Source organism: uncultured Allobosea sp. (genome assembly GCF_945957345.1).
Taxonomy (GTDB): domain Bacteria; phylum Pseudomonadota; class Alphaproteobacteria; order Rhizobiales; family Beijerinckiaceae; genus Allobosea.
On sequence record NZ_CAMFKW010000001.1, the window covers coordinates 56,328 to 112,658 of the forward strand.

Here is a 56,331-nt window from a genome sequence, read left to right on the forward strand (position 1 = left end):
GCCAGCCCCAGCCATAAGGCCGCTTGAAGCCGCGCGCCGTCGGCTGGGCGAGATAGGCGTATTCGACCGCGATCTTCTCGGGAACGAGCTGCGCATCGAACAGAGCGACGATATCGGCCGCCGCTTCCATCGTCGGATAGCGCCGCAGCAACCGAGCCAGCATCCAGTAGCTGTGCACGCAGGAATGCCAGTCATAGCTGCCGTAGAACACCGGATGGAGCTGGCTCGGCGTCTGCGCATCCTGCGGACCGGCCAGGGTATGGTCCGGCTTGTTCGGATACTCGCGGCGGACATGTCCGAGCGCGATGCGGGCGAAGCGCTGGGCGATCTCTTCGGTCAGCTTAGGGGCGGTCATCAGGTGGTTGTCTCCGAGGCCGCGCAACCTAGCAGCGTTTGCCTCTCTGCAAAGAGCCGTCCGCCATCGGGCTGCAACCCGGCCATCTCCTGCCGTCAGGTCCACTCGCCCGTTCGGTGTGATCTAACCGGGAGAGCGTACTCCAACAGGCTCCGGCCGGCTGGACAGCGCCGCCAAACATTCGCCTAAGGGGAAACGCCGTGGATCTGCCCACCAACGCCTTCAAGACCGCGCTGAAGCGCGGCGAGCTTCAGATCGGATTGTGGAGCAGCCTGTGCAGCCCGATCGTCTCCGAGATCATCAGCCGGAGCGGCTTCGACTGGATTCTGGTCGACACTGAGCACTCCCCGAACGAGCCGCCCGACGTCCTCACCCAGCTCCAGGCCCTGAAGGGCGGCACCGCGACCCCAATCGTCCGGCCCGCCTGGAACGATGCAGTCCTGCTCAAGCGGCTGCTCGATATCGGCGTGCAGGCCGTTCTCGTGCCCTTCGTCCAGAACGCCGAGGAAGCCCGCAAGGCCGTCGCCGCCTGCCGCTATCCGCCCGCCGGCATCCGCGGCATCACCTCAAGCGGCCGCGGCAGTCATTACGGGCGCGTGCCGGACTATCTCAAGCGTGCCGATGGCGAGATCTGCGTGCTGGTGCAGGTCGAGACCGGCGAGGCGCTTGCCCGCATCGAGGAGATCGCTTCGGTCGACGGCGTCGACGGCGTCTTCATCGGCCCTGCCGATCTCTCGGCCTCGCTCGGCCATATCGGCAATCCCGGCCACCCGGAGGTTCAGGCCGCGATTCAGGATGCGGTGAAGCGCCTGACCGCGATCGGCAAGCCGGCCGGCATCCTGACGCCGTCCGAGCCCGATGCGCGCCGCTATATCGAATGGGGTTATCGCTTCGTCGCCGTGGGCTCCGATCTCGGCCTCATGACCAAGCATGCCGATGCGCTGGCCAGGGCTTTCGCCGGGCAACGCTGATCGGCACACGCCGAAACCTCACCGTCATGGTCGGGCTTGTCCCGACCATCCACGTCTTCACACATCAACGCCGGTGTTCAAGACGTGGATGCTCGCCACGAGGGCGAGCATGACGGTTGGGCCTCTCACTCGATCTTCACATTCGCCTTCTGCGCGACCTCGGCCCAGCGCTTGGTCTCGGAAGCGATATGGGCGGTGAACTGCTCCTGGCTCGACCCGACCGGATCGACACCGAGCTTCTTGAGCTGCTCGATCACCGCCGGCTCGCGCATGATCGCCTGGGTCTCGGTCGAGAGCTTGGCGACGATCTCCTTCGGCACGCCGGACGGCGCGAAGAAGCCGTGCCACGAGCTGGCATCGTAGCCGGGGATGAACTCGGCCAGCGCCGGGAGATCCGGAGCGACCGCGAGCCGCTTCGGCGTCGCGGTGGCGAGCGCGCGGATCTTGCCCTCCTGCACATGTGGCCAGGCGATGGTGATGTTGTCGAAGGTGATCTGGATCTGGCCGGAAAGCAGGTCCTGCGTCACCTGCCCGCTCGATCGATAGGGCACGTGCACCATGTCGGTGCCGGTCGAGACCTTGAACAACTCCGCCGCCATATGGGTCGAGGTGCCCGCCCCCGAAGACCCGAACGAGTATTTGCCGGGATTCTTTTTCAGGAGCTCGATCAGCTCCGGCACGGTCTTCGCCGGCAGGTCGATATTGACCATCAGGATGTTCGGCACGCTCGCCACCTGCGAGATCGGCGCGAAATCCTTGATGTGGTCGAAGGGCAGCTTCGTATAGACGGCCGGATTTATCGCATGGCTCGACACCGTCCCCATGGTCAGCGTGTAGCCGTCGGCCGGCGCACGGGCCACGGCAGCGACGCCGGTATTGCCGCCGGCGCCGGGCCGGTTCTCGATGATGAACTTGCCGCCGAGCCGCTGCCCCAGCCGATCGGCCAGGATGCGCCCGAGCAGGTCTGTTGTGCCGCCCGCCGCGAAGGGCACGACGATGGTGACGACTTTGCTGCCGGGATACTCGCCCTGCGCGAAGGCTGGGCCAGCCGCTGCCAGGCAAGCGGCGGCGATGATCGTTCTGCGCGTCATGCTCATCGGTTCGTTTCCCCATCGCGGACCATTCCGCCTGCACCTCATGACGGGCGCTTACCCAGATCGATAACACAGGATCGCAATCTTGAAATCTGAAATTTCAGATTGCCGGATGCGCGGCTTTATGCTGTTTGATGATCATGGCGCTCGGCCTGGCGGCCGTGGTGAAACGGCCTCGGCAACGCGCCCCGGAAGAACCATGTTGAAGCCTGCCGTCGAACCCGTTGCGCCCGATCTGCTGCGTTCGCTGCGCGAGCACGTCCATGAGCGCCTGCGCCGCGCCATCGTCGCCGGCCGCTTCCGCAATGGCGAGCGCCTGAACGAGCGCCACCTCGCCGAGATGCTCGGTGTCAGCACGACGCCGGTGAAGGACGCGATCCGCAAACTCGAAAGCGAAGGGCTGGTCCGGACGGAAGCGCGCCGCGGCGTCTTCGTCGAATTCTCGCCCCGGCAGGCCTTGGAGATGGCGCTGGGTCGCGCGGCGCTCGAAAGCGTCATGGCCCATATCGCCGCCAATCACTTGACCGAGGATGGCGCCATCGAACTCGGCAGGCTGATCGCCGAGATGGAGCAGGCGACCGAGCATGGCGATCTCGAAGACCTCGTCGCGCTGAACGAGGCCTATCACCGCGCGATCCATCGCATCTCCGGCTGCACCTATCTGGAGCGCCGCCTCGACGGCCAGCGCATGTACGACCACGCCCAGCGCATCGCCCTGCACTCAGCGCTGGACGAGCGCCGGCGAGGCTTCGAGGAACATCGCGACATCTACGAGGCGCTCCTGGCACGCGATCCCGCGCGCGCCGAATTGAGGATGCGCCGTCACATCGTCCGCTCGGCGAAGGCCCATGTGCGATTGGTCTTCGGCGCGGATGCGGAAGGACTGGACTATGACGAATGACAAGGTCCGCCGCGCGCTGCGCGGCATTTCCGGCGTCCATGTCACCGCCTGGAAGGCGGATGGTGAGGCCGACTGGGCGCTGACCGGCAAGATCGTCCGGCGGATCGCCGAGGCCGGCATCCACAACATCGTCTCAGCCGGCAATACCGGCGAGTTCTACCCGATGACGACGGCCGAAGTGGAGCGCTCGCACGCCACCGCAGCCGAAGCCGCGGCCGGCAAGGCGCTGGTCACCGCCGGCATCGGGAGGTCTTTGCGTGAAGCGGTCGCGACCGGAAAGCTCGCGGCTGCGGCCGGCTGCGACGCCGCTATGGTGCATCACCCGCTCGATCCCTTCGCCGCGCCGCAATCCCAGGCCGACTATATCCTCGCCATCGCCGAGGCGCTGACGATCCCGCTCGTCGCCTATATCCGCTCGGATGCGATCGGCGTGAAGGATTTGATCCGCGTCGCGACCCACCCGAACGTCGCCGGCGTGAAATTCGCCTCGAACAACATGATGCTGCTCGCCGATTGCGTGCGCGAGACGGAGGGTTCCTCCGCCAACTGGATTTGCGGCCTCGCCGAAGGCTGGGCCGCGCCCTTCTATGCGCTGGGCGCTCGCGGCTTCACCTCCGGCCTGATCAATGTCGCGCCGGAACGCTCGCTGGCGGTCTGGCGGGCGCTTGAGGCGGGTGACTACGACACCGCACGCCGAGAGGTCGACGCCATCGCCGGCTTCGAGAAGCTGCGCACCAAATATGGCAATGGCGCCAATGTGACGGTGGTGAAGGAGGCGCTTGGGCTTCTCGGCACCGATGTCGGCCCGGTCCGCCTCCCCGGCCTGCCGGAGCTGAACGAAGCCGAGCGGGCGGAATTGCGCGGCATCGTCTCAAGCTGGGGCGCAGTGAAGGCCGCGGCCGAGTGACGAGCAGCCATTCTCGGATGGAGCATAGCGCAGGCCCGAGAATCTCATGACAAGATGACACTGGTTTCCGCGATGATCGGGTCAGGCCCGATCATGCCTCCGGCGCCGGTTAGAACGACAAGAATTCGAGGAAACGCCCATGACCGCCCGCCCCCGCAAGACGCCCGAGACCCTGCGCAGCTGGCGCTGGTTCGGGGCGAGCGACCTGCGCTCCTTCGGGCATCGCTCGCGGGCGCTGCAGATGGGCTTCGGCCATGAGGAGTTCATGGGCAAGCCGGTCATCGGCATCATCAATACATGGTCCGAGATCAACCCCTGCCACACCCATCTGCGCGACCGTGCGGAAGCGGTGAAGCGCGCAGTCTGGGCGGCCGGCGGCTTCCCGATCGAAATCCCGGTCATGTCGGTTTCCGAGCAATATCAGAAGCCTACGACCATGCTCTATCGCAACTTCCTGGCGATGGAGACCGAGGAATCGATCCGCTCCCACCCGCTCGACGGCGCCGTGCTGCTCGGCGGCTGCGACAAGTCCACGCCCGCCCTGATCATGGGCGCCTGCAGCGCCGGCCTGCCCTTTATCTTCGTGCCGGCCGGGCCGATGCTGCGCGGCAACTGGGCCGGCAAGGTGCTGGGTTCCGGCGCCGATGTCTGGAAATACTGGGCCGAGAAGGAAGCCGGCAACATCACCGACGGCCAGTGGAAGGACATGGAGAGCGGCATCGCCCGCTCCTATGGCACCTGCATGGTGATGGGCACGGCCGCGACCATGATGAGCCATGCCGAGGTGCTCGGCCTCACCCTGCCCGGCGCCTCCGCCATCCCCGCCGCCGACGCCGCCCATCCCCGCATGGCCGCCGCCGCGGGCAAGCGCATCGTCGAGATGGTCTGGGAGGACCTGACGCCCAACCGGATCCTGACCCGCAAGAGCTTCGAGAACGCGCTGACGGTGCACATGGCCGTCGCCGGCTCGACCAACGCCATCATCCACCTCGTCGCCATGGCCGGCCGCGCCGGCGTGCCGCTGACGCCGGATGATTTCGACGCCTTCTCGCGCAATGTCCCGGTCGTCGCGAATCTGCGCCCCTCCGGCGATTTCCTGATGGAGGATTTCTTCTATGCCGGCGGCCTGCCCGCCCTGCTGAAGCAGCTCGAAAGCAAGCTCCATACCGATGCGATGACCGTGACCGGCAAGCCGATCGCCGAGACCATCGCTCTCGCCCGGGTCTATGACGACAACGTCATCCGCCCGCTCGACAAGCCCGTCTCGACCGCCAACGGCCTTGCCGTGCTGAAGGGCAACCTCGCGCCGGACGGCTGCGTCATCAAGCCCTCGGCCGCCGAACCGCGCCTGCTCAGGCATTCCGGACCGGCGCTGGTCTTCGAGCATTACGACGCGATGATGAAAGCCGTGAATGACGAAAACCTCGACGTCACCGCCGACCACATCATGGTGCTCAAGAATTGCGGCCCGGTCGGCGGCCCGGGCATGCCGGAATGGGGCATGCTGCCGATCCCGAAGAAGCTCTTGAAGCAGGGCGTGCGCGACATGCTGCGGATCTCGGATGCTCGCATGTCCGGCACCAGCTACGGCGCCTGCATCCTCCATGTTGCGCCGGAGGCCTATATCAAGGGCCCACTCGCGGCGGTGCAGACCTGCGACATCATCAGCGTCGATGTCGAGGCCCGCAGCATCTCGGTCAACCTCACGGAAGCGGAAATCGCCGCCCGCCTCGCCGCCTGGACGCCGCCCGACCGCGACTATCCGCGCGGCTGGGGCAAGATGTCGGCGGCCCATATCCGCCAGGCCGACAAAGGCTGCGATTTCGACTATCTGGAAGGGACGGCGAAGGTGCCGGAGCCCGAGATCCACTGATGCAGGACATCCGCGACATCGAGCGCATCGCCGTCATCGGCGCCGGGCTGATCGGCAGTTCCTGGGCTGCGCTCGCCATGGGTCACGGGCTGAATGTCTCAGCCTACGATCCAGCGCCCGGCGCCGAGGAGAAATTCCGCCATGCCGTCGAGCGGGCTCGTGAGCAGCTCGCCGAGATCGGATTGGCGAATACCGGTCAGTACCTGTTCACGAGGGATCTCGATGAGGTTCTGCAAGGCGTTGATTTCGTTCAGGAGAACGGCCCGGAAAACGAAGCATCGAAACGCGAATTGCTCGCCCGGCTCGATGCAGCACTGCCGCCCGAGGTGATCATTGCCAGCAGCACTTCGGCCCTGTTGCGCAGCGCGATCGTCGCCGATTGCCGGGACAAGCGCCGGGTGATCGTCGCCCATCCCTTCAACCCGCCGCATCTCGTGCCGCTCGTCGAGATCGTCGGCGAAGACGAGGGCATCATCGATCGCGCTGCCGCCTTCTATCGCAGCCTCGACCGGCGCCCGGTCATCCTCCAGCGGGAGATGCCTGGCCATGTCGCCAACCGGCTGGCCTCGGCGCTTTATCGCGAGGCCGTTTATCTGGTCGAGCAGGGCGTCGCCAGCGTGGCCGAGATCGATGCCGCGCTCTGCAACGGCCCCGGCCTGCGCTGGGCCCTGATGGGTCCGCATATGACCTATCATCTCGGCGGCGGCGAAGGCGGCATCGCCGGCTATCTCGCCCATCTCGGGCCGAGCCAGGTCCGACGCTGGCAATCCCTCGGCACACCCTCGCTGGACGCGGACGTCCAGCACAAGATCATCGAGGGCGTCGCGGAGGAAGCTGCGGGACGCACGATCGAGCAGCTCGAGGAGCGCCGCGACGAAGGACTCATCGCCCTGCTGCGTGCCCGCAAGCTCGTCAGCAAATGAGCCTCACAGTTCCGCGTCGAAGGCGATGGCGTCGAAAGCCGCCCTCACCCGTCCGAGCGCCAGCGCGGTGACATAGGCATAGGCCCGCTCGGGCGATTGCGCGACGACGCCCCGGTCCGTGCCCTGCACGTTGATCTCCAGCGAAACGGAGAAACTGACGCTCGGCGTCGTCCGCATCGGCACCGGCAGGCCCAGGCTCTGCCGGCTCGCAGCCGCCGCAGCCTGATAGGCGTCGACCAGCACCTGCCCGTCCTGCTTCAGGTAATAGCGCTGGCACAGCATCTGCTCGACGGAAAGCGGGCGCGCCGCCCAGCCGGTGGCAAGTCGCCCGCGCTCCAGCTTGATCCGCGCGAAGCTGACCGCGCCCGCGCTCGGCGAGAGTCGAACCTGCAGCACGCCGGTATCTCCCACAGCCGGCGTCAGCGTCAGGGAGCAGCGCCCAGCCCCCGCCGTGATCGTGCCAGACTGGCTGCCGATCGTCACCGCGAGGCTGCCGCCGCTGAGATCCTCGACCGAAAGCGTCAATGGCAGCCCGGCGAAGGAGGCGAGCCCCCACAAGACCGGCTCGACCGGCTGGAGGATGGCGCCGGAGGCCAGCGTGATGGTGAAACTGCTGAGCGAGAGATTGGCACCCCCCGTCGCCGCCTTCCAACGATCGAAGCCATAGACGCCGGCAGTCAGCGCACCACCGGCAAAACCGCGCTGGTTGATCGCCATGTCGCCATTGACCAGCAGGTTCGCCCCCGCCACCCAGGGCGATCCCGGCAAGGCAACGCTCCCCGAGGCACGGTCGATCGCCAGCGCATCATGCCAGACCGCGCCGTCAGCACTGACCTTGACCCGGAAATCGTCGTCGCCGGCGAGGCCGAACTCGGCCCGGCCCGACCAGTCGCTCTGGAACAGCAGGCTCGCGGTGTTGCCCGACGCATTCTTGTTGATCTTCAGCCGGTGGTCGCCGCCGGCATGGTTGAACAGGCTCGCCTCCGAGGACACGGCGAGGCGGTTGGTCGTATCCGCCGTGGCGTTCACGCCCCAGCGCTCGGCGCCGAGGCTGCTCAGCGGGCTGTCGCGGCGCCATTCCGTGCCGGTCCAGAGATTGTGCTCGGCCTCGTCGATCACCCAGGCCTGCCAGCCGGCGCGCGGCACGAGGAAGGTCCAGCCGCCATCCTCGAACAGCGCCACCTGATCGGTGCGCCCGGCAAAGGCGCCGGTGCCGCCAGCTGGTACAAGATAGGCCGAAAGCTCGGTCGGCGAAGCCGGCGGCGCGGTCTCAGTCCGGCTGTCGACAGTGAGATGGATCAGCCCGTCGAGCCGGATCAAGGCATCGTTGTGGGTGACGTGCTTCTGCGCCTGCCCGGCGGCGAGCAACGGCAGGGAAAGACGGGGCGTGTCGGTCATGGGGCCTCGCGGGCGGGGATTTCAGCGAGGCGGATTATCGGGCGGCCACAAGGACCGGGGATAAATTCAGCCGAAGCGGCGCGGCCTCAAACCGGCGTGGAACCAGTTGATCAACGAATAGATGTCGTGGACCGGCAATCCGGTCTCTGCCTGCACATCGGCCGCATAAGGTGGCATGTTCGTGCATTCGAGCACGATGGCGCCAACATCCGGATGGCGTGCGACCAAATCCAGCGCCGCCTGCACCACGTCCTGCCGGGCGAGCTCGACATCCATGTCGTCCTTCTCGGCCTTGATCAGCACGCGGAAGAACTCGCGGCCGTTCTCGGTTCCGGTCACGGGGGTGTCGAGCGGCACACCGGCCGCCTCCAGATGCTTCGGCGTCAGCGTCGCCGCCGAGACCGTGACCACGCCGACGCGCTTGCCGGGCGGCAGCGTCGCCTGCACCCAGGGCACCTGCATCAGCGAGGAGGTCGCGACCGGCACACCGACCGCCGCCGCAAGCTCGCGCTGGAACAGCGAAAGGAAGCCGCAATTGGTGGTGATCGCCTCGGCACCGAGCCGGACGAGATCGCGCGCGGCCTCGATGAAATCCGGCAGCAAACCGGCCGCCCCCTTGAGCACCACCTTCTCGGGGCTCGCCCCACCGACAACGCGATACAGCACCGGGAAGGGCCAGGTCGTGCCGTTGCCCATATCGCCGGGTATCCGCGGAAATCGCGCCTGCAGCATCAGGATGCCCAGGGGAACGCCGTAGATGGCCTTTCCGCCCCGGGCGATCCGCGCCGTCGACAGGGCTACAGATGATTCGCTCATCGAGGGTCTGTTCTCCATCTGCAGACACTAGCCTTGGAATGGGGAATGCGTCACCGGCAAGTGTTATTCGGAAGACCCAAGATGAAGAGAATTTTCATGAGGGTCTGACAAATCTCTCATCGCTGCCATTGCTTCGTCGTTTTTGCACCGTCATAAGATCGGCACTGTCCGCCCTCGCGCTATTCCGCAGGCGTTGGTCCGCATCTTGCCTGCCCCGCCTCATCCTTCGCCCGGAGCCCGGTCTTGATTTCCTCGCTCGAGAAGCTTCGCCGCCTCGCCGCGCTTGCAGGCTGGGCCGCCCTGCTCACGATCATGTTCTCGACACTGTCACCGATCGAGGCGCGGCCGCACATTCCGATGCTCGGCGCGGATATCGAGCGCTTCCTCGCCTATTTTGCTGCGGGCGCTACCTTCTCCTTCGCCTATCCGCGGCAACGCTGGCTCATATTGGCCGGTATCGTTGCACTCGCCATCGGCCTCGAATGGCTGCAGACGCTGGAAGAGACTCGCCACGGCATGCCGCATGACGCGATCGTGAAGATCGCCGGCGCCACCCTCGGCAGCGTTGCTTCCGCCGCCTTCGACACGATGGCCCTGCGGCTGCGCAAGCCAGCCTGATTCATACTGGCACAGCGGCCGCCGGTGCGCCGCCTGTACCGGCTCTTTTTTCCGGCCGACTGCCCCTCATTCGCTCCAATCTGGCCCGCATCGCTCCGGCATGCGCCTTGCCACTCCTCCCCCGACCATGGTCCGGCGCCCGCATCCTGTGCCGCGACGGAACATGCGCAAGTCGGCTCGCGCCGGCATGGCTGGCCTGGGGGTTAGGAATGAGCGTCAATGATCTGAGCGGCATGCCGCAGGCCCTTCCCGGCAATCGGTCTGGATTATGGCGGCTTGGGCTCGGTCCGCTCACGGCAATGAGCGACGCCGCCATGGTCACCGCGCTCATCTACGTGGTGTCGTTCATCTACCACGTCGCCGCCACTGGCCTGCCGGGCATCGAACGTTCAACGCGGGAGCTGGCGGCCATGCTCGCGACCCTGTTCGTCTTCGTCAATCTGATGCGCGGACGCTACCGGATCGCCAACTACCTCTCCACGCGGGGCCAGATGGGCTCGGCCCTCGTTGCCTGGAACATCACCTTCGTCGCTTTTCTCGTCCTGCTGTTCCTCGCCAAGATCGCGGATCACTATTCGCGCGCCATCATGGTCGCGACCTACCTATGCGGCATCCCGGTCATCGCGCTGTCCCGCTCCGCCGTCGTGCGATTGGTAGCGGCCGGCAGCCGCGCCGGCCGGATCACCGCGGAGCGTGCCTTCCTCATCGGACGGGAGGCCAGCATCATGGGCTTCGTCACGCGACACAAGCCCTGGCATATGGGCTTTGCGGTCACCGACGTCGCCTTCCTGAAATCATCCGGAGAAGCCGGCTCTCCCGCCCTTGCCGCCGATCTGGCTGCTGCGGCGGCGAATTGCCGGGCCAGGCGGCCCGATGCGGTTTTCATCGCCGTTCCCTGGTCCGATCAGGATACTATTTCGGCCTGTGTCGACGCCTTCATGAATCTGCCGGTCGCGATCCATCTCGTGCCCGAGCCGATCATGGAGCGCTTCGGCGGCGCGCATGTCGTGCATACCGGCACCCTGTCGAGCCTGCGGTTGACGCGCCAGCCGCTCTCGACGGCCGAGGTCGCGACCAAGCGCGCTTTCGACATCGTGGCCGCCGCCTGCGGAATCATCCTGACCCTTCCGCTGCTGCTGCTCATCGCTGCGCTGATCCGGCTCGATTCTCCCGGCCCGGTGCTCTTCCGCCAGCGGCGCTACGGCTTCAACCAGCAGGCTTTCCGCATCTTCAAGTTTCGTACGATGACCACGACCGACGATGGCCAGGTCGTCGTTCAGGCCAAGCGCAACGATCCCCGGATCACGCGGCTCGGCCATCTGCTGCGGCGCTATAATCTCGACGAGCTGCCACAGCTCCTGAACGTCCTCGCCGGCGACATGTCGCTTGTCGGGCCGCGCCCGCACGCGCTGGCTCACGATATCGAGTTCGAGCGCAAGATCGCCAACTATGCCCGCCGCCATAACGTCAAGCCCGGCATTACCGGCTGGGCGCAAGTGAACGGCCTGCGCGGCGAGACCGATACCGACGAAAAGATGGCAATGCGTGTCGCCTATGACCACTGGTACATCGACAACTGGTCGTTCTGGCTCGACATCACGATCCTGTTCAGGACGGTCCTGAGCCGGAAGGCCTTCGCGAACGCCCGCTGAGTTGTTGGCTGCGGTCAGCCCCGGCCGCTGCGCTCGGGCTGCCTGCCGGTGCGGTGTCCGGCTGCGAGCGACGGAAGGGCGCGGCCCAGCGCCTGCACCAGAATGATACGGGTGAATTGGAAACCGGCCGTCGTCGCCGCCTCGAACCGATGCAGCCCCGTCATCGGCAGGGAGGTCGGGACAAATCCGAGGAAGCGGCTGCGTCGCCCGAAGGCGAAGTCCGCAAAGCTTCCACGCAGATTGATGCGCTCATCGCCGATCCCGGCAGCATTGCATTGCGCGCAGAACTGTCGAAACCGCGTCTCGGGTAGGTCGGTGACGACCACGTCCGCGCGCGCCGCCGCGATATGGCCGAGAACGGCTCGGTCGACCTGACCGTCGAAGTCCGCATCGCAGATCCCGGTGATGCACAGCGCCGGAAAGCCTGCCTCGATTCGATCCCTCACCGCGTAGATCGTGCGGCTGTCGCCACCGAAGCAGAAAACCGTCCGGTTCCGCCCGACACAATCAGTCAGGAATTCAGCCAACTTATCGACCCTGCCCTTCCGTGCGGGGGCAGTCAGCAGGCATGCCTGGCCCTGGGTGATGCTCGGCGGCACGACGGCGATCCCGATATCGATATCGATCGCGCACCGGACGCCCGGCGCGCTTGCTCTTCATCTCCAGAAGTTACGGTTAACCTTTAGGGAAGATGCCGTAGCGTCAAGCGACAGCTCGGCCAATCCTGTGGACATGAGATGGCATCGCAGGGCCATGGCCTTGATCAGACAAAGTGGCGCCAGAGGGCGCGGCCAATCCACAGGCTCCACCCGCCGACCACGAGCACGGCCAGCAATGCCGCACCGACGAGCAGCGAGCGGCCAAGCATGAGGCCGAGCACGCTCTCGGCGTTCTCCGGCTCATTGTCATTAGCCGCCTTCAGCGCCCGGCCGAAGCTAGGCGTTTGAACAGGCGCCGGAAACTGGCGCACGCGCTGGGGCCGCATGACACGCTCTCGCAAGGTTACGCATGCATTAAACACTCGCTCCTGAGAATGCTCCAATTCGCGACAAAATAAAAGCACGGGATGCGGGTGTTCCCCGATTTGGAGAACCAGGCACCAGGCAGCGCTATCCGCCGTATTGGGTGTCGGAGACCTGTTCCATCCAGTCGACGACTTTGCCGTCCTGAACCTCCTGGATCGCGATATGGGTCATTGCGGTCGCAGGCGAGGCCCCGTGCCAATGCTTCTCCCCCGGAGGAAACCAGACCACGTCGCCGGGCCGGATTTCCATAATCGCCCCGCCCCAGCTCTGCACGCGGCCGAGCCCAGCCGTGACGATCAGCGTCTGCCCGAGCGGATGCGTATGCCAGGCCGTGCGGGCGCCCGGCTCGAAGGTAACGCTGGCGCCCTGGACGCGGTCTGCCGCATGCGCATTGCACAGGGGATCGATCCTGACCGTACCGGTGAACCAGTCGGAGGGACCTTTCCCGGAAGGCCGGGAGCCAGCACGGGTGATGTCCAAGGAAGCTCTCCTCGCTCTGAGCCGAATTTGCCGGAAGCATGCCGCCGCCCGGCCTGCGAATCCAGCACCGCATGCGCCCTACGGCCAAAGCGGTTTTGCATCTCGCGAGAATCGACCGGAAGCTGGAGATGTCACCACACGGTCGCCACTGCGGTGAACAGGTATTCCCGGAAAGTGGAACCATGGGATAGCCAATATATCACAGATGTTTCAACGAATTCCGCGTCGCGCTTCGCTTGACAGCATCTGACCCGAATGGTTCCCTATTATGGCCTATATATCATAATTACGGAATAAAATAGCAATGAAGAAACTTCTTGCTCTCGTAGGCGTCGCGACCTCGCTCGCGCTTTCATCGGTCGCGCCGGGCCAGGCCCAGCAAGCCGGTGGCATCGTGAATGTCGCGGTGATCGGCGAACCGGCCTCGCTCGATCCGGGCATCAGCGCGACCGATCTCGTCGGCATGATCTCGCAGCATGTCTTCGAGACGCTGTTCACCTTCGACGGCAAGTGGAATGTCACGCCGCTGCTCGCCGAGACGATGCCGACGATCAGCGCAGACGGCTCAGTCTACAAGATCGCGCTCCGCCAGGGCATCAGGTTTCATAACGGCCGCGAGATGACGGCCGAGGACGTCGTCGCCTCGCTGAAGCGCTGGATGGAGGTCGCCTCGCGCGGCAAGCAGACGGCGATCTACGTCAAGTCGGTCGCCGCGACCGGCCCGAGCGAAGTCACCATCACGCTGAGCCAGCCCTATGCGCCGCTGCTCTCTCTGCTCGCCTTCAACAACTCCGCCGCCGCGATCATGCCGGCCGAGGTTCTGGCCACGCCGCTGAAGGAAGTCATCGGCACGGGCCCCTACAAGCTCAAGGAACACAAGCCGGACCAGTATGTGCAGCTCGTCCGCTTCGACGGCTACAAGCCGCGCAGCGAGAAGGCGGATGGCTTCGGTGGCGCCCGTATCGCCAAGTTCGACGAGATCCGCTTCGTCCCGGTGCCAGACGCCAATACCCGCATCGAGGCCGCGATCGCCGGCCAGTACGATTATGTCGATTCCCTGCCGGTCGAGGCTTTCCCACGGCTGGAGAAGGGCAAGGACAAGCCTGCCCTGCTGAACAATTTCGGCTGGCCGATCTTCGTGATGAACAACAAGGAAGGCCCGCTCAAGAACGAGAAGATCCGCCGCGCGGTCCAGGCGGCTCTCAGCGAGACGGATATGCTCGCCGCCGGCTTCGGCGATCCGAAGTTCTATGCCGTCGACGGCGCGATGTACCCGGAAGGCTATGCCTGGCGCAGCGATGTCGGCGTCAAGGGCCACTATGATCTCGGTGACGCCGAGAAAGCGGCGGCACTGCTCAAGGAGGCCGGCTACAAGGGCGAGCCGATCCGCATCCTGACCAGCCGCCAGTACGAGTTCCACTACAAGATGGCGCAGGTCGCGGCCGAATATCTGAAAGCCGCGGGCTTCACCGTCGATCTCCAGGTCAGCGACTGGGCGACCATGATCCAGCGCAACAAGAAGCCCGAGCTCTGGGAAGTCTTCATCACCCACAGCCCCTTCCTGCCGGAACCCGCGCTGAACTTCATCCTGTCGAAGACCGCCGGCGGCTGGTGGGATACGCCGGAGAAGGAAAGGGCGCTCGATGCCTTCAACAGCGCGACCAGCCAGGACGCCCGCGTCAAGCACTGGGTCGAGTTGCAGAAGCTGATCTTCGAGCAGGCCCCGATCGTGAAGATCGGCAATTTCAGCGCGCTCTCGGCGGTCTCGCCGGGCCTCACGGGCTTCACCCCGTCGCCCTGGCCGGCGTTCTGGAACGTCGAGATCAAGCGCTAACCTCGAGCGCCGCGTTTCCACGGGAAGCGCGGCGCCTCCACGTAAGCCCCGAGCCTAAAAGCCTGCCATGCCACGCGCCTCTCTCGCCCTCGATCCCGCCATCATCGCCGCCCGCATCGCCCCGCATGTCGCGGCCTGGAACAGCGAAACCTCGCCGGGAATGATGATCGCCATCCTCTCGGGCGGCGAAGTCGTGCATGAAGCGGCCTATGGCATGGCCGATCTCGCCAACGGCATCCCGCTTTCCAGCCGCTCGGTGGTGCGCATCGCCTCGCAGAGCAAGCAGTTCACCACCTGGCTGCTGCTGGCGCTGGAGCGCGAGGGCCGCCTGTCCCTGCAGGACGGCGTCCGCACCCATCTGCCCTGGCTGCCCGATTACGGCCGGACGATCACCCTGCACCATCTCGCCTCGAACACCTCGGGCCTGCGCGACATCCTGGAGATGATGACGATCGGCGGCGTGCCGATCCTCGCGCCCTCCTCGCGCCAATACGCCTGCGACGTCGTCGGCCGACAGAGCGAGCTCAATTTCGAGCCGGGCTACGACCTGCTTTACAGCAACAGCAATTTCCTGCTGCTCTCGGAAATCCTGGAGAAGGTCTCGGGGCTCAGCTTCAACGACCTCCTGAAGGAGCGCATCACCGGCCCGCTCGGCATGCACGACACGGCCTTGATGCCGCGCGACGACGTGATCCTGCCGCGGCTCGCCGGACATCACCGCCGCGGACCGGACGGCAACTGGCTGAAGGCCGCCTGGGGCATCGCCATCGGCGGCGAAGGCGGCATGGTCTCGACGCTCGCCGACATGATCATCTGGCAGCAGAACCTGCGCCAGCCGAAGATCGGCGACACCCGGATGATCGCGCGCATGGAAGATGCCGGCGTGACGATCAACGGCGTCCCCTCGCCCTATGGCTACGGGCTGGTGCGCGACGATGGCGCACTCGGCGAGGCGGTCGGCCATGGCGGCTGGATCGCCGGCGCGCGCTCGGAATCGGTGCGCTTCAAGGAAGCCGATCTCGGCATCGTCTTGCTCGCCAATCACGACGATTGCGCGCCCTATGTCCTCGCTCGTTCGATCGCACGCGACCTGCTGGGAGCCACCCGCGAAGGGCGGGAGCACGAATTCGACCTTCCGGTCGGCACCTATCGCGATGAAGCCGGCGACGATGCCTTCCAGATCGAGCGGCGCCAAGGCCAGCCCTATCTGGTGATGAACATGGGAGGCGCGCCGCTCCTGCCCACTGGCGACGGAAGTTGGCAGCCGCAGGCCTCGATCCCGGCCTTCGCACTGAAGCCCGATACCGGCGGCACACTCTCGGCGACGCGCTTCGGCCGGACCCGTCGCTTCGTTCCGATCGCGCCGACCGCGCCTCCAATCGACCGCTTCGCCAACAGACACTTCACGGCGCAATCCGGCGCTTTCCACGGCGAGACCCGCAAGGCCGGCTCGGAATTGCACCTCACGCTCTCATCGCCCGAGGGCAGCCAGTGCGTGAAGCTCGTCGCCCATGGCGATGATTTCTTCTTCGCCCACCCGGTCAGCACCGAGGTTCATGATCAGTGGCGCGTCTGCCCCTGGGTGCTGCCCTGGCTGTTCACGGTCCGCATCACGGCCGACAGCCTGATCATCAACAGCGACCGCACCAAGCGGCTCGTGCTGAGCGAAATGTCTCGGTAGGCCCTCGCACGCTTCGCGAGGAACTCCACCCTTGTCATTGCGGGGCTTCGCGCAGCGAAGAACCCGGAATGACAAAGCGAGCGTTTGGAAACAGAGTGCTCGCCGCAGATCCCACCTTCTTCGAACACACTCATAACTTTCCGGAATGAAGTTCGGATTCCTTTGAATTTGCAATGAAGGTCCGCACCCTGGAGTCTCCCATCATCGAGGCTGCGCAGAACAGCCTGCACGAGGATCGGGAGCAATCAGATGAAGCCATGGGTGTTCGCACTGTCGATGCTGGCGGCCGGCACCGGCCCGAGCGCGGCCGAGGTCATTCACGCGACCTGGGGCGGCGGCGGCGCTGCCGTGCTGCGTGACTATTTCCAGGTTCAGTTCACCCAGAAGACCGGGATTCCCGCCCGCATGGCAGAGGTGCCCAACACGGCCGGCGCCGTCCGCTCTCCATCCGCCTCGCAGTACAATGTCGTCGAGGTCACCTACTTCGAGGCGATCGGCCTGGCGAAGTCGAACCTGCTCGAAGCCTTCGATGACAAGGAGATCCCCGCGATCGCCAACCTGCCGAAGGAGCTGGTGGTCCGGAACAAGGACGGCAAGATCGTCGGCCTCGCCACCCATTTCGGCTATTACGGCATCGCCTTCAACAACACGCTAGCCAAGGCCTCGGACTTCAAGTCCTGGAACGACCTCACCGACGCCCGCTGGAAAGGCAAGCTCGCGGTGACGCGCCCGGTCTACGCGACCTCCTACGACCTCACCATCCTCGCCCATGCCAATGGCGGCAGCGCCGCCAAGATCGAGCCCGGCATCGAGCCGCTCAAGGCCATCTTCGCCAATTCGCTGACGACCTATACCTCGCTCGCCCATATGAACACGCTGCTGACGCGGGGCGAGGTCACGGCCGCGCCGTTCTACTCGACACGCGTCTGGAGCCTGCGCCGCGACGGCCAGAAGACCATCGAGATGGCGATCCCCAAGGAGGGTGCGCTGATGCTGCCCTATGTCGTCGTGGTACCGAAGGGCTCCGCCGAACGGGCGCAGACCATCACCTATCTGAATGAGCTCCTGGACGCTGCCGCGCAGACCCGGATTTCAGGCCAGAACGGCTCGATCCCGACCAACAACAAGGCCGTGCTGCCGCCGGAATACGAGCAGGATCTCGGCATGACCCGCGAGGCGCTGATGAAGAAGATGTATATTCCGGATTGGAATGTCATCGTCAGCGACTACGAGGATCGGCTCAACCGGATCGAGCAGATCGCCGCCGGCAAGCGCTAGAGCAGCTTGCCGCCAAGCCGTCATTGCGAGGAGCGGAGCGACGAAGCAATCCAGGGGCGGCAGAGCTCTACGTTCCCCTGGATTGCTTCGCTACGCTCGCAATGACGGGTTCTTCATTACCGGCGCCGGTGCTCGTTTCACGATCCGCCGAACACCTCCTCACCCACTCGCTTACCCAGCGGATTCGATCGATGTCCCCTGCCCAGCCTGAAGCCCTTGCGCAGGCCGCGCCCTCCCGCGCGGCCCGCGGTTCCATCCATGTCGCCGGCGTCGCCAAGGCCTATGGCGCGACGACGGTGCTCTCCGGCCTCGATCTCGCGGTCGAAGCCGGAACCTTCGTCACCCTGCTCGGCCCTTCCGGCTGCGGCAAGACAACCTTGCTGCGCCTGATCGCCGGCTTCATCCAGCCCAGCGCCGGCAAGATCGCGATCGACGGCCGCGACATGGCCGGCCTGCCACCGCAGCGCCGACCGATCGGCATGGTCTTCCAGAACCTCGCGCTCTTCCCGCATTTCTCGGTCGAGGAGAACGTTGCCTACGGCCTGCGCCTGCGCAACGTGCCGGAGGCGGAATTGCGCCGGAAGGTCGGCACCTTCCTCGATCTCGTCGGGCTCGGCCATCTCGGCAGCCGCCGCATTTCGCAGCTCTCCGGCGGCCAGAAGCAGCGCGTGGCGCTGGCGCGGTCGCTGGTGCTCGAACCCTCGATCCTGCTGCTCGACGAGCCGCTCTCGGCGCTCGACCTGCAGCTCCGCAAGCAGCTGCAGGCCGCCCTCAAGGAAATACAGCGCCAGCTCGGCACCACCTTCGTCTTCGTCACCCACGACCAGGAAGAAGCGACCTTGATGTCGGATCGCATCGTGGTGATGAGCGCAGGCGCAATCCAGCAATACGACACGCCGCCCGCGATCTATTCACAGCCCGCCAATCTCTTCGTCGCCAAATTCGTGGGCGAGCTGAATGAGATACCCGGCCGCATCGCCGCAGTGACGTCCGAGACGGTAGAGATCGACGGCCCGGGCGGCCGCCACGCGCTGCCGATGAGCGGCATCCGCGGCTTCTCGCCAGTCCCCGGCACCTCCTGCGTGATCGGCCTGCGCCCCGAACGGATCACGATCCTGCCGCCGAATGCCGATGCCGATGCCGGTGGGCGCATCGCCCTACCCGGCACCGTCATCGAGCGCATCGCGCTCGGCTCGGTCCTGCGCTTCGTCCTGCGCTGCGGCGAGCAGCGGCTCGTCGCGGTGCGATTGGCCAGCGACGGTGCAGCCCTGCCGGAAGCCGGCTCGCCCTGCCGCATCGCCTTCGATCCCGCCGATGCCCAGGTCTTCGAGCCACTCGCAGCGCCCGCCGCTGCGAGCTTCGGAGAGAAGCCATGACGGAAACGCAGCCTGCCTCGCCGGCCAAGGCGCTGCTGCTCCTGCCGGTCCTCGCCCTGCTCGGCCTGTTCTTCGTCTCGGTCTTCCAGCTCTTCTCGAACGGCTTCGCCGATGCCGATGGCTGGTCGCTGCGCTATTTCCGGCAGATCGTGAACCGCAGCGACTATCAGGTCATCTTCGCTCGGACGATCCTGTCATCGCTGACGGTCGCCCTCCTCTCGGTCGCGCTGTCCTATCCGATCGCGCTCCTGCTCTGGCGGCTCGAACGCTGGCGCAACACGCTCCTGATCGTGGTCCTCGTGCCATGGCTGGTCAGCCTCGTCGTGCGCACCTATGGCTGGCTCGTGCTGCTCGGCCCCAAGGGCGTGATCAACGGCATGCTGGCCTGGACCGGGATCATCGAGCAGCCATTGGCGCTGATGTTCAACGATCTCGGCATCGTCATCGGGCTGACCCATGTGCTGATCCCCTTCGCGGTGATCTCGATCCTGTCCTCGCTGCTGGCGATCGAGAGCAATCTGGAGGAGGCCTCCGGCGTGCTCGGCGCGAGCCCCTTCCAGACCTTCCGGCGCATCGTACTGCCGCTGTCGCTGCCGGGCGCCTTCACGGCGCTGATCGTGATCTTCCTCGCGAGCATCGGCGCGATCGTCACGCCGATCGTGCTCGGCGGCATGTCGCATCAGTTCGTGGGCTCGCAGATTTACCAAGAGGTCATGTACACCTTCAATCTGAACAAGGCCGCCGCCTGGTCGATCTGTCTGCTCGCCATCAGCTTCCTGTCGCTGCTCCTGCTGAAAGCCATCGAGCGCCGGCTGATCGGGACCATGGAGTGAGCGCGATGACGGCAAATCCCAAAATCTCGACCTGGGCCGGCATCCTGCTGCTGATCTCGCTGCCGGCGCCGATCCTGATCATCATCGGCGCCTCCTTCAGCGACACCAGCTATATCCAATTCCCGCCGGAGGGCCTGAGCCTGCGCTGGTATCGTGATGCGCTGTTCGATCCGCGCTGGCCGCGTGCCTTCGCCATCAGCGTCTGCATCGCGGCGGTAACGGCGGTGATCGTCACCATCGTCAATTTCATGGCGGCCTATTACACGCAGCGCCATGCACCGAAGCTCGCGACCTGGCTGGAACTGGCGATCTTCTCGCCATTGTTCTTCCCGCACGCCGCGATGGGCGTCGCCATGGTCGCGCTCGTCGCCCAGTTCGGTTTGATCGGCACGGCGCCGGGCATCGTGCTCGCCCATCTCATCGTGACGCTGCCCTTCTCCTACCGCCCGATCCATATCGCCTTGCGCAGCCTCGACCCCGATCTCGTCCGCGCCGCCAATGTGATGGGCGCGAGCGAATGGCGCGCGCTCAAGGACATCGTCATCCCGATGTGCCGATCGGGCATCCTGACCTCGCTGCTCTTCGCCGGCATCATCTCCTTCGACGAGGTTACGGTGACCATGTTCCTGATCGGACCGAACATCTCGACCCTGCCGGTGCAGATCTTCTCCTTCGTCCAGGATTCGGCGACGCCGGTGCTGGCGGCGATCTCAACGATCAGCGTGCTGATTACCTTCCTCGCGGTGATCATCCTCGATCGCGTCGCTGGCCTCACCTTCTTCGTCCGCCACGACGGCGCCTGAACCCGCGCCGTCGCGCGTGCGCCGCTGCGGCAACCGCACGGTCAGGCTCTCGGCCGCGCGCGGATCGTCGCCATTGGCGAGCGCGGCAATTCGGCCCTTGAGCTCGGCGAGGAAGGACTTCGTCAGCGGCGAGACCGGCCGGTTGCGCGAGACGATGGCGTTGAAGGTGAAGGCGATGGTCGGCTCGAAGCGCCGCGCCACCAGATCCGGCCAGAAACCCTGATGCACGGTCATCGGCTCGACGATGGCGATGCCGAAGCCCCGCGAAACGAGCGCATTGGCCTCGACTGAGGAGAACACCTCCGCCCGCATCTTGCGCGAGATGCGCTGCTGTTCGAACACCGCGTCGGTCAGGTGCCGCATCCGGCTATTGCGGGTAAACGAGATGAACTCCGCCCCCTCCAGATCGCGCGGCACGATCACCTCGCGCGATGCCAGCGGGTGGTCCCGCCGCATCACACAGACCGCATCGGCATGAAAGAGCGGCTCGGTCAGCAGGTCCGGGTGATGGAAATGGCTGACCGAGAAGCCTATATCGACATTCTGCCCGAGCACGTCGCTGCCGACGACGCTGGAGACGTCGAGCGTCACCGAGATCGCCGGATTGGCCTCGGCGAAGGCGACGAGCGCATCCGCCACCAGCGTATGGCCGATCGAGGCCGCCGAGACGATCCTGAGCTCGCCTGAACGCAGGTCGCGCAAATCCCTGGCAAAGCGCTCGACATCGCTGAGCGAGGCAAAGAGCCGCCGCACCTCCTTGTAGAGCAGTTGCGCCTGATGCGTCGGGATCAGGCGCTTGCGCTTGCGCTCGAACAGGGTGAGCGCGAGGTCGATTTCGAGCCCCGCCAGGATCTTGCTCATCGCCGGCTGAGACAGCCGCATCCGCTCGGCTGCGGCCGTGACGCTGCCGGTCTCCATGAACTGGATATAAGCCTCGAGTTGTCGATGGGTGATCCGCATGCAAGGCTCCGCCACTGGCTTCGGATCGAATATAACCAACAGGCATGATTTCTAGTCAAAAAGAAATTTGCGGCGCCCTGCCGGCAGCGGAATAGTGCGAGCCGGGCCAGACGGAAAACTGGAAAACGCGCCAGAGACCGGCACAGCCTCGCAATCCCGCCACGCTCTCAACCGCGTACGAGCACAGACGGAAAACATAACTTCCTGACCTGTTCGACGCGAACATGCCTTTCGAGATGCCAATGCCGCCCCTTCCCGCCGAGAGTGAAATGCCCGTCTGGGCCGATGCCTATGTGGCGCGCCTGGCCGCGCTCGATGTCGCGGCGCGGCATCGCGAGATGGAGCGCTTCAGCTTCCCCCGCAATATCGGGACCCTGCTGCGCGAAGCGGCGGCCGAGACTCCGGACGGGCTCGCCTGGAACTTCTTCGAAACCGGCGAGACGATCACCTATGCCGCGCTCGATGTGGCGGTCGACCGGATGGCCGCGGCGCTCGCCTCCTTCGGCGTGACGCGCGGCATGAAGGTCGGCGTCATGCTGCCGAACTGCCCGCAGATGCCGATCGTCTGGCTGGCGCTGGCGCGGATCGGCGCCGTGATGGTGCCGGTCAACCTGCGCTATACCGGCCGCGAGCTCGCCTATGTGCTCGGCGATGCCGGCGCCGAGGCGCTGGTCATCCACGATGAATGCGGCCCGCAATATCGCGAGGCGGTGGAGGTCGCCGAGGCCGGGAAGTTCCCGCGGCCTCACCGCATCCTGCGCATGGCCGCCGAGGAGACGCAGGAGAGCCTGCTGCCGCCGGGCGCCATGACGCTCGAGGCCCTCGTCGCTTCGGTGCCAGAAGGCGCGCGGCATGACGGGCCGGAGCCCGCCCATGACGACCTCATGAACATCCAGTACACCTCGGGCACGACCGGCTTCCCCAAGGGCTGCATGCTGACGCATCGCTACTGGCTGGGTGCCGCCTTCGTGAACGGCTTCCGCGATGCCAAACGCCTCCGCCGTGTGCTCGCCTCGACGCCGTTCTTCTACATGGACCCGCAATGGCTATTGCTGCTGTGCTTCTACCAGCGCGGCACGCTCTTCGTCGCGAAGCGTCAGAGCGCCAGCCGCTTCGCCGCCTGGCTGCGCGAGCACCGCATCCATTTCTGCCTGTTCCCGGAGATCGTCTTCAAGCAGCCGGAAACGCCCGAGGACGGCAACACCGAGCTGATGCGAGCCAACATCTACGGCCACCGCAAGGAGGTGAACGCGGCTTTGCGCAAGCGCTTCAACGCCCCGGCGATGGAGGCTTTCGGCATGACCGAGGTCGGCCCCGGCCTCTACATGCCTCTGAATGCGCTCCACATGGTCGGTTCCGGCTCCTGCGGCATCCCCGCCCCGTTCCGGCAGGCGCGCGTCGTCGACGAGGAGGGCAAGGATATCCCGCGCGGCGAGATCGGCGAACTCGTGCTGAAAGGTCCCGGCCTGATGCTCGGCTATTACAACCGCCCCGAGGCCAATCGCGACAGCTTCTTCGGCGAATGGTTCCGTACCGGCGATCTCTTCCGTCAGGATGCCGAGGGCTATTTCTATATCGTCGGCCGCCTCAAGGATATGGTGCGGCGGGCCGGCGAGAACATCGCGGCGCGGGAAGTCGAGACCGTCTTGCGCAACATGGACGAGATCGAAGAGGTCGCGGTTGTCCCGGTGCCGGACGACCTGCGCGGCGAGGAGGTCAAGGCCTATGTCCTGCCGGCCGCCGGTATCAACGGCAGCGACGACCTGATCGGCCGGATCGCCAGGCATTGCGAAGCCAATCTCGCCGCCTTCAAGATCCCCCGCTACATCGCCTTCGTCGACGACATCCCGCGCACCGCCTCGCAGAAAGTCGCGAAGACGGCCTTGACGGCCGGGGTCGCCGATCTGCGTCTCGGCGCCTTCGACAGGGTGGAAGGAATCTGGCGATGAGCATGCCCCTCTGGAGCCGCAGCGCGGCCAAACTCCTGCCCGAGCTGCGCTCCGGCGCGCTCAAGGCCGAGACGCTGATGAGCTCCGTGCTCGGCCAGATCGAGGCCCGCAACGCGCCCGTCAACGCCTTCTCCCATGTCGCGACAGACAGCGCGCTCGACGCCGCCCGTGAGGCCGACCGTAAGCTCGCGGCCGGCGCTGAGCCTGGCCCGCTCCACGGCTTGCCCTTCAGCGTCAAGGACTTGGTCGCCGTCGCCGGCATGCCGCTCGAATACGCCTCGCACGCCTTCGCCGGGCAGGTCGCCGACAAGGATGCCGAAGCGGTCGCCCGCCTTCGCCGGGCCGGCGCGATCCCTTTCGCGAAATCGACCACCCCGGAATTCGGCCACAAGGTGCTGACCGATTCCCCGCGCCAGGGCATCAGCCGCAATCCCTGGAACACCGACTATAGCTGCGGCGGCTCCAGCGGCGGCGCGGCCATCGCAGCGGCGATGGGCTTCGGCCCACTCCATCTCACCTCGGACGGCGCCGGCTCCGGCCGCATCCCGGCCTCCTGCTGCGGCGTCGTCGGCCTGAAGCCGAGTTGGGGTGCTGTGCCGCACGAGACCACGACGGACTTGTTCGGCTCGCTGACCTGCCTTGGCCAGATGGGCCGCACGGTCGCGGATGTCGCGCTGATGTTCAACGCGATGAAGGGTCCCGACCGGCACGACCCGCTCTCCTTCGGCGGCTCGGCCGAGCCCGTCCGACTTCCCGAGAATCCCGTCGCCACCCTCAAGGGCCTGCGCTTCCGCTACGCTCCCCGGACACTCAATCGCTGGGTCGCCTCGGCGGTGGAGGCTGCGGTCGGCGAGACGGTCGAACGCTTGCTGACAGCCGGCGCCGAGCAAGTGGCGATGCTGGATGACATCATCTTCGACACACCCTCGGCCCTCGTGCTGATGCGCGCCTACCAGCATGCCCGCTTCGGCACACTGCTGGAGGAGCACGGCGAACGCATGGACCGCACCGCCCGCCTCGGCCTCACCCTGCAGCCGGAAGCGCAGACCTATACGCGCCTCGCCCATGCCCAGCGCGCCCGCTCCGAGATCTACCGGCAGGTGGAACGCCTCTTCGACGGCGCGGATGTCTTCATCACGCCGACCGTCGCGACACCGGCCCTGCCGATCGGCCAGCAATCGGACGGCCCGCTCGTCGTCGACGGCATCGACCACGGCGCGCTGCGCGACGCCTGGTATCCCTACACCATCCCCTACAATGCCAGCGGCCACCCGGCCCTCTCCGTGCCCTGTGGCATCAGCCCGGACGGCCTGCCGATCGGCCTCCAGATCGTCGGCCGCTGGCATTCCGAGACCCAGCTTCTGGCCGTCGCTGCAGCGATCGAAGCGCTGAAGCCATGGGCCGCGAATTGGCCCGCCCTCTCCGGCAAGGAGCAGCATTCGTGATCATCGACTACGGCAGCCGTCCGCCACTCCCGGCCTTCGGCCCGAAGGGCGCCGAGCATCTCAAGCGCTATCGACAGGTCTATGCCGCCAGCGAGACTGCGGCCGAGCCGCAGCAGGACTTCGCCGGCTATCTCGCGGAATACGACAAGGCCGGCGTCAGCCATGTCTGCGTGAAGGCGCGCGACCTAGAGACAACCTATGGCTGGCGCATCAGCAACGAGGATGTCGCCGATTTCTGCCGCGAGCAGGGGCCGCGCTTCATCGGCTTCGCCGGCGTCGACCCCAACAAGGGCATGACGGCGGTGCGTGAGCTCCACCATGCCGTGCGCGTGCTCGGCTTGCGCGGTCTCAACCTGCAATGCTTCGAGCACCACCTCGCGATCAACGACCGGCGGATGTATCCGCTCTATGCCAAATGCATCGAGCTCGACATCCCCGTGAATATCCATTGCTCGATCAATTTCGCGACCTCGACACTGATGCGCTACGGTCACCCGTCCCTGCTCGACGAGGTGATGGTCGATTTCCCGGAATTGCGGGTCTGCGCCTCGCCGCCGGGCTTCCCCTGGGTGCACGAACTGATCGGCGTCGCCTGGCGCCACCCCAATGTCAGCATCGGCCTCGTCGCCGTCCGGCCGAAATACCTGCAGGTCGCGGGCTCCGGCTATGAGCCGCTCCTGCAATACGGCCGCACCGTGCTGAAGGACCGCATCATCTTCGGCAGTGCTTACCCGCTCGGCCCGATCGCGCGCACCATCGCCGAGATCAGGGCGCTCCCGATCGGCGAGGAAGTGGAAAGGCTCTGGCTCCACGACAACGCCAAGCGCTTCCTGCGGCTTTAAGGCTGGCGGCGCCGGAAAGCTCCCAGCCGCGAGGGCGTGATTCAGCGGGTGTACAGCGGACGCTAACGCTGCAATATCGGCTGGAGCCCGCATGCGGCGGGGCTCGAACCGGAACCCACGACTGACCACGGACATCGCAACGGTGCCGGCGCCGCCTGCGGCCCGGGATCATCGATGCGAAGCTCGTGTTCGGCGCTCAGGAAGGACATTGACCATGGCATTTGTCACGACCAAGGACGGCGTCGAGATCTTCTACAAGGACTGGGGACCGAAGGACGCCCAGCCGATCATGTTCCACCATGGCTGGCCGCTGAGCAGCGACGACTGGGACGCCCAGATGCTGTTCTTCCTGCACAAGGGCTATCGCGTCGTCGCCAGCGACCGGCGCGGCCATGGCCGCTCGGCCCAGGTCTGGGACGGCCATGACATGGACCATTACGCCGCCGACGCCTCGGCCGTGGTCGAGCATCTCGACCTCAGGAATTCCGTCCATATCGGCCATTCGACCGGCGGCGGCCAGGTCGCGCGCTATGTCGCGAAACATGGCGAGCCGCAGGGCCGTGTCGCTAAGGCGGTGCTGGTCTCGGCCGTGCCGCCGCTGATGGTGAAGACGGCCGGCAATCCCGGCGGCCTGCCGATCGAGGTCTTCGACGGCTTCCGCAAGGCCCTCGCCGACAACCGGGCGCAGTTCTTCCTGGATGTGCCGACCGGCCCGTTCTACGGTTATAACCGGCCGGGCGCGAAGGTCGACGAGGGCGTGATCCGGAACTGGTGGCGCCAGGGCATGATGGGCAGCGCCAAGGCCCATTACGACGGCATCAAGGCCTTCTCCGAGACCGACCAGACCGGCGACCTCAAGGCGATCAGCGTGCCGACGCTCGTGGCCCATGGCGACGACGACCAGATCGTGCCGATCGGCGCCTCCGCCCATGAATCGATCAAGCATCTGAAGAACGGCACGCTCAAGGTCTATCCGGGCTATCCGCACGGCATGCTGACCACCCATGCCGAAGTGCTCAACGCCGACCTGCTCGCCTTCGTGAAAGGCTGAGCCCGCCTGACATCCCATCGGGGCGACCGTAACGGTTGCCCCTTCGGCGCTCCTCCCTCTGCGCCGCGCGATCCATTCGTCCCGTGAGAGCGGGGAACGGACAAACCGTCCCGAATAAATTTTCGCAAAGCGCAGCTTGTCTCGGGACGCCACGCCTGTTAAACGTTTTTCTGTAAAACGTTTAACAGGCGACTTGATGGACAATGGGCGGGTCACGATCCGGGATGTCGCGGCGCGCGCCGGCGTGTCCATTGCAACCGTTTCGAACGTCTTCAGCGGCAACAAGCCGGTCAATGCCGACTTGCGCGAGCGCGTACTGAAGGCTGCCGAGGAACTCGCCTACCAGGTCGATCGAGCCGCCTCGCAACTGCGCTCGGGCCAGGCCCGCGTGGTCGGCGTCCTCGTGCCCGACCTCGACGACGTCTTCTTCACCTCGCTGGTCTCGCAGCTCGAAGTCCTCGCACAGAAGGACGGCTACGACATCCTCGTCGCCAGCTCCCGCGACGATCTCGGGCTCGAGCAGTCGCGGCTGCGTACCCTGCTGGCCTGGCGCCCGTCCGGGCTGATCGCCGTGCCCTGCTCCGACGCCGTACCGGACGCACTGCGCAACGAGATCGGGCGTCTGCCCATCGTTTTCGCCGACCGCGTGCCGCCCGAAGGATCGCTCGTCGACACCGTGGCGATCGACAACCGGGAGGCCGGCGAGATCGCAGCCCGCCACCTCCTCGCCAAAGGCCATCGCGACCTCTTCGTCGCGGCTTCCAGCCTCGCGATCTCGCCGATCCGCGAGCGCGTCCGCGGCGCCTGCGAACTGATCCGCCGCACGCTCGACCGCGAGCCGACCGTGATCGAGCTCGGCTCGAATGCCGATCGCGGCGCCGCGACCTTCCTGCACTGGCTCGAACGGCACCCGCAGCCCAGTGCCGTCATCGCGCTCACCAATGTCACGACGCTGAGCACGCTCTCGGCGCTGGCCCGGATGCGGATCGATATCCCCGATCCGGTCTCGGTCGTCGGCTTCGACGATTACCCCTGGATGAGCGCCCGCAAGACCGGGCTGACCGCGATCCGCCAGCCGATCGCCGAGATCGCGGAAGCGGCCTGGAGCCGCCTGCGCGCCCGCATGGCCGGAGACGCAGGCCCGCCGACCCATTGCGTGCTCCAGGCCAGCCTGCAGACCCGCGATTCCGTAAGCGATCTCGCCGCCGGCGCCGAGCATGGCGACAGCCACGACCCGCCGCCGGCATCGGAAAGACCTGCCGCTTCGCTCAAGGCGGTGCACTGACGAAGACAGCCTGCGGACGCCACGCGTCCGAGCCACCGGGCCGACAGAGCCCGGAGCAAAGAAGTCCTGGAGGAAACGCGTGCAGCTTCAACGAACGGCACGGCTATTGCCGCTGCTTGCGCCGGTGCATCTGCTCATCCTGAGCGTCATCGTGCTGCCGTCGCTTTATGTCGTCTGGCTGAGCCTGAACACGTCGAGCTTCGGCCAGGCGCCGAGCTTCGTCGGCCTGCGGAACTACTGGCGCGTCCTGACCGACCCCGCCTTCCATAGCGCACTCTGGAACACCGTCGTCCTCGTCGTCGTCGCGGTGCATCTGGAACTCGCCGTCGGCCTCGGCATGGCCCTGCTCTTCGCCAGCGGCCTGCCCTTCCGGCGTTTCCTGCTCGTCGCGGTGCTCGCGCCCTATGCCGTCAGTGAAGTCACAGCCGTGGTGATGTGGCGCTTCCTGTTCGACCCCGATGCCGGGCCGATCACGCTGGCGCTCCGGGCTCTGCACCTGCCGACGCTCGACTGGTCCTTCGAACCCTCGCACGCGATGATCCTGATCGGCCTTTTGACGATCTGGCTGCACCTGCCCTTCACCTTCGTCATCGTCTATGCCGCCCGCCTCGCCATTCCCGCGGAGCTGTACGAAGCCTCCCGGATCGACGGCGCGACGCGCTGGCAGGCTTTCCGGAAGGTAACGCTGCCGCTGCTCGCCCCGGCAATGCTGATCGCCCTGCTCTTCCGCTACATCTTCGCCTTCCGCCTGTTCTCGGAGGCGTGGCTCCTGACCAAGGGTGGCCCTGCCCGCTCGACCGAGGTCGTGGCGATCTACCTCTATCAGGAGGCCTTCAGCTTCAACGCCTTCGGTCCGGCTGCCGCCACCGCCTGGATCATGGTGCTGGCCTCGCTGCTGCTCGCCGGCGCCTATGTCTTCCTGCTCAAGCGCGGAGGTGTCGCCCATGCGCGCTGAGCGCCTCCTGATCGGGCTGGGCAAGGCGCTCGCCGTCGCGGCGATCCTGTTCTGGTCGCTGTTCCCGATCCTGTTCATCGCGATGTCCTCGCTGAAGCCCGGCCAGGACATCTTCGCGGTGCCGCCGAAATGGCTGTTCACGCCGACCTTCAAACACTACGCCGAGCTCTGGCGTTCCTGGGGCGTGTTCTTCGAGGGGCTGCTCAACAGCCTGCTGATCACGGTGGGGGCAACGCTGCTCGCCATCGTCGCCAGTGCCTGCGCCGGCTATGTCTATTCGCGTAATTCCGGCCGCTGGCTCGGCGCGAGCCTGCTCGGGCTCATCGTCGTCCGCCTGATCCCGCCGATCGTGGTGACGCTGCCGCTCTTCCCGATCGTGAACTGGCTCGGGCTCAGCGACACCCATCTCGTCCTGATCCTGCTCTACGCGACCTTCTTCGTCTCGCTCGGCACCGTGCTGATGCGCACCTTCATGGACCAGATTCCGCGCGAGCTGGACGAAGCAGCCGCGATGGACGGGGCAAGCCGCCTTACCATCCTGCGCAAGGTCATCGCGCCGCTGGCGATGCCGGGCATGCTCGCGGTCGCGGTCTTCGTCATCGTGTTCTCGTGGAACGAGTTCCTCTTCGCCTTCATCTTCACCGCGACCAAGGCCAAGACCGCGCCTCTCGTGATCTCCGAGATGATCGGCTCCATCGACGGCGTCGATTGGGGGATCCTCTTCGCCGCCGCGACGGTGCAGCTCGTGCCCGTCCTTCTCTTCGTCGTCTTCATGAACCGCTACCTCGTGGCCGGTCTCACCGCCGGTTCGACGAAGGGGTAGCCAACCACAAGAGGGAGGCAGACCATGTCGAACAAGCCTGAAACCAAGCTCACTCGCCGTGCCTTCTCCGCCGGCGTCGCCGCGGCACTCGCCATTGGCCCAGCGCGCGCCGCCGGCAAGACGCTGAACGTGCTCAGCCACAAGGTCCACCAGACGGTGCTCGGCAGCGGCGATGGCGACCTGATGGCCGGCTGGCGCAAGGCCAACGACGCCGAGATCGCCTTCGCGACCTTCGATTCCAATCCTTTGCAGGACCGGCTCTTCCGCGAGGCCAGCCTGAAGGAGACCGAATACGGCGTCGGCTATCTCATCGACAACCGGCCGACCTCGCAGATCGCCGCGCTGTTCGAGCCGCTCGGCCCCTATCAGGACAAGGACGCGATCGAGGATTTCGGCGATATCGCGCCCGGCCTCGTGCAGGGCATGACGGTCGACGGCAAGCTGATCGGCATTCCCGTCCGCCATGCGACGCAAGGCCTGTTCTACAACGAGGCGCTGCTGGAGGAGGCCGGCATCACCGCCCCGCCGGCGACGCTGGAAGAGCTGATCGAGCAGGCGAAGAAGACCACCTTCACCGCCAAGGCCGGCACGCCCGTGACCGGCATGGTGCTGGCGAGCGACCTCGCCGTCTTCCCGGTGATGTTCGCCCGCGCCTATGGCGGCGATTTCATCAGTCCCGATCTCAAGCTGGTGCCGAACCGCGAGGCGCTGGAGCAGGGGCTCAGCGCGCTGCGCGGCATGTTCGAGGCGGGCAGCCTGCCGCGCAGCTATGCGACGACCAAGAATGACGATCAGGTCACCTGGCTGCAGCAGGGCCGCGCCGCCTTCACCGTGCTGCCCTTTGCCCGCGGCGCGCAGCTCAACAATGCCGAGCAGAGCAAGTTCCCCGGCAAGATCAAGGCCGTGCCCTTCCCCGGCTCCAAGGCGATCGAAGGCAAGATGCCGATGGCCTCGGTCGTCGAGGCCTGGGCGATGGCGATCCCGAAGAACGCCAAGGACAAGGCGCTGGCCTGGAGCTTCATCAAGGAGGTCTCCAGCAAGCGCGTGACGCTGGGCATGGCGCTCAACGGCAACGGCCCGGTGCGCGTCTCGACCTATGCCGACGAGAAACTGAAGGCCGGCAACGCGCTCGCCGCCGTCGAGGCCAAGGTTCTGGCGACGGCGCGCGGCGCCTTCCCACCCTTCCCCGAGGCCGCCCGCGCGCAAGCGACCTTCCTCGAGGAAGTCCAGCTCGCCGTGCTCGGCCGCAAGCCGGTCAAGGACGCCGTCTCCGCCATCATCGAACGCGTCAAGCCGATGATGCCGGCCTGATCGCACACTCGGCCTGAGGGGCTCGTTGCCCGGCAGGCCTTTGCCCATTCGCTACACCCTGAAGGATCTTCATCATGTCGACCGCCGCGACCCGCTTCATCGAGGAGCCGGCCCGCTCCATCCCCGTCTCCGCCGAATATGACGTGCTCGTCGTCGGCGGCGGCCCCTCGGGCCTCACCGCCGCGCTCGCCGCCGCCGAGGACGGCCTGCGCGTCGGGTTGATCGAGAGCCGCAGCTTCGTCGGCGGCAACATGACGATCGGCCTGCCGGTGCTCGGCTTCCTCGGCCAGAAGGGCAACCAGATCATCGACGGCCTGCCGCAGAAATTCATCGAGCGCCTGCGCCGGGAGCGCCAGGGCGCAAGCGAGCACCGACCCTGCCCGCTCCATATGGGCATCACGCTGGTCGAGCCTGAAGCCGTGAAGACGGTCGCGCTGGAGATGCTGACGGAAGCCGGCGTCGACGTGCTGTTCTACACCTTCTTCGCCGGTGCGCTGGTCGAGAACGACACGATCCGCGGCGTCATCACCGAGAGCAAGAGCGGCCGCAGCGCCATCCTCGCCAAGGTCGTGATCGATTGCAGCGGCGATGCGGACGTCGCCTACAGCGCCGGCGTGCCGACCGAGAAGGGCAACGAGCATGGCGGCATGCAGCCGCCGACGCTGATGTTCTGCCTCGCCGGCGTCGACACCGATGCGCTGCGCCTCTCGATTGCCAATGCGCCTCCCGCCGCGCGGACCTATCTCACCGACTTCATCCCGGCCGAGTATTTCGGCCAGAACCACCAGTTCATCGTGGTCGGCATGCGCGAGCTCATGGCCAAGGCCAAGGCCGAGCGCGGCCTGCAGATCCCGAACGAGCGCACCATCATCATCACCGGCCTGAAGAAGGGCGAGGTCTGGATCAACATGACCCGCGTCAAGGGTACGGACGGCACCGATGCCCGCAGTCTGACCAAGGGCGAGATCGAGGGCCGCGCCCAGATCGACGATATCGTCACCTATCTCGTCAATTACGTGCCGGGCTTCGAGAAGGCCTATTTCACCAAGACGGCGCCCTTCCTCGGCATCCGCGAGACGCGCCGCATCCGCGGCCAATATGTGATGACGCAGGAGGACGTGCTCGCCTGCGCACATTTCGACGATGCCATCGCAGTGGCGAGCTATCCGATCGACATCCACCGTCCGTCCGACGATGGCTGCACGCTGATCTGGTGCGGCGACTGCTACGACATCCCCTATCGCTCGCTGGTGCCGCAGAAGATCGCCAACCTCCTGGTTGCCGGCCGCAGCATCTCCGCGACCCATGAGGCGATGGGCGCGATCCGCGTCATGGCGACCTGCATGGCGATGGGCGAGGCGGCCGGCCGCGCCGCCAAGATCTCGGTGCGCGGCAACCGCCCGCCGGCCGATATCGACGTCGGGGAATTGCGCCGCCAGCAGCTCGAACGCGGCGTCTACCTGCGCAACCCGGACGGCACCCGCGCCGGGCCGCCGAACCGCGCCGCGGCCTGATATGGCCGGCCACTTCATCGGCATCGATGTCGGCACCGGCAGCGCCCGGGCCGGCATCTTCGACCGGACGGGACGCATGCTCGCGACGGCGAAGCGCGACATCGCGCTCTATCGCGACGGGCCTGATTTCGCCGAGCAGTCGAGCGCGGATATCTGGCAGGCCGTCTGCGCCAGCGTGCGGGAGGCGATGACGCAGTCTGGGCTCAGGCCGGACGAGATCGCCGGCATCGGCTTCGACGCGACCTGCTCGCTGGTCGTGCTCGGACCGGGCGGGAAGCCGCTGCCGGTCGGAGCGCATGGAGATGCCGACCGCGACATCATCGTCTGGATGGATCATCGCGCCATCGACCAGGCCGAGCGCATCAACGCGACCGAGCATCCGGTCCTCGCCTATGTCGGCGGCACGATCTCGCCGGAGATGGAAACGCCGAAGCTGCTTTGGCTCAAGGAGAACTTGCCCGCGAGCTATCACACCGCCTGGCAGTTCTTCGACCTGCCGGATTTTCTGACCTGGCGCGCGACAGGCTCGCTGGCGCGCTCGACCTGCACGGTCACCTGCAAATGGACCTATCTCGCCCATGAAGGGCACTGGGACGAGAGCTATTTCCGTAAGATCGGCCTGGGCGATCTCGCCGATGGCGGCTTCGCCCGCATCGGCACCGAGATCGTTCCCGGCGGCACCGCGCTCGGCAACGGGCTCACCGAACAGGCTGCCGCCGAACTCGGGCTGAACCCCGGCACCCCCGTCGCCGCCGGTCTGATCGATGCCCATGCCGGCGGTGTCGGCTCGGTCGGCGTGCACTCGCCGCACGGAACGGCGCTGACCCGCATGGCCTATGTCTTCGGCACCTCGGCCTGCACCATGGCGAGCAGCGCCGAGCCGATCTTCATCCCCGGCATCTGGGGGCCCTATTTCTCGGCGATGGCGCCGGGCCTCTGGCTCAGCGAAGGCGGCCAATCCGGTGCCGGCGCCGCCATCGAGCAGCTCATCGGCTTCCACCCGGCAGCGCCCGAGGCGCAGCGCCTCGCCGAAGGCGAAGGGCTGTCATTGCCCGACTGGCTCGCGGCGCGAGCAGCCCGACATGTGGCCACCCCCTCGGAAGCGGCCTGCCTCGCCAGCGAGATCATCGTCGTGCCGGACTTCCTCGGCAACCGCTCGCCCCATGCCGATCCGCAGGCGCGGGCGGTGGTCGCCGGGCTCGGCATGGAGCGCGATCTCGACCATCTCGTTGCGCTCTATGTCGCCGGCCTCACCGGCATCGGCTACGGCCTGCGCCAGATCATCGAAGCCAGCCGCGCCAAGGGCGCGGTCATCGAGGCGATCGTGCTCAGCGGCGGTGCGGGCCGCCATCCACTGATCCGGCAATTGCTGGCGGACTGCTCCGGATTGCCGCTGCTCGCGCCCCACGAGGTCGATCCCGTCCTGCTCGGCTCGGCCATGCTCGCAGCCACGGCCGCGAAAACCTTTCCCGGCCTCGGCGAGGCCATGACCGGTATGGCGCCCGGCGCCACCGTCTTCGCCCCGGCCGGTGGCGACATCGCCGAGCTGCACGCCCGCCGCCTTGCCGCTTTCGAAACGCTGCAGGCGGCCGCCCGCACAGCCCGCACGCTCATGCAGCCCGCGCGCCATCAAGCTCTATCGGAGACCTCGACGTGACCCAGGACCTGACCGGAAAGACCGCCGCGATCACCGGCGCAGCCTCGGGAATCGGCCTCGCCTGCGCGAAGCGCCTGCTCGCGGCCGGCGCGCGCGTCATCCTGGTCGATCGCGACGGGGAGGCGCTGGCGCGGGCCTGCAAGCCGCTCGGCACTGCGGCCATTCCGCTCGTCGTCGACCTGACCGACCGCGCCTCCGTCGCCGGCATGCTGCCGGCGATCCTCGACAAGGCCGGTGCGCTCGACATCTTCCATGCCAATGCCGGCTCCTATGTCGGCGGGCCAGTCAGCGAAGGCGACCCCGATGCCTGGGACCGGATGCTCAACCTCAATGTCAACGCCGTCTTCCGCAGCATCCATGCGGTGCTGCCGCATATGATCGCGCGCAAGACCGGCGACATCCTCGTCACCAGCTCGGTGGCCGGGATCGTCCCCGTGGTCTGGGAGCCCGTCTACACCGCCTCGAAACATGCGGTTCAGGCCTTCGTCCACACCCTGCGCCGCCAGGTCATCCCACATGGCCTGCGCGTCGGCGCCGTGCTGCCCGGCCCGGTGGTGACTGCCCTGATCGCCGACTGGCCGCAGGCAAAGCTCGATGCCGAGCGTGCCCGCGGCGGCCTGATCGAGGCCGAAGAGGTGGCGGAGGCCGTGCATTTCATGCTGACCCGCCCGCGCAATGTCACCATCCGCGATCTCGTCATCCTGCCGCAGAGCACGGACCTCTAGACGATCATCGCGTCACCGGAGCAACAGCCTGCATCGTGGCCGGGACCCCGGCGTCCGCGATGGGAGCGAGCTCGCGGTGCAGATTATTCTAGCCTCGCTTCTTCTTCGGGGAGCCGATGCCTGGCGAGCCGTCGCCGGACAGTCTGGACGAGGCGGCAGCAGCAGGCGGCTCGGCTGCCGCGGCAGCCGGCGGGTTGACCAATGGCGAGGCCTGCCCGTCCGAAAACCAGCCTCAATCCATGTCGCGGAAGGCATGACCTGCGCTGGCGACGCCTTCGATCACGCTCGGTGGCAGCAGATCCGCGGCAGCGGTCCCGTCGAAAAGCCATTCCTTGGGATCGGCAAAGTCCGGCAGTTTCGCGCCGCTGGCGACGTAGAGCCCGATCGCAGGCTTCCTGGCGTTGAGATAGAGATCATATTGCTGCATCGGAGCCATCCTTTATTCGGACAAGACGGCCGCGATCCCCCGCGTGCGAGGATCGCGGCCGGAAGCGTCAGAGGTTCACCGGCTTGCCGGAGGGCTCTTCCTCCAGCGTCACGGCGATGTCCGCATTGGCGGAGAGGCGCACCTTGCTGCCTTCGACGCCGGCGACGAAGCCGAGCTCGATAAAGTGGTGATGGCCTTCATGCCGGCCGTAGGAATCGCTCTTCTTGAGCTTGATGCGCTCTCCCTCGACGCGGTCGACCGAACCGACATGCACACCGTCGGCCCCGACGACCTCCATGCCTTCCTTGATCCTGTCCTTCATCGCGCCTTCCTCCTGGGTTGAAACCTGTCCATCGTCGAGCCCCGTGCCGGAAGACGGAGGCCCCGCCCGCCATTGCGGGTCGGAGCGATAACCGCCAGCCGCTCAGGCCAGTTCCAGATCGCCCTCGTCCACCATCGCCAGCTTCTTGCCGTTGAAGATCAGGCTGCCCTTGCCGGCCGGGAGCTTCGCGGCCGCAGCGTCGTGCACGCCTTCCTCACGCGTCGCCAGCGACCGGGCGGACTGGATGAAGCCCTTGGCGCGATCGGCGTATCGTTCAGCATTCATCGCATGGCCTTCCGGAACACTGTTGAACCAGGGCTCATGCCGGCGATTTCAGGCAAACCGGCTGCGCCCCTGCATTGTGTGGGGAGCAACCGCTATGCCAAGGCCGGCATCGAATGAATTCAAGGCGATAGACGGAAATCTAGCAGGACTCCGGACAAACTGTCGAGGCGCCACGGGACAATCTGTCCCTGCGCCTGATGGCATCAGCGGGCGGCGGGCAGCCAGATCGTGAAGGTCGTGCCGAGGCCCGGCTCGCTCTCGACCGAGATCTTGCCGCCCTGCCGCGTCGCCAGCATCTGGCTGATCGACAGGCCCAGCCCGGTGCCTTCCCGCTGCTTGGTCGTGAAGAACGGATCGAAGACCTTGCGCATTACCTCCGGGGTCATGCCCGTGCCGGTATCCGAGACGTGGATCGCAACCCCATCCTGGCCGTCCATGTCGCAGTCGAAGGTGCGCAGGCCGAGGCGGCCGCCATCCGGCATCGCATGAATGGCATTGACGATCAGGTTGACCAGGACCTGCTGAAGCTCGGTGCGATTCATCATGATCGGCCGGATCGCCCGATCCTCGCGCTCGACCTCGATCGTGCTTTTCTTCAGGAGATGCTGCACCAGCGGCAGCGTGTCGGAGATGATGCCGGCCACGGCATAATGTTCGGTATAACCGGCATATTCCTGAGGTTTGGCGAACTGGAGCAGCTTGGTCACGATCTCGGAGACGCGATCCATCTGCTGCTCGATCAGCCGGAACTCCGTCTGCGCCTGACGGGCCTCTGCGCCCATCAGCTGGCGGATCACCTCCAGATTGCCCTGTATGACAGCGATGGGATTGTTGATCTCATGGGCGACGCCGGCGGTGATCTCGCCGATCGCGGCGAGCTTCTCGGACATCACGAGCTGCCGGGTCGTCGTCTCGAGCTGCGTCGTCGTGAGCTGGAGGGCGCGGGCGCGCTCCTCGACGCGCTGATTGAGCTCCTCGTTCCATCGCCGCAGCTCGGCGTCGCGCTCCTGCACCAGGTCGAGCAGATGGTCGAGATGAAGCGCGACTGCGCCGATCTCGTCCTTGCCGGCGACGGGGCCGGTGCGCGCCGCAGGATCGCCGCCCCGAACCCGCGCGATAGCGTCGCTCATGCGCTCCAGCGGCCGGAAGATGGCGCCGGCCCAGTGCAGAAACAGCGGCACCGTCGCGAACAGGGCGATGAGGAAAGCCGCGGCGATCGCCAGCAAGGTTTCCCGCTTGGCCTCGGTGAAGGGCTTTTCCAGGAACCCCGCATAGAGCATGCCGACGCGGCGGCCGGCGCTGTCGAGGATCGGCTCGTAGGCCGAGACGTACCAATCGTCGACGACGAAAGCGCTGTCGCGCCAGACCCTGCCCTGGTCGAGCACGGCGCTGCGGACCTCGGCCGAGACGCGCGTCCCGATGGCTCGTTGCCCCTCGAACATCCGCACGTTGGTGCTGACCCGGACATCGCCGAGGAAGAGGGTGACGGTCCCCCGGCTGCCCTCCGGCAGGCCGGAGCCGTGATAGATCAGGTCGTTGATGCCATCGACGAAGGGCAGGTTCCGGTTGAGCAGGATGCCGCCGACGAGGGCGCCGCGCTTCCCGCCGGGCAATTCAACCGGGCTCGCGCCCTGCAGCATCAGCCCGCGCGGCTCGACCGAGGCGGCGCCGGCGACGCTGCTCTCTGTCGAAACGATCTCGACGCGGGCGCGCAAGGCGAGTTCCAGAGAGATCGCGGCAAGGTCGGCTTCGTCGAAGACCTCGATGCCGGCCTTTGGATGTCCCTTGAGGGCGGAGCCGATGACCGGCCAGTTCCAGCGGATCGGGGCGGTCCCCATCGGACGGTCGCTGACGACGACTCGCCCGTCATCGGCGACGACATAGAGGAAATCGAGGCCTCGCTCGGCAGCGACATTCGCGAGGAAGGCCGCGAGCGCGCCATTCGGCGCTTCGTCCCGGCGCAGCAGATCCTGGAAGCGCGCCGCCTCGGTAACCGCGGTGAGCTGCCCTTCCGTCGTGTCGCGGATGCGTGCGAGATACTGATGCGCGATCGTAAGGTCGTCATTGACCTTGGACAGCATCATCGCGTTGAAGCGCAGGTTCCAGCGGTAGATACCGATGCCGAGCAGGAGCGGCAGGACGATCAGCATCGGCACCAGCGCGATCGCCAGCAGGCGATAGCGCACGGACCGGCTGCGGCCGCCCCGCTCCGCCGCGCTAGACATTCCAGCTCACGCATTTGCGGTCGATGGTCTTGCGCGAGATGCCGAGCCTGCGCGCCGCCGCCTCGCGGTCGCCGCCGAGCTCACGCAGAACCGCGAGGATATGTCGCCGCTCGACATCGGCCAGCGTCTGCCGTCCCGCCTCCCCTGTAGCTTCGCGGCGCTCGATGCCGCTGCCCAGCCCGGTCGGAAAGGTACCGAGAATGACGGCCCGCTCGATCAGGTTGCGCAATTCGCGGATATTGCCGGGCCAGTCATAGCGCCGGAGCATGGCGCGCACCCGCTCGTCGATCGCGACCGGCGGCATGCCGAGCTGGCGGGAAAACTCACGCATGAAGATCGCGGCGAGATCCAGCACGTCGTCGCCGCGCTCCTTCAACGGTGGCAGGGCAATCTGCACGACATTCATGCGGAAATAGAGATCGGCGCGGAAGGAGCCCTCCTCGACCCGCCGTTCCAGATCGGCATTCGTGGCGAAGACGAAGCGCGCATCGAAGGGCACCTCGCGCTCGGAACCCACCGGCCGGACGCGGCGATCCTCCAGTACGCGCAGCAGCTTGCTCTGCAGCGGGAACGGCAGATCGCCGATCTCGTCGAGGAAAACGGTGCCGCCATGGGCATGCATGAACAGCCCTTCCCGCGCCCGGCCGGCGCTGGTGAAGGCGCCCTTCAGATGGCCGAACAATTCGCTCTCGATCATCTCGGCGGGAATAGCCGCGCAATTGATCGGCACGAACAGCTTGCCGGCGCGGTTCGACATGGCATGGATCGCGCGCGCCACGACCTCCTTGCCGGTGCCCGACATGCCGGTCAGCAGGACGGATGTCGGCAATGGCGCGACCCTGGCGACGGTGTCGCGCACCTGCTGGATTGCCCGCGAATTGCCGAACAGCCTGTCGCCAGGCAGCGGTTGGTATCCCGGCGAGCGCAATTCATGCCTGAGCACGTCGTTCTCGCGCTGCAACCTCGCCTGGTCAAGGCAGCGCGACACCGCGTTGAGCAACTGGTTCGAGCGGAACGGCTTGAGCACGAAATCCACCGCGCCGGCGCGCAACGCCCCGATCGCGGTCTCCAGATCGGCATAGGCCGTCATCAGGATGACATCGGCGAAGAAGCCGGCGGCGCGCTGCTCGGCGAGCCAGGCCAGGCCGTTCTGGCCGGGCATGATGTTGTCGAGGATCACGACGTCGAAGGGCTGTTCCTCGACCTTTCGCGAGGCCTCCTTCGCGCTCTCCGCCTCCTCGATCCGCTTGCAGCGCGGGCCGAGCAGCTTGACGAGGAAATTCCGCATGCCGGGCTCGTCGTCGACCACCAGGATCGACGCACCGGCCAGCCACGGGCCGAATTCGGCGTCGACGGCGGACTCCATGCCGGCCTGGCCTTGCTCAACAGACATTCCCGTCCTTCCCCCACCGCCCCCGAAGGCAGCGGCCCGCGCCACGCCGTCAGGCCAGCGATATCGCCTCGTCGAATGCCTTGCAGAGCGCGGCGTCTACCACGGCCCGAGGAAGGCCGGCGCAAGATCCTCGTTCACCATGCTCTGGGCTGCCTGGTCGGTCTGCTCGCTGCCGACCTCGTTCATCCGCTTCGCCACGTCGAACAGCAGCGCGCGGACATCGTCCTCGCTCAGCAGGCCTTTCGCGACGAGCTTGCGAACCAGCGCCCGCAGCACGAGCGTGTCGATATTACCGCGCTCCTGATGGGCTATCAGAGCTTCGTTCATGCCAGACCTCCCCGGCGCCTCAGGAAGCGCCGCCTTGCCCCTCAGCGTCCCTTGATCTCATCGCGCAGCTCGGTGAGCACGCGGCGCAGGCCGTGAACCTGATCGACGAGATGCAGGATGACATCGATGCCCGCGTCGTTGGCGCCGAGATCGTCCTTGAGCTGCCTGATCAGATGCGCGCGCGCCACCTCGATCTCGCCGAAGAACAGCCCGGCCTCGGCCTCCTCCGGGACGAGCCAGCGCTGCTCCAGCCAGAGCTCCAGCACCTGGACCTGGATTCCCGACGAGGAGAGAAATTCCTGCTTGGTCATCCTCATCACGCCCTGCCCTCACGCGGATCGTAGTCCTTGTCCTTCCAGCCCGACACGAAGCTCTCGAGCTCCGGATCGGGCGATTTCGGCAGCACCACCTTGAGCTGGACGAACTGATCGCCCTGGCCTCCCTCGCGCCGCGGCACGCCCCTGCCGCGCAACCTCAGCTTCGTGCCGGTATTCGAGCCCTTGGGCACCGACATCGTCACGTCGCCTGTCGGCGTCGGCACCCGGACCTGCCCGCCGAGAACCGCCTCGGTCAGCGAGATCGGCAGCTCCAGCGTGATGTCGTCGCCGTCCCGGGTGAAGCGGCGATCCGGCCTGACCTCAACCTCGATCAAGGCATCCCCCGGCCCGCCCTTGCCGGAACCGGGAGCGCCCTTGCCCTTGAGGCGCAGCGTCTGGCCGTCGACCAGCCCGGCCGGGATCTTCACGTCGATCGTGCCGCCATCCGGCAGCGTCAGCCGCTTGGTTGCGCCGGTGATCGAATCCACCAGGTCGACCGCGAGATGATAGTGCAGGTCCTGGCCGCGGCGGTTCGCCCGCGCCTGCTGGCTGCGGCGCAGCAGCTCGGCGAAGGCATCGTCCTGATCCATGAAATCGGAAAAGCCGGAGGCGTCGGCATAGCGATCGCCCTGGTCCGAGGTCGCGTAGTCCCGGTAGTAGTGGTGCTGCGGCCGCTCGGCGCCGGATTCGTCGATTTCACCGGCGTCGAAGCGCTTGCGCTTGTCGGCGTCGCTGAGCAGGTCATAGGCAGCCGCGACCTCCTTGAACTTCTCCTCGGCCGCCTTGTCGCCGGGATTGAGATCCGGGTGCAGCTTCTTCGCCAGCTTGCGGTAGGCGCTCTGGATCTCGGCGGCGGAGGCCGTCGCGGCGACACCCAGAACCTCGTAGGGATTTTTCACGGGCTACTCCGAAAGCCTGTACGACGGCAAAGCTTGCACGGACCGCCATCACTTCGCATGGAATTTGATAGCGGCATGCGTCCCATCGCAGAAGGGCTTGTTTCGCGAGCCGCCGCAACGGCACAGGGTCACGCGCTGGCGGGTTTCGTAGGCCTCGCCATCAGCCGAGACGACGGCGATCCCGCCCCGCAGCCAGATCGGCCCGCTGCAATCCTCTGCCGGGTCCTCGATGAAGCCGATCGAGGCTTCGGCATCCTGCTCCAGCGCCGCCTGCCTGGCCTTGTCCCAGACCACGAGCCGGCCAGACGGGCAGTTCTGGACCTGGCGAATGAAGGCCTCGCTCTCCGCGAGCTCTCCGGTTTCGGCCACCTCGTTCCAGACCTGCCCGTTGGCATCACAGAACCGCGCGAAGGCACAGAGCGACTCGACATCGAGCAGCGTCAGCGCCGGCCCGTCCACGGCTTGCGCCCGTTCGAGGTAGGGCAGCCGGCTCGCCGTCTCGGTGCCGTCGAAGCCGATCTTCGCATGCGTGCCGTCGCAGAACGGCTTGCTGTTCGAATGCCCGCACCGGCAGAGCGCGACGGACTTGCCGGCCTCGGGCCGGTCCTGACCCACCCATTCCTCCGAAACGCCCTCCGCGTCGGTCGCGATCGTCAGATCGGCGAGCCGGACGGAGCCGGTCACCAGATAAGGTCCGTTGCGCGTGATCTTCACGCGCACGCCGTTCCGGTCGTCCTTCATGCCTCCCTCCTTCGCTATCCGGAGTTGCGGGTCAGCCCTTCTTCTTGTCGTCGTCCTTGATCTCGGTGAACTCGGCATCGACGACGCCGTCTCCGCCCGCCTGCGCGGAACCGGCATCGGCGTCGGCCTGATGGGAGGCCTGCATCGCCTCGGCCAGCTTCATCGAGGCCTGCTGGAGCGCATTCACCGCCTTCTCGATCGCGGAAACGTCGTCGCCCTTCGCGGCCTCGCGGAGATCGTTCACGGCGGCGTCGATGCCGCGCCGATCCGGTTCGGCCAGCTTTGCACCGTGGTCTGCCAGCGTTTTCTCGGTGCCGTGCAGCAGGGCCTCGGCCGTATTGCGGGCCTCGACCAGGGCGCGGCGCTTCTTGTCCTCGGCGGCATTCGCCTCGGCATCCTTCACCATCCGCTCGATATCGGCCTCTGACAAGCCGCCGGAGGCCTGGATTTGGATACGCTGCTCCTTGCCCGTGCCCTTGTCCTTGGCCGAGACGTTGACGATGCCGTTGGCGTCGATGTCGAAGGTCACCTCGATCTGCGGCACGCCGCGCGGCGCCGGCGCGATGCCGACGAGATCGAACTGGCCGAGGAACTTGTTGTCGGCCGCCATCTCGCGCTCACCCTGGAAGACCCGGATCGTCACCGCGTTCTGATTGTCCTCGGCAGTGGAGAAGGTCTGGCTCTTCTTGGCGGGAACGGTGGTGTTGCGATCGATCAGGCGCGTGAACACGCCGCCCAGCGTCTCCAAGCCGAGCGAGAGCGGGGTCACGTCGAGCAGCAGCACGTCTTTTACGTCGCCTTGCAGCACCCCGGCCTGGATCGCGGCGCCGATGGCGACGACCTCGTCCGGATTGACGCCCTTGTGCGGCTCCTTGCCGAAGATCTTCTGCACCACCTCCTGGATCTTCGGCATGCGGGTCTGGCCGCCGACGAGGACGACCTCATCGATCTCCTCCGCCTTCAGGCCCGCATCCTTGAGCGCGTTGAGGCAAGGCTCGATCGTGCGCTGCACGAGATCCTCGACCAGCGCCTCGAACTTCGCCCGGGTGATCTTGATCAGCAGGTGCTTCGGACCGGAGGCATCGGCGGTGACGAAGGGCAGGTTGACGTCGGTCTGCGTCACCGTGGAGAGCTCGATCTTGGCCTTCTCGGCCGCCTCCTTCAGACGTTGCAGAGCGAGCTTGTCCTTGCGCAGGTCGATGCCCTGCTCCTTCTTGAACTCCTCCGCGAGATATTCGACCAGGCGCATGTCGAAATCCTCGCCGCCGAGGAAGGTGTCGCCATTGGTCGCCTTCACCTCGAAGACGCCCTCGCCGATATCGAGGATCGAGATATCGAAGGTGCCGCCGCCGAGATCGTAGACGGCGATCTTGGCCTGCTTCTTCTTGTCGAGACCATAGGCGAGCGCGGCCGCGGTCGGCTCGTTGATGATGCGCAGGATTTCGAGGCCCGCGATCTTGCCGGCATCCTTGGTGGCCTGGCGCTGGGCATCGTTGAAATAGGCGGGAACCGTGACGACCGCCTGCGTGACCGGCTCGCCAAGATTGGACTCGGCGGTCTCCTTCATCTTCTGCAGGATGAAGGCGGAGATCTGCGAGGGCGAATAGGGCTTGCCGTCGGCCTCGACCCAGGCGTCGCCATTGGCGGCCTTGACGATCTTGTAGGGCACGAGGCCCTTGTCCTTCTCGACCACCGGATCGTCATAGCGACGCCCGATCAGGCGCTTCACCGCGAAGATCGTGTTGGTGGGATTGGTCACGGCTTGCCGCCGCGCCGGCTGCCCGACCAGTCGCTCGCCATCCGAGGTGAAGGCCACGATCGAGGGCGTGGTGCGCGCGCCCTCGGCGTTCTCGATCACGCGCGCATTCTTGCCGTCCATGACCGCGACGCAGGAATTCGTGGTTCCGAGGTCGATTCCGATGACTTTGGACATCATGCTGCTCCCTGTCGTGCTTGGTTGTTCCGTTGTCCTGTTCGACGCGCGGCGCCCTAGCCGGTTCCACTCTTTGGATCTCGCGGCGATGGCGACGCTTGAGCCTCCGTTGCCGATGCAGCCGGGCTTGCCTTCGCAGACGGCCCGCCGCGAGCGATTCCGACCTTGGCCGGGCGCAGCGGACGCGTTCCGATGGCATAACCGGGCTCCACCACCTGGCTGACCGTGCCGTCCGGGACGGCGGGATCGGGAACCTCGAACAGCGCCTCGTGGAAGTTCGGATCGAACCGCTCGCCGACCGGCACGAGCTTCCTGACGCCATGCCTCTCCAGGACGCGCAGCAATTCCTTGCCGGTGAGATCGACGCCCTCGACCAGCGCCTTGACCAGGTTTTCGCCACGATGAGCCTCGGTATGGGCGCTCGCCATGGCGCGCTCCATGTTGTCGGCCACGGGCAGAAGATCGCGGGCGAAGCGCGTGACGGCATATTGGCGCGCATCGCCCAGGTCGCGCTCGGCGCGGCGCCGGACGTTCTCGGTCTCTGCCAAGGCCCGCAGCAGGCGGTCCTTCAAGGCAGCGTTCTCGGAACGGAGCTCGGCCAGCGCGCCGGCTTCCGCTTGCGACGGCGGCGCCGCTCCGGCCGCGGTGCTCTCCCCCTCGCCGCTCGGCACTGCCGGGGTCTGCTCGCCGGAAGCAGGCTCGCCAGCACCGTGCCTCCTGTCCTTGGCTCCGTCGTTTTCACCGATCATCGGCGCCTCCGCTCCAACTCTGCCGCCGCGGCGGCTCATCAGGAAGATTGCGAGCCGCAGCCGACCGGGCTCGCATGGGCAAGCGGTGTCAGTTCATCGATCTCAGCCGGAAGCCTGCGCCGAGCAGGGCGCAACCCTGGAAGATCAGGTCGATCGACAGGATGAGGCCGAGCAGCCAGGTGCTGTTCACCGGCCAGCCGACCAGAACGAGCAATCCGACAACCGTCGAGAGAATGCCGGAGGCGACGATCCAGCCCCAGCCACGCTCCGACATCGCCCCGGCCCCGAGCCAGATCCGCATGATGCCGGAGGCCGCCGTGAACAGGGCAAGGAACAAGGTCATGGCAGACGAAGCCAGCGATGGATTCATGAATGTCGCGGCACCGGCGGCGACGTAGAGCACACCGCTCAGGAGCCAGAGGATGAAGCCGCTCCAGCGCGCGATCCGGAAGGACTGCACGATCTGGAGGATGCCGGCCACGATCATCGCGGCGCCGAGATAGTAGACGGTGACGAGGGTCGCGAGCAGCAGATGGCTGCTCGCGACGAGGCCGAGGACGATGAAGGCGGCCCCGAGCGCGACGAACCAGCCCCAGGCGGCGCGAATGCCGTCCGCAGCGATCGCACCATGGCTCCTGTCGATATGCGTCATGGGGCCGTCCTTCCTCGCGAACGAGCGTGCCCGATATCTCCGCAATAGCCGTGCCAGCGCATAATTCTTTTGGAATCAATACGTTAATTCAAGTCGGAGGGGGTCGAGAAGACATTCTGTCCGGCCTGTGGAAGACAGAATGTCTGGAAGGAAAGCCCCCTCTTGCCTTCGCGCCTCGCGCCTATCCGTTGCCTTTCGATCCGTAGAGCAACCTGATCGCCGCGACGGCGACGAGGATGAACGTGCCGTTGTTCCTGACGTCGTCATCCGACGACAGCCCGTATTCTTCCCAGACACCAACGAAATTATGGGCCTCGCCCTCGGCCACCACCCGCGTGGCGACATCCTTGATGGCGTCGAGCTGAGCGAGATCGAAATTCAGGCCATCAAACGTGCCATAGAGTCCGTGCCGTCGCAGGAAGCCCGACATCTTCTCGGAAGCGAGGCCGAGATAGAAAAGCAGGTCGGCGGCTTCCAGAGGCCTATCCGTCGCCTGTGGGAAGAAGCCGATCCCGGCATTCGGAAGATCATGCGCCCTGATGTCGGTCGTGAGCTGCTGGATTGGCACGAAGGTCATGTCTCGCTCCCGGTTTTGCGATTGTGATCCCGCCCTTCCGCAATGTTGACGCCTGCGGCACGGCCCGTGATCTGCTCCCATCCTCCACGAAATCGCGGCGAACCGCAGGCGCCCGGCTCAGCCGGCAAGAACCAGCTTGATGATTCCGCTGAGCAGGCCGAGCACCGCGACGCTGGCGATCCAGATGCCCGCCATCCAGGCGAGCCGTTTCCAGAGCGGGGCGACGGGCGTCATCAGTGATATCCGTGCACGCCGGCCTTGCCCCGGAAGACCCAATAGGCCCAGCCGGTATAGGCGAGGATGATCGGGATGATGACGAGCGCGCCGGGCAGCATGAAGGCCTGGCTCGAATAGGGTGCCGCCGCATCCCAGATCGTCACCGCGCGCGGCACGACGTAAGGGTAGATGCTGATCCCCAGCCCGACGAAGCCGAGCAGGAAGAGCGCGAGCGCCATCAGGAAGGGCAGCTTTTCGAACTCGCGCTTCAGGCCCCAGATCAGCGCCGCGGCGCAGATCGCCACCAGCAGCGGCACCTGTGCCGTCAGCAGCACGCCAGGCATGGCGAACCAGCGCCGCCAGTAGTCATAGGCCAGGAAGGGCGTGGCGGCGCTGACGGCCGCCAGCGCCGCGAGCGTGGCAAGCGCCAGCCAGAAGGCGACACGGCGGGCATGGTGCTGGCTGGAGCCTTCCGTCTTCCAGATCAGCCAGGTCGCGCCAAGCAGGCCGTAGCCGATCACCACGGCGATGCCGGTGAGCAGGCTGAAGGGGCTGAGCCAGTCCAGCCAGCCGCCGGCATAGGCGTTCTGCTCGACATGGATGCCCTGCAGGATCGCGCCCAGCGTCACGCCCTGCGTGAAGGCGGCGACGAAGGAGCCGAGGCAGAAGGCGACGTCCCAGAGCGGGCGGTGGCGCGGATCGCGCCAGCGGAACTCGAAGGCCACGCCCCGGAACACGAGGCCGAGCAGCATGGCGATCATCAGCGGATAGGTCGCCGGCAGGATGATGCCATAGGCCAGCGGGAAGGCGGCGAAGAGGCCGCCGCCGCCCAGCACGAGCCAGGTCTCGTTGCCGTCCCAGACCGGCGCGATCGAGTTCATCGCCTGGTCGCGCTCGTCGCCGACCGCAAGGCTCGGGAACAGTATGCCGATGCCGAGGTCGAAACCGTCCATCACGACATAGGCCATGACCGCCAAGCCGATGATGCCGGCCCAGAAGACGGTGAGGTCGATGCTGGCCATGGCGTTCACTCCCCCGCGCCGGCCGGGGCGACGACGCCGGGCGCCGGCGTGATGCCTGCCGCGCGTTGCGGTATCGGGGCCGGAGGCGGCTCTCCGCTGCCGGGCGGCTTCGCCATCAGGCGCAGCAGGTAGTAGATGCCGGCTCCGAAGGCGAAGAAATAGACGATGACGAAGGCGATAAGCGAGGCGGCGACGGCCGGCGCCGCCAGCGGCGAATGGGATTCGGCCGTCCGCAGAAGGCCATAGACGGTGAAGGGTTGGCGCCCGACCTCGGTCGTCACCCAGCCGGCGATCACCGCGACGAAGCCCGACGGCCCCATCAGGATGGCGGCGCGATGCAGCCAGGACCAGTCGTAGAGCTTGCGGCGGAAGCGGGCGAGCAGGCTCCACAGGCCGATGCCGAGCATGGCGAAGCCGAGCGCGACCATGATCCGGAACGACCAGAACACGATTGGCACCGGTGGCCAGTTCTCGCGCGGGAAATCGACGAGGCCCGGCAGCGGCGCGAACGGGGCGTGCTTCAGGATCAGCGAGCCCAGATGCGGGATCGAGACCTCGTAATCGACCCGCGCCTCTGCGCTGTTGGGCAGGCCGAACAGGATCAGCGGCGCGCCGTTCGGGCTCGGCTGGTAGTCGCCCTCCATCGCCAGCACCTTGATGGGCTGATGTTCGAGCGTGTTGAGCCCATGCGCGTCGCCGGCCAGGATCTGGATCGGCGCGACCAGCGCCGCCATCCACATCGCCATGGAGAACATCGTGCGGGCGCCGGCATTCGCCCGGTCCTTCAGCAGGTGCCAGGCCCCGACCCCGCCGACGGCGAAAGCGGTGGTCAGGTAGGCGGCGATCACCGTATGGACGAGCCGATAGGGGAAGCTCGGGTTGAAGATGATCGGCAGCCAAGAACCGGCCGGCACGAACTGCCCCTGCGCGTTGATGGCGTAACCGGCAGGCGTCTGCATCCAGCTGTTCGCCGAGAGGATCCAGGTCGCCGAAATCAGGGTGCCGAGCGCCACCATGCAGGTTGCGAAGAAATGCAGCCGCCGGCCGACCTTGTTCATCCCGAACAGCATCACGCCGAGGAAGCCGGCCTCCAGGAAGAAGGCTGTCAGCACCTCATAGGCCATCAGCGGCCCGATGATCGGCCCGACCTTGGTCGAGAAGACCGACCAGTTCGTGCCGAACTGGTAGGACATCACCACGCCCGAGACCACGCCCATGCCGAACACGACCGCGAAGATCTTGAGCCAGTAGCGGAAGAGATCGAGATAGACCCCTCGCCCCGTCTTCAGCCACAGCGCCTCAAGCACCGTGAGATAGCTCGCGAGCCCGATCGAGAAGGCCGGGAAGATGAAGTGGAACGAGACCGTGAACGCGAATTGCGCGCGGGCCAGGACAACCGGATCGAACTGGTCGAACAACGTCCTTCCTCCTAAAAGCGTGACGCCGGCCCCGCGATCAGCATCCCCGGCGTCTCAGCCCGCGGCGACGCGGACCGGTATCGACTTGGCGGCGGGCGTGCCGCTGATCCTGTCGTAGTAGTCCAGCGGCAGGAGCGGGTTGAGCTCGGGATAATAACCCGCGACCGCGCCGCGCGGCATGGGATAGTCGAGGACGGTGAGGCCGTCGACGCGACGTTTGATCCCATCCTCGCTGATCGTCTCGAGCGCGATGCGCGCGCCGGAATCCAGACCGCGCTCCTCCCGGTCCTGCGCATTCATGAAAAGGACCATGCGATCATTGTAAACGCCGCGGTAGCGGTCGTTATAGCTGTAGATCGTCGTGTTGAACTGGTCGTGCGAGCGCACCGTCGCCAGGCGCAGCATGGCGGGGTCCGCAACCACGTCGTTGACCTCCAGCCCCGGCAGCGGCAGGAAATTCGCCTTGCCGTTCGGGGTATGCCAGACGCGCCGGCGCGGCGCGACGTCGAGGTGGAAGCCTTTCGGCGCCTTGATCCGCTCCGAAAAGCCCTCGTAGATCTCGGGATAGACCGCGGCGATCTTGTCGCGGATCAGGCCGTAATCGTCGATATAGCTCTGCCAGCGCACCGTGCTGTCCGGCAGTGCCGCCATCGCCATCCGGCAGACGATCTCCACCTCCGGCAGCAGACCGGGGCTGGCCGGCGACAGAACGCCGCGCGAGGCCGTGACGTTCGACATCGAATCCTCGATCGTGACGAACTGCTCGCCGGCCGCCGTGACGATCCGCTCGGAACGCGCGATCACCGGCAGGATCAAAGCGTCGCGGCCATGGACGAGGTGGCCGCGGTTGAGCTTGATCGTGATCCCGACCGTCAGGTCGAGCTTGCGCATCGCCGCATAGGAGCGCTCGGTATCCGGAATGGCGCGCACGAAATTGCCGCCCATTCCGATGAAGACCCTGGCGGTGCCCCGCTCCATCGCCTCGACGGTCTCGATGGTGTGGTGGCCGTGATGGCGCGGCGGCTCGAAGCCGAAGACGTCGCGCACCCGGTCGAGATAATCCTGCGTCGGCTTCTCGTCGATACCGACCGTGCGATCGCCCTGCACGTTCGAATGGCCGCGGATCGGCGAGATGCCGGCGCCCGGCTTGCCGAAATTGCCGCGCAGCAGCAGGAGATTGGCGACCTGCTGCAGCAGGCGCGAGCCTTGCTGATGCTGCGTCAGCCCCATGCCGTAGCAGATCATCGTGGCCTTCGAACGGATATAGATTTCGGCGCAGCGCCGGATCTGCGCTTCATCGAGCCCGGAGACGCGCACGATCTCGGCCCAGTCCTGCGCCAACGCATCCTCGCGGATGGCCTCGATCCCGACCGTGTGCTCGCGGATGAAATCATGGTCGAGAACCGCCTCGCCCTGCGCCTCGCGCTCGAACATCACCTTCATCATGCCCTTGATCAGGGCGAGGTCGCCGCCGATCCGGATATGGACGAATTCGCTGGCGATGGCGGTCGAGCCGAAGGTCGCCATCTGGACGACATCCTGCGGCTCGGCGAAGCGGATCAGCGCCCGCTCCGGCATCGGGTTGACCGCGACGATCGGCACGCCGCGTTTCCGCGCCTCGACGAGGTTGGTCATCATGCGCGGCGAGTTCGTGCCGGTGTTCTGGCCGATCACGAAGATCGCCTCGGCATGCTCGAAATCCTCGAGCACCACCGTGCCCTTGCCGACGCCGATCGCCGGTGGCAAGCCGCGGCTGGTCGGCTCGTGGCACATGTTCGAGCAATCCGGAAAATTGTTGGTCCCGAAGGCGCGCACGAAGATCGCATAGAGGAAGGCGGCCTCGTTCGGCGTGCGGCCCGAGGTGTAGAATTCCGCCTGATGCGGGCTCTCCAGCGCGCGCAGATGCTTGCCGATCAGGGTGAAGGCATCATCCCAACTCACCGGCACATATTTGTCGGTGGCGGCATCGTAGCGCATCGGCTCGGTGAGCCGGCCCTGCATTTCGAGCCAGTAGTCGGATTGCGCCATCAGCTCGGTGACGGTGTGCTGCGCGAAGAACGCGCGCGTGACGCGGCGCTTGGTCGCTTCGAAGGCGAGCGCCTTGGCGCCGTTCTCGCAAAATTCCAGGGTCTTCTTGCAGTCGGCATCCGGGAAGGCGCAGCTCGGGCACTTGAAGCCGCCTGGCTGGTTCATCGCGAGCAGTGCCCGCGAGCCCTTGGTGATGACGCTCTGCTCCATCAGCACCTTGGCGGTCGCGGCCGCCGCGCCCCAGCCGCCGGCGGGGTGATGATAGGTCTGGTAGCGTGGCTTGCCGCTGGCCATGGCTTGAGGCCCTCCAAGATGGCGAGCCCAAAGTTAAACACTCTATCTCATTGAAATCTATAGACAATTTGTCCCGATATTTTGGACATTTTGTCCATCCGCAGATACCGCCTGACCACTAAGTGCTTGAGTTGACAGAGGCACGTCTCTGGCACGCTCGGTGCTATAGTCGTCCGGGCACCGGCGTGTGTCCGGTGGAGGCGAAGCGCTCGATGATCTTGCGATCGAAGCCCGACTTCAGGGACATCCTGTTCGCGGTCAACGGCTCGATCCTGCCCCGGATTCTGCCGCAGCTTGCCGGGATCGCAGTGGTCACCGCCGTCGCCGTTTTCGCAGCGGACGAGCATCCCGGCATCTTCGCCAAGATCAGCGCCATCCCGTTCACGCTGATCGGCATCGCGCTTTCCGTCTTCATGAGCTTCCGCAACAGCACCTGCTATGCGCGCTGGTGGGACGGGCGCAAATTCTGGGGCGAGCTCATCATCGCCTGCCGCTCGCTGGCCCGTCAGGCGTCCGGGCTCAATGCGAGCCACCAGCGCTTCCTGCTGCACGGCCTCTGTGGCTTCACCGCCGGCCTGGCGGCGCGACTGCGTGGCAGCGACGAGCTCGCTGAGATCGGCAAATGGTTCGATCCGGCTGCGCTCGCCGAAAGTCCGAATCCGACCAACACCGTCCTGCACGAACTCGGGACCTATTGCATCACGCTCATGCACAATGGCGAGCTCGGCGCGATCCATTATTCGGTCATCGAGGGACAATTGACGGCCCTGTCGGATGTTCAGGGCAGTTGCGAACGCATCGCCCACACGCCCGTCCCCTTCGCCTATTCGCTTTTGCTCCACCGCACGGCACTGGTCTTCTGTACGACCCTGCCCTTTGCGCTGGCCGGCTCGCTCGCCTGGTGGACGCTGCTGCCCGTGCTGCTCGTGGCCTATACCTTCTTCGGGCTCGATGCCCTCGGGCACCAGCTCGAAGACCCCTTCGGATCGCAGCCGAACGCATTGCCGCTGAACGCCCTGCAGCGCATTGTCGAGCGGGAGATGCTGTCGGCGCTCGGCAGCAAGGACCTTCCCGAGCCGATCCAGCCCAAGGACAACATGCTGACCTGACCACCCGCCACCGACCTGTACCGAGGAGGAAAACGCCATGGCCCTGACGCGCAAGGAAGAAGAACGCGCGCTGAATGCCGACGAGCGCGAGATCGTCGCGCAGACCCGGCACCCAGCCGTGCAGAACCTGCCCGACGATGCCCTGAACACGCTCTTGAAACGCCTGCGGGATCAGCGCGACAAGGCTTCGAGCCACGCCAACCGACAGCGGCGCGAAATGCGCGGCAAAGCGGCCCCGAAAGGTGCGGAGCCCAGCACCGGAAGCGCCGGGTCCAGCCTGAAGACGATGGTGCTGGCGGCGGCCCTGAAGCGGCTGAATGCCGAAATCCAGCGCCGCGCCGAAATGGCGAAGAACCACACTCTGATCGAAAATGCCCAACGTGCGCTCGAACTGAAGATGCACGCACAACACAACAACATCCCGTTCAACACCCGGCACGCCAATCAGGGCATGCACGATATCCCGGACAAGGAGGTGAATTCGCTGATCCGTCCGGCCGAGCGGGGGCGCCTGCGCAAGGCTTCCCACGTAGCTCAGGCGAAACGTGACGCCTCAGGCCATTGAGATCGTCGACAGGGCCCTGCTACCCGAAGGAGTGGCCGGCAAGGTTTAGAGCGATCGCCCCGGATTTATGCGTAGGCAGCGCATTGTGCCCGCAGACGGGTTGGCTCAATGTCCCCGGGCTGCCTGCCGGCAGCGCGTATCGTCAGGACAATGCGCGCGCTCGATCACCCTCGCTTCACGGCTGCGGTGCGATGATGTCGCGACCCCTATCGACCGGATCAAGATGACCACTGCTGCCAGGACGCCCACCGCCGACACGATGATCGCCACGGCCGTCGCGGCCCAGCGCAATTGGGTGGAGGCGCTTTTCGATCGCCTGGCGGCCGGCAGCCGCGACACGCCCGGCATCACCCGCGACACCTATGGCGCGGGCGAGGATTTCGGCCATCGCTTGCTGGAGGAGCACGGCAAGGCGTACGGGCTCGCCGTCTCGCATGATTTTGCCGCCAATACCTATGTCACCCTCTCGGGTCGCGACGCCGACGCCCCGCGCATCCTGATGGGCTCGCATCTCGACAGCGTGCCGCATGGCGGCAATTTCGACGGTGCGGCCGGTGTCGTCGCCGGGCTCGTGGTCATCGAGACCTTGCGCGCGCTCGGCATCACGCCACGCTGCGACGTCACCGCGATGGGCGTGCGGGCTGAGGAGAGCGTCTGGTTCCAGGTCTCCTATATCGGCAGCCGCTCGGCGCTCGGCACCTTGCCGGACGGCGCCTTGGAGGCGAAGCGCATCGATGACGGCCGCGCCCTCGCCGCCAGCATCGACGCCAGCGGCGGCGATTCCAGCGCGATCCGCCGGCGCGAGCGGCATCTCGATCCGGCCGCGATCCGTGCCTTCCTCGAAGTCCATATCGAGCAGGCCCCGAGCCTGGTCGAATCCGGCCTGCCGGTCGCGATCTGCACCGGAGTGCCCGGCAATTTCCGCTATCCCGATGCGCGTATCGTCGGACGTCACGACCATGTCGGCACGCCTCGCCGTTTTCGCCGCGATGCTGCCATGGCTGGCGCTGAATTCGCGGTGATGCTGGACCGGCTCTGGCAGGAAGAGGAGGAAGCGGGCTTCCCGATGGCGGTGACGCTTGGGCGCTTTCATACCGATCCTGCCGTCCATGGCCTGACCACCGTGCCGGGCAGCTTTGCGTTCAGCCTCGACGTGCGCGCGTATGACCCTGCCGTTCTGGAACGAGTCGAAGCCAAGATGCTGGCCGGCATTAGCGAGATCGAGGCGCGCCGGCGCGTCGGCTTCGAACTCGGCACGCGCGCCAGCGCCGCCGTCGGCCCGGTCGATCCCGGCATCGTCGCCGGGCTTGAAGCGTCGGCGGATCGGCAGGGCATCGCGACCATGTCGCTCGGCAGCCCGGCTTCCCACGACTCCGCCGCCTTCGCTGCGGCCGGCGTGCCCATCGCGATGCTGTTCGTGCGCAACGAGCATGGCAGCCACAACCCGCTGGAGGCGATGGAGATCGACGATTTCCTGGCAGCCTGCACGATCCTGGCGGATTGGGTCGCGCGAGAGGTCGCCTGAATCAGCCGGCAATGCCATGCTGAACCCTGGACCTGCCACTTCGGACCTTTCGCGATGAGCCGCCGCCCCCGCATTCTCGTTATCAACCCCAACTCCAACGAGATGGTCACGGAAGGGCTGCGGCAGGCACTGGCTCCGCTCGCCTTTGCCGAAGGGCCGGAAATCCTCTGCGAGAGCTTGCGCGACGGACCGATCGGCATCGAGACGCAGGAGCATGTCGAGAGCGTCACCCTGCCCTTGCGCCGCCGGATCGAGGCCGCCAGCGACGTCGATGCCTTCGTCATCGCCTGCTATTCCGATCCCGGCCTGCATATCGCGCGCGAAGGCACGGCGAGCCCGGTCTTCGGCATCGCCGAATGCGGCGTGCTCACGGCGCTCACGCGGGCGGACCGCTTCGGCGTGATCGCGATCAAATCACGTTCGATCCCGCGCCATATCCGGTATCTGCGCCAGATGGGGCTGATGGACAGGCTTGCCGGCGAGCGGCCGCTCGAAATGTCGGTGGCGGAGAGCGCATCCGGCGAAGGCACGCTGCAGCGCATGATCGCGATCGGCCGCGAGCTCCGCGACGAAGACGGTGCCGGCGCCATCGTGATGGGCTGCGCCGGCATGGCGCGCCATCGCCGGCCTCTGGAGGATGCGCTGGGCGTGCCCGTGATCGATCCGACGCAAGCTGCGGTCGCCATGGCGATCGGCACGCTGATGGTACGCTGAAAGGGACGAGGGCAGATGACGTCGAACTACGATCTGGTCATTCGCGGCGGCACAGTCGGCTCCGCGACCGGCAGCTTCCGTGCCGATGTCGCGGTCAAGGATGGCAAGGTCGCCGCTCTGGGCCTCGGCCTCGGTGCGGGCGCCCGCGAGATCGACGCGACGGGCAAGCTCGTCCTGCCCGGCGGCATCGACACCCACGCCCATGTCGAGCAGGTCTCGGCTGGCGGTTTGCTCAATGCCGACACCTTCGAGAGCGCTACGACCTCGGCCGCTTTCGGCGGCAACACCACGCTGATCTCCTTTGCCGCCCAGCATCGCGGCCTCGATCTCCGGAAGGTCGTCGACAACTATGCGGCCTTGGCCCGGCGCGGCGCGCTGATCGATTATGCCTTCCACCTCATCGTCGCCAATCCCGATGCCAAGACGGTCCAGCAGGACCTGCCGGCTCTGATCCGCGAGGGCCATGCCTCGATCAAGGTCTTCATGACCTATGACCTGATCAAGGTCGATGACGAGCCATTGCTCGAGCTGCTGCTGACGGCCCGCCAGAACCGGGCGCTGGTCTGCGTCCATGCCGAGAACCACGGCATGATCTCCTGGATGGGCAAGAAGCTCGTCGAGAAGGGCTATGTCGCACCGAAATTCCACGCGATCAGCCATCCGCGCGGCTCGGAGGCCGAGGCCTTCAACCGCTTGATCACCGCAGCCGAACTGCTCGATCAGCCGATCATGATCTTCCATGTCTCGACTGCCCAGGGCGCCCAGGTGATCCGCGACGCACGCGGACGCGGCCTCAAGGTCTTCTCCGAGACCTGCCCGCAATATCTCTTCCTGACCCGGCACGATCTCGACAAGCCCGGCCTGGAAGGCGCCAAGTGGATGTGCTCGCCGCCGCCGCGTGAGCAGGCAGACCAGGATGCGCTCTGGCAGGCGCTGGCGCTCGGGGACATCCAGACGGTCTCCTCGGACCATGCTCCCTACCGCTTCGACGAGACCGGCAAGCTCTCGGCCGGCCCGAGCCCGAATTTCAAGCAGATCGCCAATGGCCTGCCGGGGCTGGAGACGCGACTGCCCCTGCTCTTCGACGCGCTGGTCTCGAAAGGGCGCCCGGAATTCGCCGGGCGCGGGCTCGAAGCCTTCGTCAACCTGACGGCGACGGCGCCGGCCGAGATCTACAACCTCCCTGGCAAGGGGGCGCTGCTACCCGGCTATGACGCGGACATCGCGATCTGGGATCCCGGCAAGCAGGTGGAGATCA

The 56,331-nt window shown here is 66.2% G+C and carries 54 protein-coding genes (2 of these 54 running past the window's edge); 29 read left to right on the forward strand and 25 right to left on the reverse strand.

What is annotated here, in order from left to right:
- Positions 1–355 carry the 5' portion of a DUF2891 domain-containing protein gene (locus tag Q0Q36_RS00250; RefSeq protein ID WP_293794723.1) on the reverse strand. It extends 656 nt beyond the left edge of the window, so 355 of the gene's 1,011 nt are visible here — the first part of the coding sequence; the start codon lies at positions 353–355; its stop codon lies off the left edge, out of view.
- A 200-nt stretch (positions 356–555) separates the two neighbouring features.
- On the opposite strand from Q0Q36_RS00250, the gene Q0Q36_RS00255 reads away from it, so the two are divergent.
- Positions 556–1,326, forward strand: coding sequence for an HpcH/HpaI aldolase/citrate lyase family protein (locus Q0Q36_RS00255; RefSeq protein WP_293794724.1), 771 nt, complete (start codon positions 556–558; stop codon positions 1,324–1,326).
- Between the two features lie 125 nt (positions 1,327–1,451).
- On the opposite strand, the gene Q0Q36_RS00260 is transcribed toward Q0Q36_RS00255, so the two are convergent.
- Positions 1,452–2,417, reverse strand: coding sequence for a tripartite tricarboxylate transporter substrate binding protein (locus tag Q0Q36_RS00260; RefSeq protein ID WP_293794725.1), 966 nt, complete (start codon positions 2,415–2,417; stop codon positions 1,452–1,454).
- A gap of 202 nt (positions 2,418–2,619) precedes the next feature.
- Here Q0Q36_RS00260 and Q0Q36_RS00265 point away from each other — a divergent pair, with 202 nt between their 5' ends.
- From Q0Q36_RS00265 to Q0Q36_RS00280, 4 genes are all read left to right on the forward strand, one after another.
- Positions 2,620–3,321, forward strand: coding sequence for a GntR family transcriptional regulator (locus tag Q0Q36_RS00265; RefSeq protein ID WP_293794726.1), 702 nt, complete (start codon positions 2,620–2,622; stop codon positions 3,319–3,321).
- The gene (locus Q0Q36_RS00270) at positions 3,311–4,228 is read left to right on the forward strand and encodes a dihydrodipicolinate synthase family protein (RefSeq protein ID WP_293794728.1); all 918 of its coding nucleotides are present in this window, start codon (positions 3,311–3,313) and stop codon (positions 4,226–4,228) included. The genes Q0Q36_RS00265 and Q0Q36_RS00270 overlap by 11 nt, the downstream gene beginning before the upstream one ends.
- A 139-nt stretch (positions 4,229–4,367) precedes the next feature.
- Positions 4,368–6,101: an L-arabinonate dehydratase gene (araD, locus tag Q0Q36_RS00275; protein WP_293794729.1), complete on the forward strand. Its 1,734-nt coding sequence runs from the start codon at positions 4,368–4,370 to the stop codon at positions 6,099–6,101.
- On the forward strand, positions 6,101–7,024 hold the full coding sequence (locus Q0Q36_RS00280; protein ID WP_293794730.1) for a 3-hydroxyacyl-CoA dehydrogenase NAD-binding domain-containing protein: 924 nt from the start codon (positions 6,101–6,103) through the stop codon (positions 7,022–7,024). Before araD ends, Q0Q36_RS00280 begins: the two co-directional genes overlap by 1 nt.
- Positions 7,025–7,027: 3 nt before the next feature.
- On the opposite strand, the gene Q0Q36_RS00285 is transcribed toward Q0Q36_RS00280, so the two are convergent.
- Both Q0Q36_RS00285 and Q0Q36_RS00290 read right to left on the reverse strand, forming a co-directional pair.
- Entirely contained in the window at positions 7,028–8,422 is a 1,395-nt protein-coding gene (locus Q0Q36_RS00285; RefSeq protein WP_293794731.1) for a DUF2793 domain-containing protein, read from the reverse strand.
- Between the two features lie 66 nt (positions 8,423–8,488).
- The gene (locus Q0Q36_RS00290) at positions 8,489–9,238 is read right to left on the reverse strand and encodes an aspartate/glutamate racemase family protein (protein ID WP_293794732.1); all 750 of its coding nucleotides are present in this window, start codon (positions 9,236–9,238) and stop codon (positions 8,489–8,491) included.
- A gap of 243 nt (positions 9,239–9,481) precedes the next feature.
- Between Q0Q36_RS00290 and Q0Q36_RS00295 the strand changes: the two genes are divergently transcribed.
- Together Q0Q36_RS00295 and Q0Q36_RS00300 are read left to right on the forward strand one after the other, a co-directional pair.
- On the forward strand, positions 9,482–9,856 hold the full coding sequence (locus tag Q0Q36_RS00295) for a VanZ family protein (RefSeq protein WP_293794733.1): 375 nt from the start codon (positions 9,482–9,484) through the stop codon (positions 9,854–9,856).
- Positions 9,857–10,155: 299 nt separating this feature from the next.
- Positions 10,156–11,508: an undecaprenyl-phosphate glucose phosphotransferase gene (locus Q0Q36_RS00300; RefSeq protein WP_293794734.1), complete on the forward strand. Its 1,353-nt coding sequence runs from the start codon at positions 10,156–10,158 to the stop codon at positions 11,506–11,508.
- A 14-nt stretch (positions 11,509–11,522) separates the two neighbouring features.
- Here Q0Q36_RS00300 and Q0Q36_RS00305 read toward each other — a convergent pair whose 3' ends face one another.
- From Q0Q36_RS00305 to Q0Q36_RS00315, 3 genes are all read right to left on the reverse strand, one after another.
- On the reverse strand, positions 11,523–12,107 hold the full coding sequence (locus Q0Q36_RS00305; RefSeq protein WP_293794735.1) for a WecB/TagA/CpsF family glycosyltransferase: 585 nt from the start codon (positions 12,105–12,107) through the stop codon (positions 11,523–11,525).
- A 164-nt stretch (positions 12,108–12,271) separates the two neighbouring features.
- A complete protein-coding gene (locus Q0Q36_RS00310) occupies positions 12,272–12,493 on the reverse strand; it encodes a hypothetical protein (RefSeq protein WP_293794736.1) in 222 nt (73 codons plus the stop codon).
- A gap of 124 nt (positions 12,494–12,617) precedes the next feature.
- A complete protein-coding gene (locus tag Q0Q36_RS00315; RefSeq protein ID WP_293794737.1) occupies positions 12,618–13,013 on the reverse strand; it encodes a cupin domain-containing protein in 396 nt (131 codons plus the stop codon).
- Between the two features lie 304 nt (positions 13,014–13,317).
- On the opposite strand from Q0Q36_RS00315, the gene Q0Q36_RS00320 reads away from it, so the two are divergent.
- The 6 genes from Q0Q36_RS00320 (at position 13,318) to Q0Q36_RS00345 (ending at position 20,818) form a co-directional block, all read left to right on the forward strand.
- The gene (locus tag Q0Q36_RS00320; RefSeq protein WP_293794738.1) at positions 13,318–14,847 is read left to right on the forward strand and encodes an ABC transporter substrate-binding protein; all 1,530 of its coding nucleotides are present in this window, start codon (positions 13,318–13,320) and stop codon (positions 14,845–14,847) included.
- A gap of 67 nt (positions 14,848–14,914) precedes the next feature.
- Positions 14,915–16,528: a serine hydrolase gene (locus Q0Q36_RS00325; RefSeq protein WP_293794739.1), complete on the forward strand. Its 1,614-nt coding sequence runs from the start codon at positions 14,915–14,917 to the stop codon at positions 16,526–16,528.
- 249 nt (positions 16,529–16,777) lie between these two features.
- Positions 16,778–17,806 carry an extracellular solute-binding protein gene (locus Q0Q36_RS00330; protein WP_293794740.1) on the forward strand — a complete coding sequence of 343 codons (1,029 nt, stop codon included), beginning with the start codon at positions 16,778–16,780 and terminating at the stop codon, positions 17,804–17,806.
- Positions 17,807–17,997: 191 nt separating this feature from the next.
- Positions 17,998–19,182: an ABC transporter ATP-binding protein gene (locus tag Q0Q36_RS00335; RefSeq protein ID WP_293794741.1), complete on the forward strand. Its 1,185-nt coding sequence runs from the start codon at positions 17,998–18,000 to the stop codon at positions 19,180–19,182.
- The gene (locus Q0Q36_RS00340) at positions 19,179–20,015 is read left to right on the forward strand and encodes an ABC transporter permease (protein ID WP_293794742.1); all 837 of its coding nucleotides are present in this window, start codon (positions 19,179–19,181) and stop codon (positions 20,013–20,015) included. The genes Q0Q36_RS00335 and Q0Q36_RS00340 overlap by 4 nt, the downstream gene beginning before the upstream one ends.
- A gap of 5 nt (positions 20,016–20,020) precedes the next feature.
- Positions 20,021–20,818: an ABC transporter permease gene (locus Q0Q36_RS00345; RefSeq protein ID WP_293794743.1), complete on the forward strand. Its 798-nt coding sequence runs from the start codon at positions 20,021–20,023 to the stop codon at positions 20,816–20,818.
- Here the strand turns inward: Q0Q36_RS00345 and Q0Q36_RS00350 are convergent.
- Positions 20,726–21,778, reverse strand: a complete 1,053-nt coding sequence (locus Q0Q36_RS00350) for a LysR substrate-binding domain-containing protein (protein WP_293794745.1) — start codon at positions 21,776–21,778, stop codon at positions 20,726–20,728. The genes Q0Q36_RS00345 and Q0Q36_RS00350 overlap by 93 nt on opposite strands.
- Positions 21,779–22,020: 242 nt before the next feature.
- Here Q0Q36_RS00350 and Q0Q36_RS00355 point away from each other — a divergent pair, with 242 nt between their 5' ends.
- From Q0Q36_RS00355 to Q0Q36_RS00405, 11 genes are all read left to right on the forward strand, one after another.
- Positions 22,021–23,727 carry a class I adenylate-forming enzyme family protein gene (locus tag Q0Q36_RS00355; RefSeq protein ID WP_293794747.1) on the forward strand — a complete coding sequence of 569 codons (1,707 nt, stop codon included), beginning with the start codon at positions 22,021–22,023 and terminating at the stop codon, positions 23,725–23,727.
- Positions 23,724–25,172 (forward strand): amidase, encoded by a 1,449-nt coding sequence (locus tag Q0Q36_RS00360; protein ID WP_293794748.1) that lies wholly within the window; start codon positions 23,724–23,726, stop codon positions 25,170–25,172. The genes Q0Q36_RS00355 and Q0Q36_RS00360 overlap by 4 nt, the downstream gene beginning before the upstream one ends.
- Positions 25,169–26,014: an amidohydrolase family protein gene (locus tag Q0Q36_RS00365; RefSeq protein ID WP_293794750.1), complete on the forward strand. Its 846-nt coding sequence runs from the start codon at positions 25,169–25,171 to the stop codon at positions 26,012–26,014. Before Q0Q36_RS00360 ends, Q0Q36_RS00365 begins: the two co-directional genes overlap by 4 nt.
- 214 nt (positions 26,015–26,228) lie before the next feature.
- Entirely contained in the window at positions 26,229–27,065 is an 837-nt protein-coding gene (locus Q0Q36_RS00370) for an alpha/beta hydrolase (RefSeq protein ID WP_293794752.1), read from the forward strand.
- 196 nt (positions 27,066–27,261) lie between these two features.
- On the forward strand, positions 27,262–28,350 hold the full coding sequence (locus Q0Q36_RS00375) for a LacI family DNA-binding transcriptional regulator (protein WP_293794754.1): 1,089 nt from the start codon (positions 27,262–27,264) through the stop codon (positions 28,348–28,350).
- A 79-nt stretch (positions 28,351–28,429) separates the two neighbouring features.
- Positions 28,430–29,305, forward strand: a complete 876-nt coding sequence (locus Q0Q36_RS00380) for a carbohydrate ABC transporter permease (protein WP_293794756.1) — start codon at positions 28,430–28,432, stop codon at positions 29,303–29,305.
- Positions 29,295–30,128 carry a carbohydrate ABC transporter permease gene (locus Q0Q36_RS00385; protein WP_293794757.1) on the forward strand — a complete coding sequence of 278 codons (834 nt, stop codon included), beginning with the start codon at positions 29,295–29,297 and terminating at the stop codon, positions 30,126–30,128. The genes Q0Q36_RS00380 and Q0Q36_RS00385 overlap by 11 nt, the downstream gene beginning before the upstream one ends.
- Before the next feature lie 24 nt (positions 30,129–30,152).
- Positions 30,153–31,439 carry an extracellular solute-binding protein gene (locus Q0Q36_RS00390; protein WP_293794759.1) on the forward strand — a complete coding sequence of 429 codons (1,287 nt, stop codon included), beginning with the start codon at positions 30,153–30,155 and terminating at the stop codon, positions 31,437–31,439.
- A 74-nt stretch (positions 31,440–31,513) separates the two neighbouring features.
- Positions 31,514–32,953 (forward strand): FAD-dependent oxidoreductase, encoded by a 1,440-nt coding sequence (locus Q0Q36_RS00395; protein ID WP_293794761.1) that lies wholly within the window; start codon positions 31,514–31,516, stop codon positions 32,951–32,953.
- Between the two features lies 1 nt (position 32,954).
- Complete coding sequence (locus Q0Q36_RS00400; RefSeq protein WP_293794763.1) at positions 32,955–34,610, forward strand: FGGY-family carbohydrate kinase; 1,656 nt, start codon at positions 32,955–32,957, stop codon at positions 34,608–34,610.
- On the forward strand, positions 34,607–35,335 hold the full coding sequence (locus tag Q0Q36_RS00405; protein ID WP_293794765.1) for an SDR family oxidoreductase: 729 nt from the start codon (positions 34,607–34,609) through the stop codon (positions 35,333–35,335). Before Q0Q36_RS00400 ends, Q0Q36_RS00405 begins: the two co-directional genes overlap by 4 nt.
- 232 nt (positions 35,336–35,567) lie before the next feature.
- Here the strand turns inward: Q0Q36_RS00405 and Q0Q36_RS00410 are convergent, their stop codons facing one another.
- From Q0Q36_RS00410 to Q0Q36_RS00490, 17 genes are all read right to left on the reverse strand, one after another.
- Entirely contained in the window at positions 35,568–35,762 is a 195-nt protein-coding gene (locus Q0Q36_RS00410; RefSeq protein ID WP_293794767.1) for a hypothetical protein, read from the reverse strand.
- A gap of 67 nt (positions 35,763–35,829) precedes the next feature.
- Complete coding sequence (locus Q0Q36_RS00415; protein ID WP_293794768.1) at positions 35,830–36,084, reverse strand: DUF2171 domain-containing protein; 255 nt, start codon at positions 36,082–36,084, stop codon at positions 35,830–35,832.
- A 102-nt stretch (positions 36,085–36,186) separates the two neighbouring features.
- Positions 36,187–36,369 carry a hypothetical protein gene (locus tag Q0Q36_RS00420; protein WP_293794769.1) on the reverse strand — a complete coding sequence of 61 codons (183 nt, stop codon included), beginning with the start codon at positions 36,367–36,369 and terminating at the stop codon, positions 36,187–36,189.
- Between the two features lie 203 nt (positions 36,370–36,572).
- Entirely contained in the window at positions 36,573–38,594 is a 2,022-nt protein-coding gene (locus tag Q0Q36_RS00425) for a cache domain-containing protein (RefSeq protein ID WP_293794771.1), read from the reverse strand.
- Positions 38,587–39,987, reverse strand: coding sequence for a sigma-54 dependent transcriptional regulator (locus Q0Q36_RS00430; protein WP_293794773.1), 1,401 nt, complete (start codon positions 39,985–39,987; stop codon positions 38,587–38,589). Before Q0Q36_RS00430 ends, Q0Q36_RS00425 begins: the two co-directional genes overlap by 8 nt.
- Positions 39,988–40,083: 96 nt before the next feature.
- Positions 40,084–40,314, reverse strand: a complete 231-nt coding sequence (locus Q0Q36_RS00435) for a hypothetical protein (protein ID WP_265059952.1) — start codon at positions 40,312–40,314, stop codon at positions 40,084–40,086.
- A 41-nt stretch (positions 40,315–40,355) separates the two neighbouring features.
- Entirely contained in the window at positions 40,356–40,625 is a 270-nt protein-coding gene (locus tag Q0Q36_RS00440; RefSeq protein WP_293794774.1) for a chaperone modulator CbpM, read from the reverse strand.
- Positions 40,626–40,630: 5 nt separating this feature from the next.
- Positions 40,631–41,530: a J domain-containing protein gene (locus Q0Q36_RS00445; protein WP_293794775.1), complete on the reverse strand. Its 900-nt coding sequence runs from the start codon at positions 41,528–41,530 to the stop codon at positions 40,631–40,633.
- Between the two features lie 48 nt (positions 41,531–41,578).
- Positions 41,579–42,271 (reverse strand): CDGSH iron-sulfur domain-containing protein, encoded by a 693-nt coding sequence (locus Q0Q36_RS00450; protein WP_293794776.1) that lies wholly within the window; start codon positions 42,269–42,271, stop codon positions 41,579–41,581.
- Between the two features lie 31 nt (positions 42,272–42,302).
- Positions 42,303–44,204, reverse strand: coding sequence for a molecular chaperone DnaK (gene dnaK, locus Q0Q36_RS00455; protein ID WP_293794778.1), 1,902 nt, complete (start codon positions 44,202–44,204; stop codon positions 42,303–42,305).
- A 56-nt stretch (positions 44,205–44,260) separates the two neighbouring features.
- Entirely contained in the window at positions 44,261–44,953 is a 693-nt protein-coding gene (grpE, locus tag Q0Q36_RS00460) for a nucleotide exchange factor GrpE (RefSeq protein WP_293794779.1), read from the reverse strand.
- Positions 44,954–45,041: 88 nt separating this feature from the next.
- On the reverse strand, positions 45,042–45,605 hold the full coding sequence (locus Q0Q36_RS00465; protein WP_293794781.1) for an HdeD family acid-resistance protein: 564 nt from the start codon (positions 45,603–45,605) through the stop codon (positions 45,042–45,044).
- A gap of 181 nt (positions 45,606–45,786) precedes the next feature.
- Entirely contained in the window at positions 45,787–46,182 is a 396-nt protein-coding gene (locus Q0Q36_RS00470; protein ID WP_293794783.1) for a hypothetical protein, read from the reverse strand.
- Positions 46,183–46,299: 117 nt separating this feature from the next.
- Positions 46,300–46,416, reverse strand: coding sequence for a DUF2474 family protein (locus Q0Q36_RS00475; RefSeq protein WP_265059959.1), 117 nt, complete (start codon positions 46,414–46,416; stop codon positions 46,300–46,302).
- Positions 46,416–47,420, reverse strand: coding sequence for a cytochrome d ubiquinol oxidase subunit II (gene cydB / locus Q0Q36_RS00480; RefSeq protein WP_293794785.1), 1,005 nt, complete (start codon positions 47,418–47,420; stop codon positions 46,416–46,418). Before cydB ends, Q0Q36_RS00475 begins: the two co-directional genes overlap by 1 nt.
- 5 nt (positions 47,421–47,425) lie before the next feature.
- Complete coding sequence (locus Q0Q36_RS00485; protein WP_293794787.1) at positions 47,426–48,838, reverse strand: cytochrome ubiquinol oxidase subunit I; 1,413 nt, start codon at positions 48,836–48,838, stop codon at positions 47,426–47,428.
- Between the two features lie 54 nt (positions 48,839–48,892).
- Positions 48,893–51,160 (reverse strand): FdhF/YdeP family oxidoreductase, encoded by a 2,268-nt coding sequence (locus Q0Q36_RS00490; protein ID WP_293794789.1) that lies wholly within the window; start codon positions 51,158–51,160, stop codon positions 48,893–48,895.
- 212 nt (positions 51,161–51,372) lie between these two features.
- Here Q0Q36_RS00490 and Q0Q36_RS00495 point away from each other — a divergent pair, with 212 nt between their 5' ends.
- The 5 genes from Q0Q36_RS00495 to hydA form a co-directional block, all read left to right on the forward strand.
- Positions 51,373–52,269 (forward strand): bestrophin family protein, encoded by an 897-nt coding sequence (locus tag Q0Q36_RS00495; protein ID WP_293794791.1) that lies wholly within the window; start codon positions 51,373–51,375, stop codon positions 52,267–52,269.
- Positions 52,270–52,306: 37 nt separating this feature from the next.
- The gene (locus Q0Q36_RS00500) at positions 52,307–52,834 is read left to right on the forward strand and encodes a hypothetical protein (RefSeq protein WP_293794793.1); all 528 of its coding nucleotides are present in this window, start codon (positions 52,307–52,309) and stop codon (positions 52,832–52,834) included.
- Positions 52,835–53,057: 223 nt separating this feature from the next.
- On the forward strand, positions 53,058–54,359 hold the full coding sequence (locus Q0Q36_RS00505; protein ID WP_293794795.1) for a Zn-dependent hydrolase: 1,302 nt from the start codon (positions 53,058–53,060) through the stop codon (positions 54,357–54,359).
- 54 nt (positions 54,360–54,413) lie between these two features.
- A complete protein-coding gene (locus tag Q0Q36_RS00510; protein WP_293794797.1) occupies positions 54,414–55,073 on the forward strand; it encodes an aspartate/glutamate racemase family protein in 660 nt (219 codons plus the stop codon).
- 15 nt (positions 55,074–55,088) lie between these two features.
- Positions 55,089–56,331 carry the 5' portion of a dihydropyrimidinase gene (gene hydA / locus Q0Q36_RS00515; RefSeq protein ID WP_293794799.1) on the forward strand. It continues 239 nt past the right edge of the window, so only the first 1,243 of its 1,482 coding nucleotides appear in the window; its start codon is at positions 55,089–55,091; its stop codon lies off the right edge, out of view.

Excerpts from the sequence above, each read along its gene's own strand:
- Q0Q36_RS00465 (WP_293794781.1), bottom strand. The coding sequence starts at position 45,605 with ATGACGCATATCGACAGGAGCCATGGTGCGATCGCTGCGGACGGCATT.
- dnaK (WP_293794778.1), bottom strand. The coding sequence starts at position 44,204 with ATGTCCAAAGTCATCGGAATCGACCTCGGAACCACGAATTCCTGCGTC.
- Q0Q36_RS00320 (WP_293794738.1), top strand. The coding sequence starts at position 13,318 with ATGAAGAAACTTCTTGCTCTCGTAGGCGTCGCGACCTCGCTCGCGCTT.
- Q0Q36_RS00505 (WP_293794795.1), top strand. The coding sequence starts at position 53,058 with ATGACCACTGCTGCCAGGACGCCCACCGCCGACACGATGATCGCCACG.
- Q0Q36_RS00415 (WP_293794768.1), bottom strand. The coding sequence starts at position 36,084 with ATGAAGGACAGGATCAAGGAAGGCATGGAGGTCGTCGGGGCCGACGGT.
- Q0Q36_RS00430 (WP_293794773.1), bottom strand. The coding sequence starts at position 39,987 with ATGTCTGTTGAGCAAGGCCAGGCCGGCATGGAGTCCGCCGTCGACGCC.
- Q0Q36_RS00420 (WP_293794769.1), bottom strand. The coding sequence starts at position 36,369 with ATGAATGCTGAACGATACGCCGATCGCGCCAAGGGCTTCATCCAGTCC.
- Q0Q36_RS00425 (WP_293794771.1), bottom strand. The coding sequence starts at position 38,594 with ATGTCTAGCGCGGCGGAGCGGGGCGGCCGCAGCCGGTCCGTGCGCTAT.
- Q0Q36_RS00440 (WP_293794774.1), bottom strand. The coding sequence starts at position 40,625 with ATGACCAAGCAGGAATTTCTCTCCTCGTCGGGAATCCAGGTCCAGGTG.
- Q0Q36_RS00435 (WP_265059952.1), bottom strand. The coding sequence starts at position 40,314 with ATGAACGAAGCTCTGATAGCCCATCAGGAGCGCGGTAATATCGACACG.
- Q0Q36_RS00350 (WP_293794745.1), bottom strand. The coding sequence starts at position 21,778 with ATGCGGATCACCCATCGACAACTCGAGGCTTATATCCAGTTCATGGAG.
- Q0Q36_RS00490 (WP_293794789.1), bottom strand. The coding sequence starts at position 51,160 with ATGGCCAGCGGCAAGCCACGCTACCAGACCTATCATCACCCCGCCGGC.
- Q0Q36_RS00300 (WP_293794734.1), top strand. The coding sequence starts at position 10,156 with ATGAGCGACGCCGCCATGGTCACCGCGCTCATCTACGTGGTGTCGTTC.
- Q0Q36_RS00470 (WP_293794783.1), bottom strand. The coding sequence starts at position 46,182 with ATGACCTTCGTGCCAATCCAGCAGCTCACGACCGACATCAGGGCGCAT.
- Q0Q36_RS00290 (WP_293794732.1), bottom strand. The coding sequence starts at position 9,238 with ATGAGCGAATCATCTGTAGCCCTGTCGACGGCGCGGATCGCCCGGGGC.
- Q0Q36_RS00395 (WP_293794761.1), top strand. The coding sequence starts at position 31,514 with ATGTCGACCGCCGCGACCCGCTTCATCGAGGAGCCGGCCCGCTCCATC.
- Q0Q36_RS00400 (WP_293794763.1), top strand. The coding sequence starts at position 32,955 with ATGGCCGGCCACTTCATCGGCATCGATGTCGGCACCGGCAGCGCCCGG.
- Q0Q36_RS00345 (WP_293794743.1), top strand. The coding sequence starts at position 20,021 with ATGACGGCAAATCCCAAAATCTCGACCTGGGCCGGCATCCTGCTGCTG.
- Q0Q36_RS00325 (WP_293794739.1), top strand. The coding sequence starts at position 14,915 with ATGCCACGCGCCTCTCTCGCCCTCGATCCCGCCATCATCGCCGCCCGC.
- Q0Q36_RS00355 (WP_293794747.1), top strand. The coding sequence starts at position 22,021 with ATGCCGCCCCTTCCCGCCGAGAGTGAAATGCCCGTCTGGGCCGATGCC.
- Q0Q36_RS00330 (WP_293794740.1), top strand. The coding sequence starts at position 16,778 with ATGAAGCCATGGGTGTTCGCACTGTCGATGCTGGCGGCCGGCACCGGC.
- Q0Q36_RS00270 (WP_293794728.1), top strand. The coding sequence starts at position 3,311 with ATGACGAATGACAAGGTCCGCCGCGCGCTGCGCGGCATTTCCGGCGTC.
- Q0Q36_RS00385 (WP_293794757.1), top strand. The coding sequence starts at position 29,295 with ATGCGCGCTGAGCGCCTCCTGATCGGGCTGGGCAAGGCGCTCGCCGTC.
- Q0Q36_RS00260 (WP_293794725.1), bottom strand. The coding sequence starts at position 2,417 with ATGACGCGCAGAACGATCATCGCCGCCGCTTGCCTGGCAGCGGCTGGC.
- Q0Q36_RS00475 (WP_265059959.1), bottom strand. The coding sequence starts at position 46,416 with ATGACGCCCGTCGCCCCGCTCTGGAAACGGCTCGCCTGGATGGCGGGC.
- Q0Q36_RS00360 (WP_293794748.1), top strand. The coding sequence starts at position 23,724 with ATGAGCATGCCCCTCTGGAGCCGCAGCGCGGCCAAACTCCTGCCCGAG.
- Q0Q36_RS00265 (WP_293794726.1), top strand. The coding sequence starts at position 2,620 with ATGTTGAAGCCTGCCGTCGAACCCGTTGCGCCCGATCTGCTGCGTTCG.
- Q0Q36_RS00375 (WP_293794754.1), top strand. The coding sequence starts at position 27,262 with ATGGACAATGGGCGGGTCACGATCCGGGATGTCGCGGCGCGCGCCGGC.
- Q0Q36_RS00340 (WP_293794742.1), top strand. The coding sequence starts at position 19,179 with ATGACGGAAACGCAGCCTGCCTCGCCGGCCAAGGCGCTGCTGCTCCTG.
- Q0Q36_RS00310 (WP_293794736.1), bottom strand. The coding sequence starts at position 12,493 with ATGCGGCCCCAGCGCGTGCGCCAGTTTCCGGCGCCTGTTCAAACGCCT.
- Q0Q36_RS00390 (WP_293794759.1), top strand. The coding sequence starts at position 30,153 with ATGTCGAACAAGCCTGAAACCAAGCTCACTCGCCGTGCCTTCTCCGCC.
- cydB (WP_293794785.1), bottom strand. The coding sequence starts at position 47,420 with ATGGCCAGCATCGACCTCACCGTCTTCTGGGCCGGCATCATCGGCTTG.
- Q0Q36_RS00335 (WP_293794741.1), top strand. The coding sequence starts at position 17,998 with ATGTCCCCTGCCCAGCCTGAAGCCCTTGCGCAGGCCGCGCCCTCCCGC.
- Q0Q36_RS00285 (WP_293794731.1), bottom strand. The coding sequence starts at position 8,422 with ATGACCGACACGCCCCGTCTTTCCCTGCCGTTGCTCGCCGCCGGGCAG.
- Q0Q36_RS00410 (WP_293794767.1), bottom strand. The coding sequence starts at position 35,762 with ATGCAGCAATATGATCTCTATCTCAACGCCAGGAAGCCTGCGATCGGG.
- Q0Q36_RS00370 (WP_293794752.1), top strand. The coding sequence starts at position 26,229 with ATGGCATTTGTCACGACCAAGGACGGCGTCGAGATCTTCTACAAGGAC.
- araD (WP_293794729.1), top strand. The coding sequence starts at position 4,368 with ATGACCGCCCGCCCCCGCAAGACGCCCGAGACCCTGCGCAGCTGGCGC.
- Q0Q36_RS00280 (WP_293794730.1), top strand. The coding sequence starts at position 6,101 with ATGCAGGACATCCGCGACATCGAGCGCATCGCCGTCATCGGCGCCGGG.
- Q0Q36_RS00450 (WP_293794776.1), bottom strand. The coding sequence starts at position 42,271 with ATGAAGGACGACCGGAACGGCGTGCGCGTGAAGATCACGCGCAACGGA.
- Q0Q36_RS00510 (WP_293794797.1), top strand. The coding sequence starts at position 54,414 with ATGAGCCGCCGCCCCCGCATTCTCGTTATCAACCCCAACTCCAACGAG.
- grpE (WP_293794779.1), bottom strand. The coding sequence starts at position 44,953 with ATGATCGGTGAAAACGACGGAGCCAAGGACAGGAGGCACGGTGCTGGC.
- Q0Q36_RS00500 (WP_293794793.1), top strand. The coding sequence starts at position 52,307 with ATGGCCCTGACGCGCAAGGAAGAAGAACGCGCGCTGAATGCCGACGAG.
- Q0Q36_RS00495 (WP_293794791.1), top strand. The coding sequence starts at position 51,373 with ATGATCTTGCGATCGAAGCCCGACTTCAGGGACATCCTGTTCGCGGTC.